This is a genomic window from Devosia sp. FJ2-5-3, from assembly GCF_029201545.1.
In the GTDB taxonomy this organism is placed as follows: Bacteria; Pseudomonadota; Alphaproteobacteria; order Rhizobiales; family Devosiaceae; genus Devosia.
In genome coordinates this window covers 3,268,567-3,324,918 of the sequence record NZ_CP104007.1, presented here as the reverse complement: position 1 = coordinate 3,324,918, position 56,352 = coordinate 3,268,567, and the positions used below count along the sequence as shown (strand labels likewise).

57 protein-coding genes and 2 tRNA genes (2 of these 59 cut by a window edge) are annotated in these 56,352 nt (G+C 62.8%); 25 read left to right on the top strand and 34 right to left on the bottom strand.

Annotated features, from left to right (window positions below; genetic code table 11):
* Positions 1-592, top strand: partial view of a DUF808 domain-containing protein gene (locus N0P34_RS16000; protein WP_275604219.1) — the 3' portion only. The gene continues 389 nt to the left of window position 1, outside the view; 592 of the gene's 981 nt are visible here — the last part of the coding sequence; the start codon falls outside the window, past its left edge; its stop codon occupies positions 590-592.
* Between the two features lie 147 nt (positions 593-739).
* Here the strand turns inward: N0P34_RS16000 and rnhA are convergent, their stop codons facing one another.
* From rnhA to ispH, 3 genes are read right to left on the bottom strand one after another with little or no spacing between them, the layout of a single operon-like run.
* The gene (gene rnhA, locus N0P34_RS15995; protein WP_275604218.1) at positions 740-1,210 is read right to left on the bottom strand and encodes a ribonuclease HI; all 471 of its coding nucleotides are present in this window, start codon (positions 1,208-1,210) and stop codon (positions 740-742) included.
* Entirely contained in the window at positions 1,207-1,731 is a 525-nt protein-coding gene (locus tag N0P34_RS15990; RefSeq protein ID WP_275604217.1) for a GNAT family N-acetyltransferase, read from the bottom strand. The genes rnhA and N0P34_RS15990 overlap by 4 nt, the downstream gene beginning before the upstream one ends.
* Entirely contained in the window at positions 1,728-2,696 is a 969-nt protein-coding gene (gene ispH / locus N0P34_RS15985; protein ID WP_275604216.1) for a 4-hydroxy-3-methylbut-2-enyl diphosphate reductase, read from the bottom strand. The genes N0P34_RS15990 and ispH overlap by 4 nt, the downstream gene beginning before the upstream one ends.
* Positions 2,697-2,817: 121 nt before the next feature.
* On the opposite strand from ispH, the gene N0P34_RS15980 reads away from it, so the two are divergent.
* Positions 2,818-5,088 (top strand): putative PEP-binding protein, encoded by a 2,271-nt coding sequence (locus N0P34_RS15980; RefSeq protein WP_275604215.1) that lies wholly within the window; start codon positions 2,818-2,820, stop codon positions 5,086-5,088.
* 82 nt (positions 5,089-5,170) lie between these two features.
* Positions 5,171-5,716, top strand: coding sequence for a hypothetical protein (locus N0P34_RS15975; protein ID WP_275604214.1), 546 nt, complete (start codon positions 5,171-5,173; stop codon positions 5,714-5,716).
* A gap of 243 nt (positions 5,717-5,959) precedes the next feature.
* On the opposite strand, the gene N0P34_RS15970 is transcribed toward N0P34_RS15975, so the two are convergent.
* A complete protein-coding gene (locus tag N0P34_RS15970; protein WP_345774437.1) occupies positions 5,960-7,279 on the bottom strand; it encodes a dihydroorotase in 1,320 nt (439 codons plus the stop codon).
* Positions 7,280-7,398: 119 nt separating this feature from the next.
* On the opposite strand from N0P34_RS15970, the gene N0P34_RS15965 reads away from it, so the two are divergent.
* The 3 genes from N0P34_RS15965 to N0P34_RS15955 all read left to right on the top strand — a co-directional run bounded on the left by N0P34_RS15965 (position 7,399) and on the right by N0P34_RS15955 (position 9,581).
* Positions 7,399-8,220, top strand: a complete 822-nt coding sequence (locus N0P34_RS15965) for a folate-binding protein (RefSeq protein ID WP_275604213.1) — start codon at positions 7,399-7,401, stop codon at positions 8,218-8,220.
* A gap of 161 nt (positions 8,221-8,381) precedes the next feature.
* Complete coding sequence (locus tag N0P34_RS15960; RefSeq protein WP_275604212.1) at positions 8,382-8,999, top strand: HD family hydrolase; 618 nt, start codon at positions 8,382-8,384, stop codon at positions 8,997-8,999.
* Between the two features lie 114 nt (positions 9,000-9,113).
* On the top strand, positions 9,114-9,581 hold the full coding sequence (locus tag N0P34_RS15955) for a hypothetical protein (RefSeq protein ID WP_275604211.1): 468 nt from the start codon (positions 9,114-9,116) through the stop codon (positions 9,579-9,581).
* A gap of 194 nt (positions 9,582-9,775) precedes the next feature.
* Here N0P34_RS15955 and N0P34_RS15950 read toward each other — a convergent pair whose 3' ends face one another.
* From N0P34_RS15950 to N0P34_RS15935, 4 genes are all read right to left on the bottom strand, one after another.
* On the bottom strand, positions 9,776-10,792 hold the full coding sequence (locus N0P34_RS15950) for a cell wall hydrolase (RefSeq protein ID WP_275604210.1): 1,017 nt from the start codon (positions 10,790-10,792) through the stop codon (positions 9,776-9,778).
* Positions 10,793-11,096: 304 nt separating this feature from the next.
* Positions 11,097-11,375 (bottom strand): hypothetical protein, encoded by a 279-nt coding sequence (locus N0P34_RS15945; protein WP_275604209.1) that lies wholly within the window; start codon positions 11,373-11,375, stop codon positions 11,097-11,099.
* 83 nt (positions 11,376-11,458) lie between these two features.
* Positions 11,459-11,824: a TIGR02301 family protein gene (locus tag N0P34_RS15940; RefSeq protein ID WP_275604208.1), complete on the bottom strand. Its 366-nt coding sequence runs from the start codon at positions 11,822-11,824 to the stop codon at positions 11,459-11,461.
* 36 nt (positions 11,825-11,860) lie between these two features.
* Entirely contained in the window at positions 11,861-12,259 is a 399-nt protein-coding gene (locus N0P34_RS15935) for an NUDIX domain-containing protein (RefSeq protein WP_275604207.1), read from the bottom strand.
* Between the two features lie 80 nt (positions 12,260-12,339).
* On the opposite strand from N0P34_RS15935, the gene N0P34_RS15930 reads away from it, so the two are divergent.
* Both N0P34_RS15930 and N0P34_RS15925 read left to right on the top strand, forming a co-directional pair.
* Positions 12,340-13,086, top strand: coding sequence for an SOS response-associated peptidase (locus N0P34_RS15930; RefSeq protein WP_275604206.1), 747 nt, complete (start codon positions 12,340-12,342; stop codon positions 13,084-13,086).
* A gap of 207 nt (positions 13,087-13,293) precedes the next feature.
* Positions 13,294-13,788: a hypothetical protein gene (locus N0P34_RS15925; protein ID WP_275604205.1), complete on the top strand. Its 495-nt coding sequence runs from the start codon at positions 13,294-13,296 to the stop codon at positions 13,786-13,788.
* Between the two features lie 71 nt (positions 13,789-13,859).
* Here the strand turns inward: N0P34_RS15925 and N0P34_RS15920 are convergent, their stop codons facing one another.
* On the bottom strand, positions 13,860-14,417 hold the full coding sequence (locus N0P34_RS15920; RefSeq protein WP_275604204.1) for a hemerythrin domain-containing protein: 558 nt from the start codon (positions 14,415-14,417) through the stop codon (positions 13,860-13,862).
* A 77-nt stretch (positions 14,418-14,494) separates the two neighbouring features.
* Entirely contained in the window at positions 14,495-15,910 is a 1,416-nt protein-coding gene (locus tag N0P34_RS15915) for an FAD-binding oxidoreductase (RefSeq protein ID WP_275604203.1), read from the bottom strand.
* 106 nt (positions 15,911-16,016) lie between these two features.
* Here N0P34_RS15915 and fabI point away from each other — a divergent pair, with 106 nt between their 5' ends.
* The 3 genes from fabI to aroC all read left to right on the top strand — a co-directional run bounded on the left by fabI (position 16,017) and on the right by aroC (position 18,676).
* Entirely contained in the window at positions 16,017-16,826 is an 810-nt protein-coding gene (gene fabI / locus N0P34_RS15910; RefSeq protein ID WP_275604202.1) for an enoyl-ACP reductase FabI, read from the top strand.
* Between the two features lie 29 nt (positions 16,827-16,855).
* A complete protein-coding gene (locus N0P34_RS15905) occupies positions 16,856-17,494 on the top strand; it encodes a histidine phosphatase family protein (RefSeq protein ID WP_275604201.1) in 639 nt (212 codons plus the stop codon).
* A 66-nt stretch (positions 17,495-17,560) separates the two neighbouring features.
* The gene (gene aroC / locus N0P34_RS15900) at positions 17,561-18,676 is read left to right on the top strand and encodes a chorismate synthase (RefSeq protein WP_275604200.1); all 1,116 of its coding nucleotides are present in this window, start codon (positions 17,561-17,563) and stop codon (positions 18,674-18,676) included.
* Positions 18,677-18,842: 166 nt separating this feature from the next.
* On the opposite strand, the gene N0P34_RS15895 is transcribed toward aroC, so the two are convergent.
* Complete coding sequence (locus tag N0P34_RS15895) at positions 18,843-19,055, bottom strand: hypothetical protein (RefSeq protein WP_275604199.1); 213 nt, start codon at positions 19,053-19,055, stop codon at positions 18,843-18,845.
* Between the two features lie 598 nt (positions 19,056-19,653).
* Positions 19,654-20,571 carry an MBL fold metallo-hydrolase gene (locus N0P34_RS15890; RefSeq protein ID WP_275604198.1) on the bottom strand — a complete coding sequence of 306 codons (918 nt, stop codon included), beginning with the start codon at positions 20,569-20,571 and terminating at the stop codon, positions 19,654-19,656.
* An 89-nt stretch (positions 20,572-20,660) separates the two neighbouring features.
* Here N0P34_RS15890 and N0P34_RS15885 point away from each other — a divergent pair, with 89 nt between their 5' ends.
* The gene (locus N0P34_RS15885; protein WP_275604197.1) at positions 20,661-21,275 is read left to right on the top strand and encodes a biotin transporter BioY; all 615 of its coding nucleotides are present in this window, start codon (positions 20,661-20,663) and stop codon (positions 21,273-21,275) included.
* A 303-nt stretch (positions 21,276-21,578) separates the two neighbouring features.
* The gene (locus N0P34_RS15880; protein WP_275604196.1) at positions 21,579-21,794 is read left to right on the top strand and encodes a cold-shock protein; all 216 of its coding nucleotides are present in this window, start codon (positions 21,579-21,581) and stop codon (positions 21,792-21,794) included.
* Positions 21,795-21,877: 83 nt separating this feature from the next.
* On the opposite strand, the gene N0P34_RS15875 is transcribed toward N0P34_RS15880, so the two are convergent.
* Positions 21,878-22,135 (bottom strand): hypothetical protein, encoded by a 258-nt coding sequence (locus N0P34_RS15875; protein ID WP_275604195.1) that lies wholly within the window; start codon positions 22,133-22,135, stop codon positions 21,878-21,880.
* A gap of 223 nt (positions 22,136-22,358) precedes the next feature.
* Positions 22,359-22,435, bottom strand: a tRNA-Pro gene (locus N0P34_RS15870).
* 161 nt (positions 22,436-22,596) lie between these two features.
* Here N0P34_RS15870 and N0P34_RS15865 point away from each other — a divergent pair.
* Positions 22,597-22,671 (top strand) — tRNA-Gln (locus N0P34_RS15865).
* Positions 22,672-22,843: 172 nt separating this feature from the next.
* Complete coding sequence (locus tag N0P34_RS15860) at positions 22,844-25,288, top strand: EAL domain-containing protein (protein ID WP_275604194.1); 2,445 nt, start codon at positions 22,844-22,846, stop codon at positions 25,286-25,288.
* On the opposite strand, the gene cobM is transcribed toward N0P34_RS15860, so the two are convergent.
* The 10 genes from cobM to N0P34_RS15810 form a co-directional block, all read right to left on the bottom strand.
* Positions 25,285-26,049 carry a precorrin-4 C(11)-methyltransferase gene (cobM, locus tag N0P34_RS15855; protein WP_275604193.1) on the bottom strand — a complete coding sequence of 255 codons (765 nt, stop codon included), beginning with the start codon at positions 26,047-26,049 and terminating at the stop codon, positions 25,285-25,287. The two genes, N0P34_RS15860 and cobM, sit on opposite strands and share 4 nt — an antisense overlap.
* Complete coding sequence (gene cbiE, locus N0P34_RS15850; protein ID WP_275604192.1) at positions 26,046-27,251, bottom strand: precorrin-6y C5,15-methyltransferase (decarboxylating) subunit CbiE; 1,206 nt, start codon at positions 27,249-27,251, stop codon at positions 26,046-26,048. The genes cobM and cbiE overlap by 4 nt, the downstream gene beginning before the upstream one ends.
* Before the next feature lie 4 nt (positions 27,252-27,255).
* Positions 27,256-28,011, bottom strand: a complete 756-nt coding sequence (locus N0P34_RS15845) for a precorrin-3B C(17)-methyltransferase (RefSeq protein ID WP_275604191.1) — start codon at positions 28,009-28,011, stop codon at positions 27,256-27,258.
* The gene (locus tag N0P34_RS15840; RefSeq protein WP_275604190.1) at positions 28,008-28,733 is read right to left on the bottom strand and encodes a precorrin-2 C(20)-methyltransferase; all 726 of its coding nucleotides are present in this window, start codon (positions 28,731-28,733) and stop codon (positions 28,008-28,010) included. Before N0P34_RS15840 ends, N0P34_RS15845 begins: the two co-directional genes overlap by 4 nt.
* Positions 28,730-29,362 (bottom strand): precorrin-8X methylmutase, encoded by a 633-nt coding sequence (locus N0P34_RS15835; RefSeq protein WP_275604189.1) that lies wholly within the window; start codon positions 29,360-29,362, stop codon positions 28,730-28,732. Before N0P34_RS15835 ends, N0P34_RS15840 begins: the two co-directional genes overlap by 4 nt.
* A complete protein-coding gene (cobG, locus tag N0P34_RS15830) occupies positions 29,359-30,531 on the bottom strand; it encodes a precorrin-3B synthase (RefSeq protein ID WP_275604188.1) in 1,173 nt (390 codons plus the stop codon). The genes N0P34_RS15835 and cobG overlap by 4 nt, the downstream gene beginning before the upstream one ends.
* 76 nt (positions 30,532-30,607) lie before the next feature.
* Entirely contained in the window at positions 30,608-31,342 is a 735-nt protein-coding gene (gene cobF, locus N0P34_RS15825) for a precorrin-6A synthase (deacetylating) (RefSeq protein ID WP_275604187.1), read from the bottom strand.
* A 105-nt stretch (positions 31,343-31,447) separates the two neighbouring features.
* On the bottom strand, positions 31,448-32,395 hold the full coding sequence (locus tag N0P34_RS15820) for a substrate-binding domain-containing protein (RefSeq protein ID WP_275604186.1): 948 nt from the start codon (positions 32,393-32,395) through the stop codon (positions 31,448-31,450).
* A gap of 75 nt (positions 32,396-32,470) precedes the next feature.
* Entirely contained in the window at positions 32,471-33,490 is a 1,020-nt protein-coding gene (locus N0P34_RS15815) for an ABC transporter permease (protein WP_275604185.1), read from the bottom strand.
* A complete protein-coding gene (locus tag N0P34_RS15810) occupies positions 33,471-35,012 on the bottom strand; it encodes a sugar ABC transporter ATP-binding protein (protein WP_275604184.1) in 1,542 nt (513 codons plus the stop codon). The genes N0P34_RS15815 and N0P34_RS15810 overlap by 20 nt, the downstream gene beginning before the upstream one ends.
* A gap of 206 nt (positions 35,013-35,218) precedes the next feature.
* Between N0P34_RS15810 and N0P34_RS15805 the strand changes: the two genes are divergently transcribed.
* Positions 35,219-36,244 (top strand): LacI family DNA-binding transcriptional regulator, encoded by a 1,026-nt coding sequence (locus tag N0P34_RS15805; protein ID WP_275604183.1) that lies wholly within the window; start codon positions 35,219-35,221, stop codon positions 36,242-36,244.
* A gap of 34 nt (positions 36,245-36,278) precedes the next feature.
* Here N0P34_RS15805 and N0P34_RS15800 read toward each other — a convergent pair whose 3' ends face one another.
* From N0P34_RS15800 to N0P34_RS15785, 4 genes are all read right to left on the bottom strand, one after another.
* Positions 36,279-36,632 (bottom strand): DUF305 domain-containing protein, encoded by a 354-nt coding sequence (locus N0P34_RS15800; RefSeq protein ID WP_275604182.1) that lies wholly within the window; start codon positions 36,630-36,632, stop codon positions 36,279-36,281.
* Positions 36,633-36,697: 65 nt separating this feature from the next.
* A complete protein-coding gene (locus N0P34_RS15795) occupies positions 36,698-36,898 on the bottom strand; it encodes a heavy-metal-associated domain-containing protein (RefSeq protein ID WP_275604181.1) in 201 nt (66 codons plus the stop codon).
* Between the two features lie 3 nt (positions 36,899-36,901).
* Complete coding sequence (gene cueR / locus N0P34_RS15790; RefSeq protein WP_275604180.1) at positions 36,902-37,315, bottom strand: Cu(I)-responsive transcriptional regulator; 414 nt, start codon at positions 37,313-37,315, stop codon at positions 36,902-36,904.
* Entirely contained in the window at positions 37,312-39,576 is a 2,265-nt protein-coding gene (locus N0P34_RS15785) for a heavy metal translocating P-type ATPase (protein WP_275604179.1), read from the bottom strand. Before N0P34_RS15785 ends, cueR begins: the two co-directional genes overlap by 4 nt.
* 159 nt (positions 39,577-39,735) lie before the next feature.
* Here N0P34_RS15785 and N0P34_RS15780 point away from each other — a divergent pair, with 159 nt between their 5' ends.
* Positions 39,736-40,458: a Crp/Fnr family transcriptional regulator gene (locus N0P34_RS15780; RefSeq protein WP_275604178.1), complete on the top strand. Its 723-nt coding sequence runs from the start codon at positions 39,736-39,738 to the stop codon at positions 40,456-40,458.
* A gap of 3 nt (positions 40,459-40,461) precedes the next feature.
* On the opposite strand, the gene cydC is transcribed toward N0P34_RS15780, so the two are convergent.
* Both cydC and cydD read right to left on the bottom strand, forming a co-directional pair.
* Entirely contained in the window at positions 40,462-42,120 is a 1,659-nt protein-coding gene (gene cydC / locus N0P34_RS15775) for a thiol reductant ABC exporter subunit CydC (RefSeq protein ID WP_275604177.1), read from the bottom strand.
* Positions 42,117-43,838 (bottom strand): thiol reductant ABC exporter subunit CydD, encoded by a 1,722-nt coding sequence (gene cydD, locus N0P34_RS15770; RefSeq protein ID WP_275604176.1) that lies wholly within the window; start codon positions 43,836-43,838, stop codon positions 42,117-42,119. Before cydD ends, cydC begins: the two co-directional genes overlap by 4 nt.
* A gap of 178 nt (positions 43,839-44,016) precedes the next feature.
* Here cydD and N0P34_RS15765 point away from each other — a divergent pair, with 178 nt between their 5' ends.
* The 4 genes from N0P34_RS15765 (at position 44,017) to N0P34_RS15750 (ending at position 47,252) form a co-directional block, all read left to right on the top strand.
* Complete coding sequence (locus N0P34_RS15765) at positions 44,017-45,612, top strand: cytochrome ubiquinol oxidase subunit I (protein ID WP_275607002.1); 1,596 nt, start codon at positions 44,017-44,019, stop codon at positions 45,610-45,612.
* The gene (gene cydB / locus N0P34_RS15760) at positions 45,609-46,754 is read left to right on the top strand and encodes a cytochrome d ubiquinol oxidase subunit II (RefSeq protein ID WP_275604175.1); all 1,146 of its coding nucleotides are present in this window, start codon (positions 45,609-45,611) and stop codon (positions 46,752-46,754) included. The genes N0P34_RS15765 and cydB overlap by 4 nt, the downstream gene beginning before the upstream one ends.
* A gap of 10 nt (positions 46,755-46,764) precedes the next feature.
* Positions 46,765-46,902, top strand: a complete 138-nt coding sequence (gene cydX, locus N0P34_RS15755) for a cytochrome bd-I oxidase subunit CydX (protein ID WP_275604174.1) — start codon at positions 46,765-46,767, stop codon at positions 46,900-46,902.
* 203 nt (positions 46,903-47,105) lie between these two features.
* Positions 47,106-47,252, top strand: a complete 147-nt coding sequence (locus N0P34_RS15750) for a DUF1127 domain-containing protein (RefSeq protein ID WP_275604173.1) — start codon at positions 47,106-47,108, stop codon at positions 47,250-47,252.
* A gap of 72 nt (positions 47,253-47,324) precedes the next feature.
* Here N0P34_RS15750 and ybaK read toward each other — a convergent pair whose 3' ends face one another.
* On the bottom strand, positions 47,325-47,798 hold the full coding sequence (ybaK, locus tag N0P34_RS15745) for a Cys-tRNA(Pro) deacylase (protein ID WP_275604172.1): 474 nt from the start codon (positions 47,796-47,798) through the stop codon (positions 47,325-47,327).
* A 44-nt stretch (positions 47,799-47,842) separates the two neighbouring features.
* Positions 47,843-48,139 (bottom strand): hypothetical protein, encoded by a 297-nt coding sequence (locus N0P34_RS15740; RefSeq protein ID WP_275604171.1) that lies wholly within the window; start codon positions 48,137-48,139, stop codon positions 47,843-47,845.
* 37 nt (positions 48,140-48,176) lie between these two features.
* Between N0P34_RS15740 and N0P34_RS15735 the strand changes: the two genes are divergently transcribed.
* The gene (locus N0P34_RS15735; protein ID WP_275604170.1) at positions 48,177-49,079 is read left to right on the top strand and encodes a LysR substrate-binding domain-containing protein; all 903 of its coding nucleotides are present in this window, start codon (positions 48,177-48,179) and stop codon (positions 49,077-49,079) included.
* A 178-nt stretch (positions 49,080-49,257) separates the two neighbouring features.
* Here the strand turns inward: N0P34_RS15735 and rhaI are convergent, their stop codons facing one another.
* Entirely contained in the window at positions 49,258-50,547 is a 1,290-nt protein-coding gene (gene rhaI / locus N0P34_RS15730) for an L-rhamnose catabolism isomerase (protein WP_275604169.1), read from the bottom strand.
* A gap of 229 nt (positions 50,548-50,776) precedes the next feature.
* Positions 50,777-52,873 carry a bifunctional rhamnulose-1-phosphate aldolase/short-chain dehydrogenase gene (locus N0P34_RS15725; RefSeq protein ID WP_275604168.1) on the bottom strand — a complete coding sequence of 699 codons (2,097 nt, stop codon included), beginning with the start codon at positions 52,871-52,873 and terminating at the stop codon, positions 50,777-50,779.
* 178 nt (positions 52,874-53,051) lie between these two features.
* Here N0P34_RS15725 and N0P34_RS15720 point away from each other — a divergent pair, with 178 nt between their 5' ends.
* The 3 genes from N0P34_RS15720 to N0P34_RS15710 form a co-directional block, all read left to right on the top strand.
* The gene (locus tag N0P34_RS15720) at positions 53,052-53,870 is read left to right on the top strand and encodes a DeoR/GlpR family DNA-binding transcription regulator (protein ID WP_275604167.1); all 819 of its coding nucleotides are present in this window, start codon (positions 53,052-53,054) and stop codon (positions 53,868-53,870) included.
* A gap of 42 nt (positions 53,871-53,912) precedes the next feature.
* Positions 53,913-54,899 (top strand): rhamnose ABC transporter substrate-binding protein, encoded by a 987-nt coding sequence (rhaS, locus tag N0P34_RS15715; protein ID WP_275604166.1) that lies wholly within the window; start codon positions 53,913-53,915, stop codon positions 54,897-54,899.
* A 220-nt stretch (positions 54,900-55,119) separates the two neighbouring features.
* Positions 55,120-56,352, top strand: partial view of a sugar ABC transporter ATP-binding protein gene (locus tag N0P34_RS15710; RefSeq protein ID WP_275604165.1) — the 5' portion only. It continues 270 nt past the right edge of the window; the window shows 1,233 of its 1,503 coding nt (coding positions 1-1,233); its start codon is at positions 55,120-55,122; its stop codon lies beyond the right edge, outside the window.

Genomic DNA, 56,352 nt, shown 5'->3' with positions numbered 1-56,352 from the left:
GCCGGCCTCGCTTGCATCCACCTCGCTCGAGGACCAGAAGATTTCCGGCGCCATCAAGACCGATTTCATTCTCTCGGCCGAGATCATGACCATCATCCTGGCCGCGATCGATGTCGAGAATTTCTGGACCCGCGCGGCCATCCTCGCCGTGGCGGGCATCGGCATCACCATCGCCGTCTATGGCGCCGTGGCGCTGATCGTGAAGGCCGATGATTTCGGCCTGCTTCTGGCCAGGAAGGGCCGCACCCAGACCGGCCGCGCCTCGGGGCGCTTCATCGTCAAGGCCATGCCCGGCTTCATGCAGGTCCTGAGCCTTGTCGGCACCGCCGCCATGACCTGGGTCGGTGGCAGCATTGTCGCCCACGGTCTTTATGAATTCGGTTTCGATGGACCCGAACATATCATCGAGGCAGCCGCCCATTGGGCCCAGGCCGCCTTGCCCTCGATCGCCGGGGTGGCGGGATGGTTCGCCACGGCCGCCGTCGACTTCGTCTTCGGCCTGGTCCTCGGCGCCATCCTCATCCCCATCGCCGGCTACATCATCGCCCCGGCCTGGCGCACGATAAAGCACGCACTGCCCAGGCGGGCCTGAGCCCTGTCCAGCGCGTCGTCTCCTGCGCGGCGGTGATTTGCAGCAAAGCGCGCGGGGGAAGGCCTCCCACCCTCAGTCCCTCCCCACAAGGGGGAGGGAGGCGATAGGACTGACGTCCGAGGCTCATCAGCCAAAACGCGACGCCCCTCAAACCGGAGGCGCAAAACTCCCGGCCTTCTTGCCCTTGAACGGGGCCATGCCTTCGCGGGCCAGTTCGTCGGCGCGCTCATTGAGTTCGTCGCCGGCATGGCCCTTCACCCAATGCCAGGAAATCTCGTGGCGCTTGGTGGCTGCGTCCAGCGCCTGCCACAGCTCGACATTCTTCACCGGCTTCTTGTCGGCCGTCTTCCAGCCATTGCGCTTCCAGCCATGCATCCAGCTCTGCACGCCGTTCTTGACATATTGGCTGTCGGTATGGATCTCGACCGTGCAGGGGCGCGTCAGGGCATTCAGCGCCTCGATGGCCGCGGTCAGCTCCATCTTGTTGTTGGTGGTCAGCTGCTCGCCGCCCTTGAGCTCCTTGCGGTGCTGGCCGAACTGCAGAATAGCGCCCCACCCGCCGGGCCCCGGATTTCCCGAACAGGCGCCGTCGGTGTGGATGATAACTGTTTCGCTCATGCCGCAGGGCGCCTCAAAATATGGAACTGGCAGGGCAGCCCGTAATGGTCGATGGCGACATGGGTCTTTTCCATGCCGATATTGGTCAGGATGGCGAGGGATGGGGCATTCTCGACATGGGCCATGCCGATGAAGTGCTCGCCCTTGTCATGGGCAAAGAACCAGTCGCGCAGCCCGGCCGCCGCTTCGCTCGCATAGCCATTGCCGAAAAATTCTTCGAACAGCGTATAGCCGATCTCCGGCTCGCCTGTGGGCGGATAGATGCCGAACCCGGCGCGCCCCACCAACTGTCCATCCGATTTGCGCCGCACCCGCAGCTTGCCGAACTGGTGCGTTTCGAACAGCGTGATCCAGTGCGCCACCGCTTCTTCGCATTGCGCCCGGCTATAGGGCACGCCCTTGGTCGTCAGATAGCGCGTCGCCCGCTCGGTGCCGTGAAGGCGCATCAGGTCATCGACCTGGTCCATGCGCCAGCCCGACAGCACCAGCCGCTCGGTCTCGAACAGATCGAGACCGCTCATCGACCGGCCGTTTCGAGGTCCCGCAACACGCGCGGAATGTTGAAGGCGATATTTTCGACCGCCGTGGTCTTGGTCTCGACCTTGACCTCGTAACGCGCCGCAAACGCGTCGATCACTTCTTCGACGAGGCTCTCCGGCGCCGAGGCCCCGGCGCTCACGCCCAGCGATTTGATGTCGCCATAAAGCGACCAGTCGATATCGCTGGCCCGGTCGACCAGCGTCGCGACGCGGCAGCCCGAGCGCAGCGCGACTTCGACGAGGCGCTGCGAATTGGACGAATGGGGCGAGCCCACCACGATCATGGCATCGACCAGCGGCGCCACCGCCTTGATCGATTCCTGCCGATTGGTCGTGGCGTAACAGATGTCTTCCTTATGCGGTCCATTGATGGCCGGGAAGCGCGCCTGTAGCGCCGCGACGATCTCGCGCGTGTCATCGACGCTGAGCGTCGTCTGCGTCACGAAGGCAAGGTTTTGCGGGTCGCGCGGGGTGAAAACATTGGCGTCGGCCACGGTTTCGATCAGGGTGACAGCCCCCTGCGGCAATTGGCCCATCGTGCCGATAACTTCCGGATGCCCCTCATGTCCGATCAGCACGATTTCGTGCCCCTCGGCAAAATGGCGCTGCGCTTCCACATGCACCTTGCTCACCAGCGGGCAGGTCGCATCGAGGAAAAACATGTTCCGGCTCTTGGCATCGGCCGGCACGCTCTTGGGCACACCATGGGCCGAAAACACCACAGGAGCCTCGGTTTCGGGGATTTCATCGAGTTCTTCGACGAAAATCGCGCCTTTATCCTTGAGGCCGTCGACCACATATTTGTTGTGAACGATGGCGTGGCGCACATAAACCGGCGCGCCATATTTCTGCAGCGCCAGTTCCACGATCTGGATGGCGCGGTCCACGCCGGCGCAGAAACCGCGCGGGGCACAGAGCATGATGTCGAGATGTGGCCTTTTTTCCATAAGAGATCAGATGCTTTCAGCACCCCGCCAAGTCAAGTCCTGTTGCAGCAGGGCAGGGGGGTGAGGCAGTATGGTTTCGTTGTGAAGGCAAGGCGGTGGTTTTGTGAGTTTGGCGCAGGAAATGTTTGCGGTCGCCCCGGCTCTGGGGAAGGCAAACCTCAGCGCCGCCCAACTTAAAGTGTTGGCTGGCAAGGCGCGGTGGATTTTCCGCGTCGGCGAAACCGGCTTCCCCACAATCCCCACCATTGCCATTACCCGTGCCGCCTGGGATGGCCTGCAGGCCGAGCGCGCCCGCCGCGATATTCGCCTGCGCACCCATTGGGTGGCGTGCCTGTTCAAGCTCGTCGGCAAGGATGGCAAGCCGCCTCTTCTCGTCGTGCGCACTTCGGCTGCCGCGCACAATGGCGGCCTCCAGCCAGCCCGCCTCGGCATTCCTGCCCCCACCGCGCCCGAAGATGCGGTCGATCCGGGCCGCCCACTCGCCCGCGCCATCAAGCAGGCCTTCGAGAGCTATGGCTTTCCCGGCGCCGGCTGGGGCACCTCCCGCTCCGAGGAAGATCGTGCCCGCCAGATCGTCTTGGTTCAGGCCGTCGCCGAGGGCCAGATCGAGCAATTTCTCACCCGCAATTCCGTCACCGGCGTTCTCGGTCCCGCGCCGCTCAACGGCTCGCCCGTGCCGCGCCTGCCCGACAGTGTCGATGCGCTGATCAGCCTGCTCGATGCCAAGGCCGGCCGCCACATGGCCTGTCTCGTCGCCATCCATCAGGGCGAAGTCAAATTCCTCTCGGCCCGCCCGGTCCAGGCCACCGCCGCAGGCGAACTCGAAGCGGCCGTCGACCGCGTCAACCGCAAGGTGTGGAGCCCTCACAACGCGGTCACCCGCGTCGATCCCAATCGCCTCACCCAATTGCTGCATCCCCGCCTCAAATCGGCCGAGGACGCAACGCCCATCGCCACCGGCCTCGGGGTTTCCCCCGGCGCGGCCAGCGGCATCATCACCTTCAATGCCGAGGACGCAGCGCGCCTGCGCGCCCGCGGCAAGCACTGCATTCTGGTGGTCAACGAAACCGGCCCGGCCGATATCGAAGGCATGAAGGCGGCGACCGGCATTCTCACGGCCCGCGGTGGCATGACCAGCCATGCCGGCGTTATCGCCCGCATCACCGGCAAGCCCTGCGTCGCGGGCGTTCGCACGCTCAGCGTCGACACCACCGAAATGGTCTGCCGCATCGGCGACCGCGAATTCCGCGCCGGTGATCGCCTCACCATCGATGGCAGCGATGGCAGCGTTTATCTCGGCACGCTGCCGTTGGCGCAGCCCCATATTGGCGGGGCCATCGGCAAGCTGCTCGGCTGGTCCGATGCCAGCCGCACCATTTCCGTGCGCACCAATGCAGAATCGCTCGAGGCCGCCGCAACCGCCCTGTCCTTTGGCGCTGAAGGCGTGGGCCTGGCGCGCTCCGAGCATATGTTCTTCTCGCCCGAGCGCATGGTCGCCCTGCGGCGCATGATCCTGTCGGAAGACGAGGAAGCCCGCCGCCGCGCCATCCACGGCCTCGTCGATTTTCAGACCGGGGACTATTCGGCCCTTTTCGGCGCCATGAATGGCCTGCCGGTCAATGTTCGCCTCTTCGATCCGCCGCTGCACGAATTCCTGCCGCGCACCGATGAGGAAATCGAGGACACCGCCGCCTCGCTCGGCGTCGCCGTGCGCGCCCTTCGGCTCCGGCTCGAGCGCATTGCCGAGATCAATCCCATGCTCGGCCATCGCGGTGTGCGGCTGGCCATCACCTATCCAGAAATCCTGCAGATGCAGATCCAGGCCGTGCTGGCCGGCGCCCGCGCCGCCAGCGAGCGGCAGTCCGCGCCGGTGCCGGTCGAAATCATGGTGCCCTTCGTCTCTACCGCCAGCGAAGTGGCGTGGGTGCGCGACCATGTGATGAACATCGTCGAAAATTCCGGCCTCGCGCGCTCCGAAAGGGTCAAATTCTCCTTCGGCACCATGATCGAGCTGCCGCGGGCATGCCTCCGCGCCGGGGAGATCGCCGGCATGGTCGACTTCCTGTCCTTTGGCACGAACGATCTGACCCAGACTACGTTCGGCATTTCGCGCGACGACGCGCCGACCTTCCTCGCCGCCTATCAGCGCAAGGGCATCTATGAGCGCGATCCGTTCGTCACCATCGATGAAAAGGGCGTCGGCGAATTGATCGCCATCGCCATCGAGCGGGGCAGGGCTGCCAATCCCAAACTCAAGATCGGCATTTGCGGCGAACACGCCGGCGATCCCACCTCGCTGCAATTCTTCTCGGGCCTTGGCATCGACTATGTCAGCTGCTCGCCCTACCGCGTTCCCGTGGCCCGCCTGACGCTGGCGCAGGCCTCGGGCTGAATTTTCCCCATTACAAACCCGTCAGTTCCATCCCATATGAAGCCGTGGCACAGTGCCTAAAAAGGGAAGGAAAAAACCGCTCGTGACAAAGTTTGGGGCTCTGTTCGCACTCGCTCTTCTGGCTCTGCCCAGCTCTGCCATGGCTCAGTCCGGCGCCCAATGCGCCGCCATTGCCCCCGATGCCGAACGGCTCGCCTGCTATGACGGGATTTTCCTGAACGGCGCGGCATCCGCGCAAGCCCTTTCCGCCAGCGTTGAAAGCGAACAGCTCATTCCGGCCCGCCCCAGCGGCCGTGCCCCGGCAACGGTCACCATTGCCTGCGAGGCCGGCAATCTCAGCGTCGCCTTCGCCTTTGCCGGCAACACCATGTCGGCGCTTGGCCGCGATGCCGGCCTCACCCTCCAGAACGATCTGCAGCAGGCCCGCAGCCGCACTCTGCCCGTCAATGCCGACAACACCGCCCTCGTCATCGCGGCCCCCGGCGAAGCTGCCGCCTTTCTCGATACGCTGGTCGGCACGAGCAACCTCACCGCCCGGGTCACCCCGGTCAATTCCCGCTCCCTCTCCGTCCGCTTCAACGCCCCCGCCATCCTCGAAGCCGCCACTCCGGTGCGCGCTGCTTGTTGATCGGGATTTGACAGACCCCCACCCAACCTCCCCCTGAGAAGGGGGAGGGGCGCATCGGGGCTCTCGATATCTCAGCGTCCACCGGCCTGTCCCTCCCCCTTTTAGGGAGAGGCTAGGAGGGGGTTCAAAGCCACCTCCACAGTGTCATTCCCGCGAAAGCGGGAACCTCTGTTTCTCTATAAGCACAGGCCAACGGAGGTCCCCGCTTGCCCGGGGATGACGCGCTCGTGGGTAATAAGCCCCCTACAGCGCCTCGATAAACCGCATCGGCTGGCCCACATGCGGGGTCACCAGCTCGCCGTCCCACATCACGCGATTGCCGCGCACCACCGTGCCCACCGGCCAGCCGGTGACGGTGACGCCGTCATAGGGCGTCCAGCCGGCGCGGGATTTGATCCATTCATTGGTGATGGTTTCGCGGCGCTTCATGTCCACCACAGTCAGGTCGGCATCATAGCCCACTGCGATCCGGCCCTTATTGGCGATGCCAAAAATCCGGTTCGGGCCGTGGCTCGACATATCGACAAAGCGCTGCAGGCTCAGCTTCCCGGCATTCACATGGTCCAGCATGGTCGGCACCAGCGTCTGCACGCCCGTCATGCCCGAATGGCTCTCCGGGTAGGGGTGATCCTTTTCCTCGCGCGTATGCGGCGCATGGTCCGAGCCCAGCACATCGGCCACCCCATTGGACACGCCCTTCCAGATCCCTTCACGATGGACCGCATCGCGGATCGGCGGGTTCATCTGCACATAGGTGCCGAGCCTGTCATAAGCGGTCTCGTCGAGCGTCAGATGGTGCGGCGTCACCTCCACCGAGGCCACATCCTTGTGGTCGGCGAGATAGACGATCTCTTCCTTGGTCGAGATATGCAGCACATGGATGCGCTTGCCGGTCTTGCGGGCGAGGTTCACCAGCCGCGTCGTGCAGCTCATCGCCACCTCAGGCGAGCGCCACACCGGGTGGCTCGACGGATCGCCCGGCACGCGCAGACGCTTGCGCTCCTCGAGCATGTATTCGTCTTCCGAATGGAAAGCGGCGCGGCGCGAAATGGCGCGGAGAATGGCCTCTACCCCCGCATCGTCCTGCACCAGCAACGAGCCGGTGGACGAGCCCATGAACACTTTTATGCCTGCGCAGCCCGGCAGCTTTTCGAGCTCGGCCAATTCGCCGACATTGTCGTGCGTGCCACCGATATAGAAGGCGAAATCGCAGTGCATGCGATTGGTGCCGGCCGCGATCTTGGCCTCAAAGGTCTCCCGCGTCGTGGTCAGCGGATTGGTGTTCGGCATTTCGAACACGCCTGTAACGCCACCCATCACTGCCGCCAGAGATCCGCTCTCGAGGTCTTCCTTGTGCGTCAGCCCCGGCTCGCGAAAATGCACCTGGCTGTCGATCACGCCGGGCAGGATATGCAGCCCCGTGCAGTCGATCACTTCGGCCGCGTCGCCCGTGACATTGCCCAGCGCCACGATGCGCCCGTTCTTGACCGCGATATCGGCAAGCCCCTCGCCATCATGGTTGACGACGGTGGCGTTCTTGAAAATCGTGTCATACTGCGCCATGTCTGCGGTCCCGGCTCGGTTGGAATTGCCCCGGTTCTAGTGGCTTGCGGGCGCCCCTGTCCATCCCACCTCCGGGTCATATCCGCCAAAGCGGACGCCTGTTTTTCATGGAGTGCCTGATGGCCATCATCCTGCGTGCCGATCGCGCGATCTTCCGTTTCTCCGGTCCCGATGCCCATCGCCTGCTCAATGACGTGCTGACCGGCCACATCCCCACCGAACCCGGTCCCGCAGCCGCCTGGGCTTTGCTCTCGCCCCAGGGAAAAATCCTCGCCGAGGGCCTCGCCGGCTTCTTTGACGACGCGCTCTGGCTCGACGTGCACCACTCCGTCGCCGACGACTTCTTCAAGCGCATGAAGATGTACCGCCTGCGCGCCAAGGCCGACATTGAGGATCTCCGCGAGACCCACCGCGTCGGCTTCTCGGCGACTGAAATCCCCGGCGCCCAGCCCGATCGCCTCGGTCCGGTGCAACTCGGCTGGCGCATCATCGCGCCCGTCGAGGCCACCACCGACTGGATCGCCGACGACAGCACCTATCACGAGGCCCGCATCGCCGCCGGTATCCTCCATCAGGGCAATGATTTCCCCGCCAACGACGCCTTCGCCCATGATCTCGGCCTCGACATCGTGGACGGCATCGACTTCGCCAAGGGCTGCTATGTCGGCCAGGAAGTCGTCTCGCGCATGAGGCACCGCGGCACCGCCCGCCGCCGCCCGGTTGTCGTCTCCGACCTTACCGCGCCCACCGGCACCCCCATCCTCGCCGGCACCCGCGAAGCGGGCACGATCGGTCAGGTGGTGGGCGGCAAAGCTCTCGCCATTCTCCGCCTCGACCGCATCACCGATTTTTCCGCCGTCACCGCCGACGGCAAACCCGTTACTCTCACGCTGCCCAGCTGGGCCAATTACCAATTCGGCGACGTCGCCGCGGAGGAGTAGGGCCGGATCAAGTCACCCCCACCCTCACTCCCTCCCCCTCCGTGGGGAGGGAGTGAGGGTGGGGGGCGAGAGCCCCGATGCCTCGTCAAAACACCAGACATTCTCGAATCGCCGCCATCTGGTAGTGTCTCGCCAACACCCAATCAGCGAACTCCGCCCTGATGTCCCGAACCGCCTCCCGCGCCTGGCAGCGTATGCTGTCCGGCCGCCGCCTCGATATTCTCGATCCCTCGCCGGTCGATGTGGAGCTCTCCGACATCGCCCATGGGCTGGCGCGCGTCGCCCGCTGGAACGGGCAGACCATCGGCGATTATCCCTTTTCGGTGGCCCAGCATTCCGTGCTGGTGTTGGAAGTGTTTCGCGCCGCAAACCCGGACGCGGGCGTCCACGCCCAGCTCCAGACGCTGCTTCATGATGCACCTGAATATGTCATGGGCGACATCATCTCGCCCTTCAAGGCGGCGATGGGCGGCAATTACAAGGATGTCGAAAACCGGCTTCTGTCGGCCATCTACCTGCGCTTCTCGCTGCCGGCGACGCAGCCGGCGGCCCTGACCAAGCTGATCAAGAAGGCCGATCGCGAGGCAGCCTATTTCGAGGCCACGAATCTGGCGGGCTTCGAAGCGGCCGAGGCGCGACGCCTGTTCGGCGAACCGAGCTTTCCGGCATTCGAGGTCGATGAATTCGATCGCCTCATTCGGCCCTGGCCGACACGCGAAGCGCATGACCGCTTCATTGCGGCCTTCGAAGAGCTGGCAGCGCTCATCCCTCACGCCTGAAAATCAATGCAAAATTAACCATGTTTGCAAGATTGCATCGTGGCGTCCGCCCAGTCATGGTTACTGATCCGTTAAGAGAACTGTATCGTTTTGGATCAGAATGGGACGCTCGCCATGAAAAACCTGCTTCGCCACGCCCCTGGTTTGGTCACGAGCATTGTCATGGCCGCCGCGCTCGCATCCCCTTCCATTGCCGATGGCATAGATCCCGATAGATTGGTAAAGTTCGGCGAGCGGGACTATATCGTCGACTATGCCGATTGGGTGTCGACCGATCCGATCTCCATGCACCGCGTCAAGAAGATCGAGGCGGGCAGGGTGAGCGAGGTGGCCATCACCCGCACCAGCACCGGCACCTATTCGACCGACGCGCTGACCTCGCGCCACGTGCAATATCCCGGCATCACGGTGCGTACTGCCGAACCTCGGACCGTCAGCTTCGCGCAATGGGCGGGCGGGCAATGGACCAGCTTCGAAGTCCAGAGGGGCAATTCCTTCGTCTCGGTCTCGACCTACAAGACCCGTGACGGCAAGACCCGCACTACCAGCTGCATCACCACGGCGAGCTTTTGGTACTGTTAGGTTTTTGAGTTCTTCGGGGTGTGAGGCAGTAGCCATCAACCCCCACCCTTGATCCCTCCCCACAAGGGGGAGGGAGAGCGACTTGTGAGCAAGTGGCTCCAGCCATCACCGGCCTGGCTTCCCTCCCCCTACGTGGGGAGGGAGTGAGGGTGGGGGGATGAGAACCACCGACCTATCAGTGGTTGCCAAAAGCCTTACCCGAACAGCCAGCCGCGCTTGAATTTGTAGAACACGTGCAGCCCGATCTGGGTCACCTTTTCCATGCGCGGTGCCCAGGCCGGGCGAACATAAGTGGCATGGTAGTGGGTCGAATCGCCGACTTCGGTCAGGTAGAGCTGGCCCTTGGTGAACTGGCTGGCGATATCTTCCGCCTGTGCCCAGGATTCGCGCTCGGTAATAACCTCGGGAATGCCGTCGCAGGCAAAGGAGAACTGGCACGAATTCTTGCGATGCTGGTTCTGGAACACCACGCCGCAGATCGTGTCGGGATAGCGGTGGTCCTTGGTGCGGTTCATCACCACCTGCGCCACGGCAACCTGGCCGCGATAGCTTTCGCCCCGTGCTTCGAAATAGATGGCGGTCGCCAGGCACCAGAGTTCGCGCTCTGAAACGGCAACGGCATCGCCGGTGGCGTAGCTTCCCGTCACCGGCGCATTGGCGCGGGCATAGGCAAGCTGTTCCGAGGCGATGGCGGGCAGGGGCGTCGAACTGCCGCCCAGCGAGGCCGTCTGCGGGGCAATGCCGGCAATGGCGTCGAGCGCGGCGGCCGTGGCGGGGTTGATTCCCGCCGGATTGATGGAGGAGGGATCGACCGCGGCGACCGACATGCGCGGGCCAGAATCGGTTTCGGCCGCCTTGGGCATGTCCAGATCGGCAAGCCTGGTCTGTGCCAGATCGGTCGGATCGGATGGCGAAGCCCGCAACGCCGCCAGGCGCACCCGCACTTCCTCAAAGCTGCGGGACACGGCGAGCACATCCACGGCCGGCCGATACCGGTCGCTCTTCTCGCCGCGATTGGGCCCCATGAAACTTGCTGTTGCAAACAGATGATCGACAGACCCGGTAATCACCGGATCGGCTCCCGAATAGCTCAGGCTCGCTTTGGCCAGCTCTATTTGGGGCGCGCTCGCATCCATGCTCGGCAGGTCTCCTGCCGGGCCGAATGCGCCGCTGGCGCAGGTGAGATAGGTGAGGGATGCAACAAATCCCAACGCCATCGTCCTGGCGAAGGGAAATCCTCGGCGAACCGCTCTGGCGGCGTGCGACTGCACGGCCGGCCGGGGGGAATGGGCCATAAAACGCTACTCAACACTACGCAACACGAACTAGCTCGGCAAAAGTGACGCTAAAATGCCGACAATTCAGATGATCGCTTATTAAGGTTAGCAGCGCGTTAAATGCCCAAGAGGGCGAGGCTGTGGTCGACCCGAGGCGAAAATTTGACAGGCCAATCTGTCGCAGTTTGGGACAGATTGGCCCAATACTGACGCTAAGGTCCTGCGAGGGAGCGGAGAATTACTGGAGAACGCGCTCGAGATTGTATTCGCCCGCGCGGATGCGATCGGGCAATTGAGCGATCATCTCGGCAGTCGCGTCGTCGCCATGCATGCGCACGAAAGTCGCCAGCGCCGCAAAAAGCGAGGCATGAGCCAGCGCCGCGCTTTCCAGCCCGTCTTCTTCGGCATTGTTCCAGGCTTCGGCCAGATATTCGAGCGCGATCTGGCGCTCGACCTGCCCTTGCTCTGAGGGGCCGTTATCGGAAGCTGGCGAAAAAAGTGTCTTGGTGCTGGGCATGAAGTCCAGTTAGCACAGCGTTTTTTCGCTGGCGCGGCAGAAGTAACCCGAAGGTTAACGGGAGGTAGGCAATTTTCCCGATCCTATTCGGCGAACCGAGTATGGATATCGCGCGCCAGGCGTTGCGCTTCCAGAAGGAGCCGGCCAAGCGCTTCGCGCGAGGCGGGGGTGCACTGCTTGTGAAAGCGCGAAAAGGCGGTGTAGCCGCTGTTGAACGCTCCGGCGAGGCGCTGCCGTCGGTCCTCGTCGGGCTCGTCGAGCGTGATCAGTTCGGACATCTGCACCCGCCAGTCCTCGGTTCCCGCTTTGCACAGCGGCTGCAGGTAATAAAGGCTGCCCATCACCTCGGCCAGCCGCTCCATCTGCCGCTGATAGGGCGGATCGATCGCCAGTGCCGGCGCTGCGCTGAGCGCCAGAAGAACAAGGCTGGTGCGGAAAAGTCTGATCAAGTCGGTGTCCCGGAACGGCGCTCGGCGATCTCTATATCACCGCTCCGCCAAAACTGCGAAAGCCTGCTCGATCACGAGGTCGAGCCGCGACGTCGTCCGCATCGCGATCAGTGCCGCCGGGTCCACCCATTTATGGTCGGCGACCTCGTCGGACGGCGTGATCTTGCCGGAAAAATCGGTGGTCACGAACACGGCCAATTGATAGCTCTCGTCCCGGCCCAGCGACTGGGTCACCACATGGCGCGGATTGCGGATGGTGACGCCCAGTTCCTCGATCAGCTCGCGCACAGCACATTGCTCGATGGTCTCGCCATCCTCGAGCCGGCCACCCGGCAGCGTCCACAAATGCTGATACGGCGCAAAGGCCCGCTTGATCAGCAGAACTTTGCGCTCACGAATGAGCGCCACACTCGCGGCATTGGGTTGGTCAATCATGGCCTGCACATTTGCGATTCGGTTCTTTAGACACTACCTCTTTCCTCGACCAAAAGCCCCTGATCAAAGGCGAGTGCGCCATGTGTGGACGCTATGCGGCAACCCTGCCGCCCGAAATGATGGCCGAACTGTTCAAGCTCCTGAACAGTATCGAGATGGTGCCGCGCTACAATATCGCGCCGACCCAGCCCATTGCCGCCATCTGGGAGGAGGGCGGCCGTCGCGAGGGCCATTTCGCCCGCTGGGGGCTGGTGCCGCGCTGGGTCAAGGATCCGCGCGAATTCCCGCTGCTGATCAATGCCCGCGCCGAGTCCATGGCCGACAAGCCCGCTTTCCGCGATGCGCTCAAGCATGGCCGCTGCATCGTCCCGGCGAGCGGCTATTACGAATGGCATACCGGCCCCGACAAGAAGAAGCGCCCCTATTACATCACCCGCGCCGATGGCCAGCCCATGGCGTTGGCCGGGCTCTATGCCACCTGGAGCGGGCCGGAGGGCGAGGAGGTCGACAGCGTCGCCACCATCACCGTAGCCGCCAACCGGCAATTGTCCGAGATCCACGACCGCATGCCCGCCATCCTTCTCGACGATGCCGAGATCGACGCCTGGCTCAATGTCCGCGAAATCCGTGCCTCCGAAGCCGCCCAGATGGCCCTGCCGCTCGAAGATGGGGTGCTCAAATTCCATCCCGTCTCCACCCGGGTCAATTCCGCTAGGGATGATGACCCCGGCCTTATCCAACCCGTCACCCACGAACTCCCCGAGCCACCCCCCGCGCGCCCCAAAAAGGCCGCCGGCGGCAGTGGCGGGCAGATGGATCTCTTTTAGGGGGTCACTTGATCATAGTGCTGCCCAGAAGCAATGGAGCTTTGGGCTCGCTGCGATAGTCGACATTCAGAAAATACTCTAGCGTTGGTCAGCATTCCGGAATCTCGTGTGGGTCCCGGGGGCTGTTGCTTATGAGATTTCCTATATCGAGATCTGGCCAAGTAAATCTTGGTAAGTAACCTATAGAGTGGTCTATGAGGGGGGCTTATGGCATTGGTATTTAAATCAGCTCATCGACGGGCGTTTTGGACCGCATTCGCGTTTTCGGTGGCCACGGAGTACGTTGTTTTCGTGGCCATTTTCTTATTCAGTTTCGACTGGAACCCGTATTCTTGGCTCTGGGGCATGTTGGCTGTAATTGCGCTGCAACTGGCGCTGGCTCTGTATGGGCTATTTTCGTTCGCTCGCCGCGCCCTATGGTATTTTTGGATTGAGCGTGACGACCGGGCTCAACTGATCGCAGATGAATTCAATCGACTTAACTTTCCCCGCCCAGACGGGTTCTACAACGATGCGGATCAATATCTGACGGAGGTCGCTCTTTCACCCGCGACGTCACCCGAAGCTGCGCTGTTCGCAGGGACACTTATTGGCATGTTGAATGCGCACCGGTCCAATGGACCAAGAAGTGAGGCATTGTTCTTGGCGATGAGCGTTGAGCGCGCAATGTTGAAAATGCTACCTTGGTCAGCGCTTCCGTAGTTGTTCAAAAAAGCCGGCGGCAGTGGCGGACAGATGGATTTGTTGTGAAGCGCGAGCTTCGGGCGAACGTCCTACATAATGTCGAAATAGCCCAGCGCGTCGCCGATGGCGTCTTCCTCATAGCCGAGATGGGACAGGAGGACGCGTTCGAGCGCCTCGTAGACGGTGCGAGCTCTGGCGAAATTGTCCGGGCCAGGCGCGCTTGCCAATGCGCTGAGCGCATCGATCAGCCGCACCAGCAATTCGTGCACCACCACATGTTCTGCCTGCAGGCGCTCGGCGATCTTGCGGAAACCCTCACCCTTTTCGGCGAGTGCCGGAAAGAGGTGGTAGTCCTCGATGGAATGGTGGGTGTTGACCACCTGGCAATACTGGCCGCACAAATTACCGAACCGCCGGTAATTGGCGACGATTTCCAGATTGCCGGTTTCGGCGGCGATATCGGCCTGCGTGGCGGAACCGGCATTGGCCCGCTCGATCAGCGCGCCAAGCGTTTTCATATTGTGGCGCAAATGGTCGTGAATCTGCTTGAGATGCCGACCGGGTTCGCGCTGCGCCTCGGTCAAACCCTCGATCTTGAGGATGGGCGGGCGGGTTTCATCGTCCAGAAATGCGATATTGAGCAACATGAAGCGTTAGATGGGGCGCTTCGCTCCGCCGCGCAAGACGGGCACGGCGAGGTGACTGGGTGCTCCCATTGTGCCCGTCACCCCAGCATCTTGCCGGGGTTGAGAATGCCATTGGGGTCGAGCGCAGTCTTGATCGCCCGCATCATCTCCAGCGCCACCGGGTCCTTCACCCGCTTCAAAAGATCGCTCTTGAGCTGGCCGATGCCATGCTCGGCCGACACCGAGCCGCCCAGCTTGAGCACGATCCCATAGATCACCTCATGCGCCGCCTCGTCATATTGGGCCATGAAGGCCTTGCCGTCCGCGCCCGCGGGCTGGCTGAAATTGAAGTGGATATTGCCGTCGCCCATATGTCCGAACGGCACCGGCCTTATGCCCGGCGCGAGCTTTTCCACCGCCGCCGAACCCTCTTCGATCAGCTGCGGAATGGCGTTCACCGGCACGGACACATCGTGCTTGATCGAGGCGCCTTCCTTGCTCTGGCATTCGCTCATCTGCTCGCGAAAATTCCACATCCGCGTCCGGTCGCTCAGCGCCTCGGCAATCACCGCGTCGGTAATGAGCCCCTGCTCGAACGCCGCCTCCAGCGCCGATTGCAGCGTGCCGGGCTCGGCCCCTGCCGGCCGCGCAATCTCGAGCAGCGCATACCAGGGGGAGGGGCTGGCGGTCGGATTCTTGTCGAGCATCCCATGCCGCAACTGGATATCGAGCCCGATCTGCGGAATGATCTCGAACGCATTGAGCCGCCCCCCGGCGCGCTGACGCAGCAATTCAAAAAGCCTCAGCGCCTGCCTCGGCGAGGCGATATTGACCAGCGCCGTCTCATAATCCTCCGGCAGCGGATAGAGCTTCAGCGTCGCAGCGGTGATGATCCCCAGCGTCCCCTCGGCCCCCACCAATACGTCCTTCAAGTCGTATCCGGTATTGTCCTTCTTGAGCGAATTGAGCCCATTGTAGAGCCGCCCATCGGCCAGGACGGCCTCCACCCCCAGCGTCAATTCCCGCGCATTGCCATAGGCCAGCACATTGACGCCCCCGGCATTGGACGACAGCACGCCCCCGATCCGCGCCGAGCCCTGCGAGGCCAGCCACAGCGGAAACATCGCGCCCGCCGCCTCGGCCGCCTTGTGCGCATTTTCGAGGATGACCCCGGCCTCCGCCGTCATCACCCCGCCGGCCGTATCGATCGCCCGCACCTTGTCGAGCCGGGCAAGGCTGACAATGACTTCATTGCCGAAGCGCGGCACCTGCGCCCCCACGAGCCCCGTATTGCCCCCCTGCGGGATCAGCGCCACCCGGTTCTCATTGGCCCAACGCGCTACTGCCTGCACCGCCGCAACATCAGGCGGCAGCACCACGGCGCTCGCTCCCTTGTGGAAGCGCTTGCGCGGCTCGTTGAGATAGCCGCCCATCCGCTCTGGCTGCCCAATGACGTTGTCCGCCCCCAAAATGTCGGAAAGAGCGCTCGTGATCGCGTTGGCATCAAGGGACATGGGTAAAACCGGGCTCCACAAGGGCAGGAAATGGCGTCGAACTTGCCGCAACTGCTTCCCGTGTGCCACAACCGGACAAACGACTCCAGATAAGGGAAACCGATCAATGGCCACTGGATTGATGGCAGGCAAGCGCGGGCTGATCATGGGCCTCGCCAACAACCGCTCGATTGCCTGGGGCATTGCCAAGCAATTGCACGCCCAGGGCGCGGAAATGGCGTTCTCCTATCAGGGCGAGGCGCTCAAGCGCCGCGTCGAGCCGCTGGCTGCCGAAGTCGGCTCCGATTTCCTCGTCGAGTGCGACGTCTCCGACGAAGCCGCGATGGACGAGACCTTCCGCCAGATCAAGGAAAAGTGGGGCAATCTCGACTTCGTCGTGCACGCCATCGGCTTCTCCAACAAGGACGAGCTCGAAGGCCGCTATCTCGACACCAGCCGCGACAACTTCGCGCTGACCATGGATATCTCGGTCTATTCCTTCACCGCCGTCGCCAAGCGCGCCGAGCCGCTGATGAACCCGGGCGGTTCGCTGCTGACGCTGACCTATTACGGCGCCGTCAAATATGTGCCGAACTACAACGTCATGGGCGTTGCCAAGGCGGCTCTCGAAGCTTCCGTGCGCTATCTCGCCGTTGATCTCGGCAAGAAGGGCATCCGCGTCAATGCCATCTCGGCCGGCGCCATCAAGACCCTCGCCGCTTCGGGCATTTCGGGCCTGCGCGACATGCTGCACTGGCAGGAAGCCAATTCGGCCCTGCGCAAGAACGTCTCGACCGACGATGTCGGCGGCGCGGCCACCTATCTCCTCTCCGATCTCGCCAATGGCGTGACCGGCGAAATCCATTATGTCGATGCCGGTTTCAACGTCGTGGGCATGAAGCTGCTCGACAGCGACACGCCTGAAACCAGCGAATAAAAGGACGTGCCGTCAGGCGCGCTATGTGAATGACTGCTCTCGAATGGCCGGACTTTTATTTCGCCCGGCATGGTGAGACCGACTGGAATCGCGAACAGCGTTATCAGGGCGCCCGGGACATTCCGCTCAATCGCGTTGGCCAATTGCAGGCCGACGCGAACGGGCCTTTGCTCCGGCAATTGCTGGAGCGCGATGGCGTCGATCCCGCATCGCTGAAATGGTTCGCCTCCCCGCTGAGCCGCGCCAGCGAAACCATGGATCGCATGCGTGCCGCCTTCGATGTCGAGCTGCCCCCGGTCATTCACGATCCGCGCCTCATCGAGATTTCCTTCGGCAATCTGGAAGGTCGCCTCCACTCCGAAATTGCGCGGGAGCAGGCTATTGCCCCGGGCCAGCGCGACGAGACCTATTGGCAGTTCCGTCCCGAGGGCGGCGAGAATTATGACGACGTCGCCGTGCGGCTCGTCGATTTCGCCCGCGAATTGACCCGCCATGCCGTGGTCGTTGCCCATGGCGGGGTTTTCCGCGTGCTTCGCCATTTGGTCGAGGGGGCGCCGCGCGCCCAGGTCCTCAATTGGGCGCCGCCCCAGGGGGCTGTGGCCCAGTTCTCTCGAGGGGGCATGGCCCTTTATTCGGCCGAAAACACCTGGGACGTGGAACTGGACTGACCCGGTCCTGCCGATTGACCGCATCGCCCGGTCTGCCTAGAAAGCTCGCGAGCAAGGGACCGCGTCATGTCGTTCAATAGTTTCGGGCATCTTTTCCGTTTCACCACCTGGGGCGAAAGCCATGGGCCCGCCCTTGGTGTCGTCGTCGATGGGTGCCCTCCCGGCGTCGTCCTCACGCCCGAGATGATCCAGCGCGATCTTGATCGCCGCAAGCCGGGCCAGTCGAAATACACCACCCAGCGCCGCGAGCCCGATGAGGTGAAAATCCTCTCCGGCGTGTTCGAGGACGAGCGCACCGATGGCCCGCGCACCACCGGCACCCCGATCTCGTTGATGATCGAAAACACCGATCAGCGCTCCAAGGACTATTCCGAGATCCGCGACAAATACCGTCCGGGTCACGCCGACTACACCTACGACCAGAAATACGGCATTCGCGACTATCGCGGTGGCGGCCGCACCTCGGCCCGCGAAACCGCAGCCCGTGTCGCCGCCGGTGCTGTCGCCCGCCAGATTCTGCAGGGTGTCACCGTCCGCGCGAGCCTCGTGCAGATGGGCCCGCACAAGATCGACTATGCCAATTTCGATTGGGCAGAAGTCGACGAAAACCCGTTCTTCTGCGCCGACCCCAAGGCCGCCGAACTCTGGGCGGGCTATCTCGATGGCCTCCGCAAGGATGGCAATTCGGTCGGTGCCGTCATTGAAGTCGTCGCCGAAGGCGTTCCGGCCGGCTGGGGCGCGCCCATTTATGGCAAGCTCAGCGCCGATCTTGCCTCAGCCATGATGAGCATCAATGCCGTCAAGGCGGTGGAAATCGGTGCCGGCTTCGAGGCCGCCAGCCTCACCGGCGTCGAAAACGCCGACCAGATGCGGGCAGGGGAGGCAAAACCCTATTTCCTCTCCAACCACGCCGGCGGCATTCTGGGCGGCATCTCCAATGGCGACCCCATTGTCTGTCGCTTTGCCGTCAAGCCGACCTCGTCCATCCTGACGCCGCGCCAGACCGTTACCACCCAGAACGAAGACGCCGACATCATCACCAAGGGCCGCCACGACCCCTGCGTCGGCATCCGCGCCGTCCCCGTCGGCGAAGCCATGATGGCCCTCGTCCTCGCCGACCACATGCTCCGCCACCGCGGCCAAACCGGCCGCGAAGGCGCAGTGGGGTTTGATCGGAACTAATTTTCTTCGCGCGCGGTGCCTGTCGACGGCACTCACGCTCCTCGCGCGACTAGTCCCCATTCCACCGTCATTGCCGGGCTCGTCCCGGCAATCCATCTTCTGCAGTCTGAACGCAACAGTCCCTTAGTTGCTGTGCGGGCAAATAGAGGAAAACGCTGGACAGGGTCTAGCGATAGTCCTTCCAATCGTCCGTCATCTGCGGCTCCTTACGGGCCCCGCTGCTGGCATTGGAGGGCGTTCTCCCGGAATTTTCGGCGATTGCCCGGAGGTGCTGCTCGACAAGCGCCATGAAGGCGATCGTGCCGCAAAGCATTGCCGCGAAAACCAAGCCAACCAGCCCACCAATGACCATGCCGAAGGCCCTAGCTGACTGCGACATCAGAGGGGATGCTCCCCCCGCAAACGCGCCAATAGCGACACACGCGAGGGCAATGATCCCATTCAAGAAAGTCATTGTTTCGAAGATGAAGCGGTTCACCATCGGCTCCTTAGCAAGCTGCGGTCGTCGCAGCACGGGTCAACGGGTGGGCCCGCCTTCGCATGCTGTACTTCTCGGTTTGAAGAGTTGTCTATAGTCGCCTGAGTGGTGCCAAAAACATCAATTCTGGATTCAGTTGTATAGGGTGGCGAGAATTCTGATTGTTAGTAATATTGCATATTATTCTGCAGTAAAGGGGCTGGTGCGTGCTTCTTGCCGGCCGTCGCTGACGGTAGACCAGCGTTGCTCATCGCAGTTCGGATTCTAGTCCCGCACCATGAGCTTTGCGCACCTGATAGCCCTCCACTAAAACGCCGCAGGCTCCTCCACCCCCGATGTCATCCCCGCGAAGGCGGGGACCTCCGTTTCATGTGCCGAACTGACGGCTGACCCCGATCTCACCTCCCCCTCGAAAGGGGGAGGCTAGCAAAGCTAGGCCGTCAGGCCGTAGCGACGCTCGGAGGGGGTGAAGACTCTCCGTCAAGCTCTGGCGCCCCCCTCACAGCACCCCCAACCGCGTCCCCAAAATTCCCCGCCGCACCAGAATTTCCTCCCGTTCCTCCAGGAACTCGATATGCGCATTGATTGTCATCAGCGCTGCCAGCCGCACTTTTGGCGGCTGTTGCGGATAGATGCGCCCGACCACGGCCAGCGGCGTCCGCGCGCCCGCCTTCACCGCCTCGATGATCTGCCGGTTCCGCATCCTGCGGTGTGCCCGCAGCGCCGTCGCATAGGCGGGGCCATCTTCAATCGGTCCGCCATGGGCGGGAAAATAGCGCCGATAGGGCAGGGCGATGAGCTTGTCGAGCGAGGCGAAATAGTCTGTCATCGATCCGTCCGGGGTCGAGACGAGGGTGGAGTTCCACCCCATCACATGATCGCCCGTCAGGAGCATGTCGGTGCCGGCGATGCCGAAGGCGAGATGATTGGCGCAGTGGCCCGGGGTCGCGTGGACGATGAGCTCGATATCCCCAGCCATGACGGTTTCCCCATCGACCAGTGTCCGGTCCGGCACGAGATCCCAGTCTGAAGAACGCCGGATCAGATTGCGCTCGAACCGCCGCAGGGGCCGCGACAGACGATGCCGGCCACCGAACCACAGCGGCGCTCCAAGCCTCTTGGCAAGGCTGGCTGCTGCAGCACTGTGGTCGCGATGTGTGTGGGTGAGGATGATGGCGTCGACCGGCCGTTCCCCGATCGCCGTCAGCAGCGCGACCTCATGTGCTTTATTTTCCGGGCCGGGATCGATAAGCGCAAGTCGCTGATGGCCCACAAGAAATGAATTTGTCCCGGTGAAAGTATAGGGCGAGGCATTCGGAGCGGTTATTCGCCCCACACCTTCCGCCACCATTATTTGCGTCCCCACCTGGGCGTCGAATTCTCTGTTATAGGCCGGACTGGCCGATTGGCTTACCATTGCGTGGGAACCGTCTAGCAGTTAGAACTTTGCCCCTGAAACGGTCGCAAGGGACTGGCGACCGGTGCAGTGACTATGAAAGGTATGAAATGGCCGTGATTTTGACCACGCCCAATACGCTTTTGGGTGCATTCCAGCCCAAGGGTGAAACCGCCAAGCTGGCCATCAATATGGTGACCGTGGTTTTGGGTACACTCCTCATTGCACTGGCGGCAAAGATCAACGTACCGGTCTGGCCTGTGCCGGTGACGTTGCAGAGCTTCGCCATTGCCGGCCTTGCCGCGGCTTTCGGCGCGCGCATCGGCGTTGCCACCGTCGCGCTCTATCTTCTCGAAGGCGCCATGGGCCTGCCCGTTTTCGCCACCGGCGGGGGCCTCGTCTATCTCGTCGGCCCGACCGGCGGCTTCCTGCTCGGCTTCCTCGTCATGGCTTGGATGATCGGCTCGGCCACCGACCGCGGCGCCTCGGCTCGCCCGCTGACCCTGTTCGGCGCTATGCTGGCCGCCGAAGCCGTGCTCCTGGCGCTGGGCTTTGCCTGGCTCGTCCTGATGGCCGGCCACGCGCAGTGGATCGACCAGACCAATGTCGTGGCCTCTGCCTTCGCCGGCGCGATCCAGCCTTTCCTCGTCTGGGACGTTCTGAAGATGGCCCTGGCGGCTCTGACCGTCACCGGTCTCTGGGCTGTGCTGCCCGCCCGACGCTGATCTTTCGGCACTCGGTAAAAACCCGAAGGCCAGCCTCGCGGCTGGCCTTTGTCGTTTTCGCACTCCGGTCTCGAAAATGCTAACCGTGTGTTAACATTAGAACGACCGATGATGGCCTTGTTCTCACCACTTATCCCTGTTAGAAGGTGCTCATACGTTTTCAGCCCAAGTCGGCTGCCTTCTGCCGGTCATTCCGGTCCTTTGGCTCACTGATCCACTTTGCGAACGTTTGTAGGCCCCCTTGCATGTTGCAGGTGGGAAACGCTCGTTCTGCTTCGGCTTCGAGCTTCAAGGAATATTCAAATGGCATCCATCACCGGTACCGTCAAATTCTTCAACACCACCAAGGGTTTTGGTTTCATCACCCCTGACAATGGCGGCAAGGACCACTTCGTCCATATCTCCGCTGTGCAGAACTCGGGTGTTGACGGTCTCTATGAGAACGACAAGCTCTCCTACGAAGTTGAGACCGGCCGCGACGGTCGCGAGTCCGCAATCAACCTCGTCCTGCAGAAGTAAGCGCTAAAGCGCTCCTGCAAGTTTTGAAGGTCGCCTCCGGGCGGCCTTTTTTGTTGTCTGTGCAACGACTTAGCCGACCTGCGCTACTGCGCCGCCGTCTCGCCGACAAAGACCCGGCTCAACGGGTAATCCTCGGAAAAATAGAGCCCACGAATGGCCTTGCCGTCATAGCGCACCTCGTCGGCCTCGACGAGCGAGCCCGACTGCACGGCGCTGGGGAGCTCTTCCATCGTGTAGCGAACCGCCTCGGCAAGAGACGGGAAGCGCTGATACCCGCCCACCTTTTTGAACTTGCCGCTGCGCCCAGGGTAAAGCTCTGCTGGGGCGTTATAATCTGTCATCGTCGTCTATCCTCTCAAAGCGTCGGCAAAGCCGACAGGCGGTGATGCGATGATCACGGCTCTCAGGAAAACGGGGGTATTGCGGGAGGCTCGACGCGCAAGAAGGGCGCTCTACTCATATAGGCATCAATAGCGCCCCATGTAAGGCGCAGGCCGGCCTCTCGATTGCTGGAGGCAAAAAAGAAACCGGGCGCTTCCGAAACTCGGAAACGCCCGGCTGTGTTGGTCGGAGTAGAGTGATTCGAACACTCGACCCCCTGCTCCCGAAGCAGGTGCGCTACCAGGCTGCGCTATACTCCGGCAAATCGCTTATTGGTGCACCATCGGGTGTCGGTGCAGCTGCGATGTGGCGGCGTTATAGCTGCGCTTTCCGAGCTATTCAAGCGCTTCCCACAACCTTTTCGTGCATAGTCGAACGGTTGTTGCACCCGATTTGCAAACCGTGTAGGAACCCGCGCAGTTGGGGTGTCGCCAAGTGGTAAGGCATCGGTTTTTGGTACCGACATTCCCAGGTTCGAATCCTGGCACCCCAGCCAAATCCACACATATTCCGTACCGCTGCGACGACACTCGGCATCAGACCATGGCCTATCCGCCAGCTGCATGCAGGGGATTGCGTCGACACGGGGCCCCGTCGAGCACAACTAAGTAACGCGGCGGTAAGGGGAAACCCGATATCTACCCATATTCTCGCCCGGGATTTGTGTAGTGTACCCGTTCATCGAATTCTTCATCGGCATTCACGACATACGCTTTGTCGTCCTTGCGGCCGTCATCTGCCTCACATCGGCCTATGCCTGCGTCAGCCTGCTGCGTCATGCGCGCAAAAGTGCGGGCCGGACAGCCAGGGTCTGGAATATCATCTCCGCTCTGGCGGTCGGCTTTGGCATCTGGTCCACGCACTTCGTTGCGATGCTGGCCTTCCGGCCCGGCTTCACCCTGGCATACGAGCTGCCGCTGACGGCACTGTCGTTGCTCATCGCCATTGGCGTCTGCGGTGCGGGTCTGGCGCTGGCGATACGGTCCGAACTTGCCCTGGACCGGTTCCTCGGCGGAGCCGTGGTGGGCGTCGGCATCTCGTCGATGCACTATGTGGGCATATTCGGCCTTCTGGTTGGCGGAACCATTAATTGGGACGCCCAGCTTGTGGCGCTTTCCATCATCGCGGGCACGTTATTGTCGGGCCTCGCGATCATGATGGCCGGCATGAATGGCAAGAGGACGCTGTTCGGCGCTGCGGGTCTGCTGGCCCTGGCGATTTGCACCATGCATTTCACCGCCATGGGCGCCGCCGACTTCAGCGGCTGCTATCCCCTAATTGCCGAAGGCGGCGCCATCGACGGCGGCATGATGGCTGTCATCGTCGCTCTGATCACGATGTTCATCCTCGCCGCCGCCTTTGGCAGCATTGTCCTGGACGAGGCCGATCGCCGCCGCACATTGCGCGAACGCGAGCGTGAGCTCGCGGACGCCGAGCAACTAGCTCAGATGGGGCATCGGCTTGAGTTGGCCCTGACCCATATGGGGCAGGGACTCGCCCTGTTCGACGCGGAGGGCACTATCTTGTTGCACAATCAGCGACTTGTGGGGCTACTCAACCTTCCTGATGGCACGGATCTCATCGGCCGCACCTTGCGTGACGTCTGCGCGCAAGTCATGTCAGCGACAGCTGGGGAAGGGGGGGCGACCGCCGATGCCATCGCGCAAATTCACCAGCGCCATCGCGATCTGGCGCAAGGCGGCGGGGAAGTCGTGCATGGGCTTGGCAGCGAAGTGTTCCTGCGCGTCCAGCATATGCCTACGGGTGACGGCGGTTGGGTCACCATGATCGAAGACATTTCGGACAGCAAGCGGAGCGAAGCGGCCATTTCCCATTTGGCCAAGCACGACCCGCTGACCGGACTGCCCAATCGAAACCGCTTCGAGGAGCTCTTCGCCACGGCGATAGACGAGGCCGACGAGCACACAAGCAAGTTGGCCGTGATTGCGATCGACCTCGACCGGTTCAAGGAAATCAATGACAGTTACGGCCATGCGGCTGGCGACAAGGTCCTGTCGGCTCTGGCGGACAAATTCAAGAGCTCCGTGAAGCCTGGGGAAGTCGTGGCCCGTATCGGTGGCGACGAATTTGCAGCCCTGAAGCCTTTTTCGTCGATGGAGGATTTGCGCGAATTCCTGGCTCGCATGAATCGCAACCTGATGGGAAAGGTCGCCTTCCACGACACAATCGTCGAAACCTCGGGCAGCATGGGCGTCGCCATCTACCCGGGCGACGGGACCGACCGGTCAAAGCTGCTCAGCAATGCCGATCTGGCGCTCTATCGCGCCAAGGCCGAGATCGATCAGCGCATCTGTTACTATGAGAGCGAGATGGATGAGCAGGCGCGACAGCGCCGGGCTATGGCGCGCGACCTCTGGAAGGCAATCGAGGACGAGGGCTTCACCCTGGTCTACCAGGTGCAGAAGTCGATCATGAGCGACACGGTCACGGGCTATGAAGTTCTTTTGCGCTGGGATCGGCCCGACCATGGCCCGGTTTCTCCGACCGAGTTCATCCCGGTGGCGGAAGAGTGCGGCGCCATCATCGCAATTGGCAATTGGGTGCTGAAAAAGGCCTGCGAGGAGGCCGTGTTGTGGCCCGAGCCCCACAAGATCGCCGTCAACGTCTCCGGCGTCCAACTGGGCCAGCTGGAGCTGGTCGATATGGTGCGTATGGTCCTGTTCCAGACGGGCCTTGCTCCCGAGCGGCTGGAACTGGAAGTGACGGAAACCGCCATCATCGCGGACAAGAAGCGCGCGATGACCGTCCTCAAGCAGATCAAGGCGCTTGGCGTTTCCATTGCAATCGACGACTTCGGAACCGGCTACTCGTCGCTCGATACGCTGCGCAGCTTCCCTTTCGACAAGATCAAGCTCGACCGCTCCTTTATGGGCGAGGTGCAGGAGAGCGAACAGGCCAAGGCCATCGTGCGGGCCATCCTTGCCTTGGGGCGCAGCCTTTCCGTGCCAGTGCTCGCTGAAGGCGTCGAGACCCTGGAGCAATTGGAAGTCTTGCGGTTTGAGGGTTGCATGGAAGCTCAGGGCTTCCTGTTGGGACGGCCAGGGCGAATCGACTGGGAACAGGACAATACCGTCGTGCCGCTGCGGGCCTAAAGCCTGTCCCGGCCGCGGAAACGCCGCTGATAGTCCGGATCATAAAGGGCGCTCTCCCGGAACTGGGAGGCGCCAAGGCCACGGCCGACAAAGATGATGGCCGTACGCTCGACCGGGTCTTCGGCAAAGCGTTCTGCAATATCGGCAAGCGTCCCGCGCAGGATTTTCTGGTTGGGCCAGCTGGCGTGGGCCACGATGGCGACCGGGCAATCCGCGCCATAGAGCGGCGTCAACTCCGCCACCACCCGATCAAGCGAATGGATGGCAAGGTGAATGGCGATTGTTGCGCCGGTGGCGCCAAAGGCGGCCAGCGTTTCCCCCCCGGGCATTGGCGAAGCGCGGCCCGAAAGACGCGTCAGAACAAGGCTCTGGGCTTCGCCGGGTATCGTCAGTTCCCGGCCGAGGGCCGCTGCCGCCGCCGCAAAGGACGGCACGCCCGGTGTCAGCGTGTAAGGGATATTCAGCCGGTCGAGGCGGCGCATCTGCTCAGCCACTGCGCTCCAGACGGAGAGGTCGCCGGAATGGAGCCGGGCGACGTCCTCGCCCGCTTGGTGGGCTTTGATATATTCCGCTTCGATCTCGTCCAGTGACATTGGCGCCGTGTCGACCAGTCGGGCCCCGGGAGGGCACCAGTCGAGCATTTCGGCGGGAACGATGGAGCCGGCATAAAGACAAACCGGGCAATTGGCGAGCAGGTCGCGGCCCCTTACGGTAATAAGGTCTGCGGCCCCCGGGCCTGCGCCGATGAAATGTACGCTCATGGCTTGGTCCAGCTCCACTGCGTGATGGGCATGGCGGGCCGCCAGCCGGTCATGCTGCCCACGGCATCGGCGCGGGCCAATGCGATGCGGTTGAGTGTGCCGCCAAGCGCGGAAAAGCGCGCCAGGAGCAACGCTTCCAATTCGAGGGTGACGGCATTGGCGACAATCCTGCCACCCGGCCGTAGCGCGTCGATGGCCCCGTCAAGGACGCCGGAATCGCTACCGCCGCCGCCGATGAAAATGGCGTGAGGCGCCTCGAGACCGTTCAGGGCATCTGGCGCCTTGCCATCGACAACTCGCAGGCCGGGGACGCCCAGCGCGGTGGCGTTTTTAGCGATGCGGGCCGCGCGCTCGGGGTGCGCCTCGATGGCAATTGCGCGCAGGCTGGGATCGGCCAGCATCCATTCGATCCCGATCGATCCAGACCCGGCGCCGATATCCCACAGGAGTTCACCCCGGCGGGGAGCGAGCGCGGAGAGGGTGAGCGCCCGAACCTCTCGCTTGGTAATCTGCCCGTCATGGTCGAAGAAGGTATCGGGAAGCCCAGGCGTCAGCGGCACGATCTGGGCGTCGGGCAACGGCACCACGGTAATCGCGCAGACATTAAGAGGGTCGATGTCCGTCAGACCGAACTGCATGGCCATCTGCGAGCGGACCCGCTCATTGGGTCCGCCCAGCACTTCGAGAACGGTGACAATGGACAGGCCAAAGCCCTTGTCCACCAGCAGCTTGGCGAGTTGGCCGGGGCCGTGTTCATCCGATGTCAGCGCCAGAATGCGCGCCGCTGGATGGAGATGGGGGATGGCCAGCTCGATGGGGCGGCCATGGGCGGAAAGACTGACCACATCCTGCAGGGGCCAGCCGAGGCGGGCCGCAGCCAGGCTGAAGGCGGAAAGATGCGGAAAGACGCGCATTTGGGCAGCATCGACATGGCGCGCCAGTGTCGCGCCGACCCCATGGTTGAAGGGATCGCCGGAAGCCAGGACGCAGACTTTTCGGCCGCGAGCAGCGATTACGGCCTCCACCGACCGGGAGAACGGAGAGAGCCAGGCTTGGCTGTCGCCAGTGATTGCATCGGCCGCCAGTTCAAGGTGGCGGGTGCCGCCAAAAACCAGCTCGGCTTCCGCTATCGCTGCGCGGGCAGCACTGCCAAGGCCGGCCAGTCCATCTTCGCCAATCCCGACAATGCTGAGCCACTGCATGGGTTTACACTCCTATGCCGCGCGGCGAATAGACCAGCGGATCGCGTCCGGGACGCTCGATGATGCGGGTCTCGGGCGAGCCGATGATGACACAGGTGGACATGTCGGCAGTCTGCTGGTCCGCTTCCGAAAGGGGGACGACGGAGAAACTCTCATCTGGCCGACCGACGGCGCGGCCGAAAATGACCGGCGTGGTCCAGGGCAGAGTTTCGCGCAGGATGGCGAAAGCAGCCGGCAATTGCCAGGGGCGCGCCTTGGAAATGGGATTGTAGAGGGCGATGACGAGCCCCACAGCCGAGACGGCCCGCAATCGTTGCTCGATGATAGGCCACGGTTTTAGGTTATCCGACAAGGAGATAGCGCAGAAATCGTGGCCCAGCGGGGCGCCGGCGCGGGCCGCGACGGCGAGCATGGCAGTGACGCCGGGGATGATCTGAATATCGAGGTGAAGCCAGGACGGGGGCCCGTTCTCCACGGCCTCGCAGATGGCTGCTGCCATGGCGAAGACACCGGGGTCGCCGCCGGAGACGACGCAGACAATGTGGCCCTTGGCGGCTGCGGTGAGTGCGGCCTTGGCGCGGTGGAGTTCCTCGCGGTTGTCCGAGGCGATGCGCTGCTGGTCGGGGCGGAGGTCGAGCCGGTCGAGATAGGGACCATAGCCGAAGAACTGCTCGCCTTGCGCAATGAAATCAAGCGCTTGCGGGGTGGTCTGGGCAGGGTTGCCGGGGCCGGTGCCGATGACGAGAAGGCGTCCGGTCATGGGCGCGTGCTCCAGCCTGGAACGAGGATCAGGGAGAAATACGGTGCCGAATCGTCGGTTTTTTCCCGAAGTTCGCAGATTTTCTCAGCCGCCATCGTGCCGCGTTCGACATAGATGGCACTATCCAAACGCCCAGTATTTATAAGGGCTTGGCGCACTTTGGGCAGGTTTCGGCCCAGCTTCATGATGACTACGCCCTCGCTGTCGAGGAGACGGCGCTCAAGCTCTTCGATGTCGAGCGTGCCCGGAAGAACAGTAAGGATATCATCGCCTTGCACCAGCGGAAGGCCCGCTGCAGACCAGCTGCCGGACATGGCGGTAATTCCCGCAATGACGTGAATTGGGTAACAGACTGTTAACCTTTGGTGCAGGTGCATGTAACTTCCGTAGAGCAGCGGATCGCCTTCGCTGAGCACGGCGACATTGCGACCGGCATCGAGATGCGCTGCGAGCCGGGAAGCGGCTTCTTCGTAGAATGCGGAAATCTGCGTACGGTAATCTTCGCTGTGCCGATGGCTCTCGGTGGTGACCGGATAGTCGAGCCGTTCTTCGATCTGATCGGCGCGGATGTGATCGGCCACGATGGCGCGGGCATTGCTCGGATTGCCGCGCTTGGCGAAATAGGCCACGACATCGGCGCCGCTGATGGCCTTTACCGCCTTCAGCGTCAGCAGTTCCGGATCACCCGGGCCGGTGCCAACTCCATAGAGAACACCGCTCACAGGCCGGGCCTCGCCAAGGCGTTGAGGCAGGCCGAGGTCATGGCGCTGCCGCCGAGGCGTCCGCGGACGATGGCGAAGGGCACGCCATAACTGTGCTCGGCCAACGCATCCTTCGATTCCATCGCGCCGACAAAGCCGACCGGCATGCCGATGATGGCGGCAGGGCGCGGGGCGCCGTCGCGCAGAAGTTCGAGAAGGTGGAAGAGTGCGGTCGGGGCATTGCCGATGGCAACGACTGCGCCTTCGAGACGGTCGCCCCAGAGGTCGAGAGCTGCAGCCGAGCGCGTATTGCCGATGCGGGTGGCTATCTCGGGCGTCTGCGGATCGCGCAGCGTGCAGATCACCTCATTGCCGGCGGGGAGGCGAGCGGCGGTGATGCCGCGCGCTACCATCTCGGCGTCGCAGAGGATGGGAGCGCCGGCCTGCAGCGCGGCGCGGCCCGCTTCGACAAAGCCTGGGCCAAAGACGAAGTGCTGCACCGCATCGACCGAACCGGCAGCATGGATCATGCGCACGGCCAGCTCGGCTTCGTCCGACGAAAATGCCGATAGATCGGCTTCGGCGCGGATGATCGCGAAGGACTGGCGATAGATCGCGTCGCCTTCCCGAATGTAATCGTATGAAATCATCGGCCTTCCTGCCGGTGGGCGTGCTCGAGAACGGCTTCGATTCCGTCCGGGCCCACTCTTGTTTGAGGCGTATCGCCCGCCCGCCCGTCAATGACAAGTCCAACCCCGTCGTCGAGGCCGACGAGGGTCAGGGGCGCCGGGGCAGGGTGGGCGCATCCCTTGGGGCATCCCGATACATGCAGATGCGCGCCCGGGTCCACCCGTGCGGCCAGTTGTGCGGCGACACGCCGCGAGGCAATGCGGCCGGATCGGCAGCCATCGCTGCCCGCACAGGCGCTGACGCGGAGGCGCGGGTCGTCGGCATGGGTGATAAAGCCGAGCCCCTTGGCGGCGGTCACAAGCTCTGACGGGGCATCGTCGATGAGGAGGGCATGGCCCGGCGCGAGGCGGATGGCTTTCACGCCGAAACGGGATGAGAGGCGCACGAGCTCGCCGAGGGATTCGGCGTCGCTGGCGGCGAAGGGGAGGGCGATGCCCGTTGAAGTGCCCGCCCGGCGCTGGAAGCGGCCAATGGGGCGGGTTTGTTGCGTGGTGCGGGGAGATGAGGCGGCGGGTGCGGATGCGAGGTCGGTGGCCCGCGCCTGCGGGCCCAGGGCGGCAAGACGCTGTAGCGTATCAAGTGTAGTGGCGATGGCTTCGTCGGCTAAAAATTCGCGCGGTGCGGCATTGCCGATTTGGATCTGCCAGAGATCCGCGCCCAGAGCGAGAAGGCGGATGTCGGCCTTGAGGGCGCTGAGCGGGAACTGACCATTTCCGTCGATAACGACGCTGAGCTTTGGGGCAAGGAGCGGCCAGAGCGGGCGGGAGCCCTCGCGGATGGCTTTGACCAGGGGCAGGGGATCGGCGCGTTCGCTGGGGTCGTCACCGACAAGGGGAGAGGTGTCGACGACAAGCCCATCCTCGATGGCGATATGGCTTTCGACAGCGTCGGCAAAAACGGGGCTCGACTGCTCGGTGAGCCCGCGCACCTGCAGATTGCCGCGTGCGGTGATCTCGATAAGCCCATTGCCGTGGCGCCGTGCCAAGTCGGCAAGGTAAGCGAGGTTGTCCGGCGTGATAAGTCCCGAGGGCAGCCGGAGCCGGGCGAGCAGCCCATCGCCCGTCGCCATGGGTGCGGCGAGTGTGGGGCAGGCTCCTCGTTTCCAGTTTTCTGCTGGTGCTGCAGACAAGGCCAAAATCCTCGGAAGAACAGGTGGGACGCTCGCGCCGTTTCCCCCCTGAACAACTGCGCCACAGCTTATGGCGCTAGTCCTGCGGGCGCAGCAAGTAAATATCCATGATCCAGCCATGACGCGCCCGCGCGGTGGCGCGCGTCTCGACGATGGTCTCGGCCACATCGCCCAGTTTGCCGCTGACGAGCAATTGGTCAGGTGTGCCGAGATAGGCGCCCCAATAGATGGTGAGCCCGGGATCACAATCGCGAAACGCCAGACGCCCGTCGAGCATGACCACGGTGTCGGTTGTGACTTTGCCGAGTTGACGGCCGGTGGTGATGGTCACCGATGTGCCGATGCGATTGAGCGGGATGGCGTGGGCGGCGGTCAGCGCCTGGATGGCGGTGATGCCGGGAATGACCTCGACCTTAAAGTCGATTGTTTTGCGCACGCGATCGAGAATGCGCAGGGTGGAATCGTAAAGGCTGGGGTCCCCCCAGACGAGAAAGCCGCCGGCGCCGCCTTCGGGAATTTCGGCGATGAGATCGGCAAAGATATTACCGAGCTTGTCGTGCCATTCGTCGACGCCGGCATTGTAGTCGGGCTTGGCGGCATCGCGCACGGGGATGGCATAGCTGATGCTGCGGCTATCCGGGCGGGTGACATAGCGAGTAAGGATTTTGCGGCGGATATCGGCGAGATCGGCCTTTGCGGCCCCCTTGTCGGGGATGAAGAGCACATCGGCGCGATTGAGGGCATTCATGCCCGCAATGGTGATGTGTTCCGGGCTGCCCGTGCCGATTCCGATGACGAGAATTGTCTTCATGGCCATCCCAATGCCATGGGCCGCCCCGAAAGGTCAAAGGGCGCCCTGCGGCGCCCTTCGGGTATTTGGTGGCCTCGCCACGTGAGGTGCGGGCCGGCTCGAAGCTTAGAACGGGCTGTCGGGGAAGTAGAACTGCTGGGCGTTTTCCTTGGTGATCAGCGGCGAGCCCAGAATGTAGGAGCCGGTGACCGGACCATTGGAAATGAAGTGGTTGACGGTGACGTCCATGGCCGTGGCGATCTGGGCCGGCGGATAGAGCACGTCGACCGGCACCAGCGGATCACCATCCATCACGCCCTTGACGATTTCCTTCATGCCCGCGCCGCCGACGACGAACATTTCGCTTTCGCGGCCAGCGGCCTTGATGGCTTCGACCACGCCCAGGGTGATGTCGTCGTCCTGAGCCCAGACGCCGTCAATGTCCGGGAAACGCGACAGGAAGTCCTGCATGACTTCAAAGCCGTCATCGCGGTTCCAGTTGGCGAACTTGTTGTCGAGGACAGTGATGCCCGAGCCTTCGATGGTCGCCATGAAGGCATCGAAACGTTCGGTGTCGAGAACGGTGGGAATGCCGCGCAGGATGACGATGTTGTCGCCTTCGCCGAGGCGGCTCATCATGTATTCGGCCGAAACCTGGCCCATTTCGGTGTTGTTGCCCGAGACATAGACGTCCTGGATGGACGGGTCAGTCAGGCCGCGGTCAACCACGGTGATGAACGCACCGGAATCCTTGACGGCGCGGACCGGCTCGGTGAGCGGCTCGGATTCGAACGGCAGGACCACGAGCGCGTCGATCTGGTGGACGGACACGAGATCTTCGAGATCGCTGGCCTGGTCGGCCGGGCCGTCAGCGGTGACGATGATCAAATCGATATTGGGGTTGGCGGCCTCGAGGCGCTTTTCGGCTTCGGCGGCGTGCCAATTGAGGCCGCCCATGAAACCGTGCGTTGCGGCCGGGATAGATACCCCGATCTTGATCTTTTCCTGCGCCACGGCCGAGCCGAGCAGGGCGCTGGTGGCCATGAGGCCAAGTGCGATTGCCTTCAACGACATGTCAGATTTCCTCCCAAAATTGGTGCCGGTTTGGCACCGATGATCCCGCCCGTTGGGGGGCGTGGAATTCGCTGGTTACTCCGCCTTCTTGCGGCGGGCGCGGAACGAGCCGCGCTGTAGATAGACCGCCGCAACGATGATCACGCCCTGGACTGCCCCATTGAGGTAGTTGGAGATGATCTCGGTGAGGTTGAGAATATTGCCGATGGACGTGAGGATCAGCGCACCGATGACGGTGCCGCCGATGCGCCCGAAGCCGCCCTTGAGCATGGTGCCGCCGATGATCACCGCGGCGATGGCCTCAAGCTCCCACAAGACGCCCGTGGCCGAGGAGGCCGAGCCGAGGCGCGGCACATAGATGATGGTGGCCAGCGAGACGCAGAGACCCTGCAGGATGTAGGTTGCGGTGCGCACCCGGTCGACCTTGATGGCCGAATAGCGCGCGACCTGCTCATTGGAGCCGATGGCCATGCAGTAGCGACCGAAGGCGGTGCGGTTCATCAGCACCCAGCCGATGATGGCGACGGCGATGAACACCCAGACCGGATAGGGGATGCGCAGGAAGCTGTCGTAATAGACCGGGCGGTAGATTTCGCGCGCGCCATTGTTGAGCGAGAGCGTGCCGCCATCGGCGAAATAGGTGACCAGGGAGCGGTAGATGCCCATGGTGCCCAGGGTGACGATGAAGGCTTCGATCTTGGCCTTGGTGGTGAGGAAGCCATTGATGAAGCCGGCGCCAATGCCGAGGATCAGCGAACAGCCCACGCCGAGGATGACGGTCCAGAGCGAGGCGCCCATGGCGCCCACCGCCCAGTTCATGATGATGATCATCACCCCGGCGATGAAGGCCGCCATGGAGCCGACAGACAAATCGATGCCGCCGGCGGTGATGACGAAAGTGGCGCCCACCGCGATGATGCCGATAAAGGCCGAGCGCGTCAGGATATTGGTGATGTTGCCTTCGTTGAGGAAGGCTGGATTGAGGCTGTAGCCCAGGATGACCAGGAGGATGAGGGCCAGCAGCGGCCCCGCCGTCTTGAGGTCGAGCCGGAACCCCTTGGCCGGCTTTTCTGCCTCATGCGCTGATACGCTCATCGTCCCCATCCTGTTTGATGCCCGCGGCGTACCGCATTATTTCTGCTTCGACGATTTCGGCGCCTTCGAGCTGTCCGGCGAGGCGCCCATTGCGCATCACCAGAACCTTGTGGCTGAGGCCGATGACTTCCTGCATTTCCGAGGAGATGACGATGATCGCCTTCCCCTCGGCGGCCAGCGCCGCAATGATGTGATAGATCTGCTGCTTGGTGCCCACATCGATGCCGCGGGTCGGCTCATCCATGATGATGATGTCGGGCTCGCTCTCCATGGTCTTGCCCAGCATCAGCTTCTGCTGGTTGCCGCCGGAGAGTTTGCCCACCGGAACCGAGGCGTCGCGGGCGCGGATATCGAAGCGGCGGACGGAGCGCTCAAGCGCCTGCTGCTCGCTGGCATTGTCGAGGAAGCCGCGCTTCAAATGCTTCTTGAGCGTGAGCAGGGTGAGATTCGGCTGCAGGCCGACATTGAGCAGCAGCCCGCGGCCCTTGCGGTCCTTGGTCATATAGGCAAGGCCGGCATTGACCGATTGCGAGACGTCGGTGAAGTCGACAGGCTGGCCGCGCAGGGTGACAGCGCCACCGGTTTTCCTGACGAGGCCGACGATGGTTTCGGCGACGGCCGTGCGCCCAGAACCGATGAGGCCGGCAAAGCCGAGGATCTCCCCGCGGCGCAGGTCAAAGGATATGCCCGAAATGCCGGGGGAGGCGAGGTCGCGCACCGAAAGCATGATCTCGGCGTCGACATCGGGTTCGTGCTTGGGCGGATAGAGATTGGAGAGCTCGCGACCGACCATCATCTGGGCGATGGAATCGGGGGTGAGGTTTTCGGTGCCAAGCGTGGCGATCAGCTGGCCGTCGCGGAGGACGGTGACGCGATCGGCCAGCTCCATGATCTCGTCGAGCTTGTGCGAGATGAAGATGATGGCGACGCCCTGGGCGGTCAGCCGCTTGATCTGCTCGAACAGCGTGGTGGTTTCGGCAACCGACAGCACGGCCGTCGGCTCGTCCATGATGATGACGCGGGCGTCCTGGCTGATCGCCTTGGCGATCTCGACCATCTGCTTGTCGGCGACAGAGAGCGTGTGGATGCGCGCGTCGGGGTCGATGCGGACATGCAGCGTATCGAGGATAGCGCTGGCGCGCTGGCGCATTTCGCGGAGCTTGAGGAAGCCGCGGGAATGCAATTCCCGGCCGAGGAAAATGGAATCGGCGACGGTCAGATGCTCGGCGAGCAGAAGTTCTTGGTGGATGACGACGATGCCCATGGCCGCCGCCTCGCCATTGGGGGGCAGCACGACCTGTTCGCCGCGATAATGGATAGTGCCGGAGGTCGGCTGTTCGAGGCCGGACAGGATCTTGATGAGCGTGGACTTGCCGGCGCCGTTTTCGCCGATGATGGCGTGAACCTCGCCGGGGCGCACGTCGAAATCGATGCTGAACAGCACCGGAATTTCGCCGAACGATTTTGAAATCCGGTGCGCCGACAGGATCGGCGGCACGGTCTCACCAAGTCCCTCAGACATGGTGCATCCTCCCCGCTGGCACGACGAATTTGACTATTCGTTCATTACCAATACCGTTGATGTAAAGGTTTTCATCAATCGTGTAAAGGTTTACAGTGCGAAATATCCGGAGATGGCAGGGGAGGGCCATGGCGCAATCCATGGCATCTGCTAAGGGCAGGGGCGCGCTTGTTTTTCGGCCGCGCGGCAGGGGCGGAGCGAGCTAGGTGCAGCAGCAAAAGCTGGCGACTATCGAGGACGTTGCGGCGATGGCTGGGGTGTCGATCGCCACGGTGAGCCGCGCCATCAATGAGCCCACCAAAGTTGCCGATGCGACGCGCCGGAGGGTGACCGAAGCCATCGCGCGAACCGGCTACACGACGAATGCCATGGCGCGCTCCCTGCGCATGCGCCGCAGCAATATGATCCTCATCCTCGCGCCCGATGTGGGCGATCCGAACTTCTCCAACATTCTGGTTGGCCTCGAGACGGAGGCCAGCAAGCGCGGCTATGGGCTGCTGATCGGCAATACGCAGAACGATCCGAGCCGGGAGACGGACTATCTGCGCTTCATCAGCTCCAACCAGGCCGATGGGCTGATCCTTTTTACCGGACATCTGCCGTTCGGCTTCGGGCAGGACCGCGGGGAGGCGCGCCTGCCGCCCGTGGTGGCGGTGAACGAACCGGTGATCGGGCAGGACATTCCCTTTGTCGGCGTCGACAATTTCGAAGGGGCCCGCATTGCATCAGAGCATCTGATCTCGCAGGGGCATCGCCGCATTGCCTTTATCGGCCGTTCCGCCAGCCGCGAAATCAATCGCCTGCGCGAGGCCGGCTATCGTTCGGCGCTCGAAGGGGCGGGCATACAGATCGACCCGCGGCTTATTCTCGATGGCGACGGCACGACGGAGAGCGGACGCGCGGCCGCCGAGTTGATGTTCGTGCGCGACGCTTTGCCGACGGCCTTCTTTTGCGTCAATGACGCCACGGCGTTGGGCGTCATCATCGCGCTCAATGCCCGCAAGTATGACCTGCCGCGGCAATTCTCGATCATGGGGTTTGACGATATTTCCTTTGCCAGCTTCGTCAGTCCGTCGCTGACGACAATGAAGCAGCCCCGCCACCGAATGGGCGAGGCCGCCATGGAAATGTTGCTGGCAATGCTGTCCGGCGAGGAGCCGAAATCGCGCGAAATGTTGCTTCGGGCTGAGCTGATCGTGCGCAATTCGGTGTCGCGGGCCAGCAGCGGATAATCCGCCGTGGGTCGTTACCCGGCTCGGCGCGCGTTTAAAGGCCGCGCTTGGCCAGCCATGCCTTCATCCAGGCAATCTCTTCTTCCTGCGCGGATATCACGGCCTCGGCAAGCGCCCGCACTTCCGGATCGCTGCCATGTTCGAGGACAATCCGCGCCATCTCCACCGCGCCCTGATGGTGCGGGATCATGCCCCTGATGAAATCCACGTCGGCATCCCCGGTGAGCTCAACGGCCATATTGGCATGCATGCGCGCATTTGCCTGCTCATAGGCCGAGGTCGCGGCATTGTTGCCTGTGGTGTGATGGGCGGTGTGGCCGGAATGATCCTGGGCCAGCACCGGAGAGATGAATAGGACGACGGCGAGGGCAGCAAAGAAGGTTTTCATATCGATCTCCTTTTGAGATCGAACGAGTGTGCGGCCTTCCCACGTGGCAAGGTCAAGCGGCCAAATCAGGCCGCTTCGGGCGTGTAGCCGGCTTCGCGGATGGCCTCTTCGCCCTTGGCGCGGTCTCCGGTGAAGCTGACCTTGTGGGTGTCGAGATTGATGTCGATTTCGGAACCCGGCAGTGCCGTTTCCAGCGCCTTGCGGACCGTGCCGACGCAATGGCCACAGGTCATGTCATTGACGGTAAAGCTGGTTTTGTCGCTCATTTGTCAGTTTCCTTTTCTTGTCGTGGTTTCGATGCCGGCAAGGTCATCGAGGATGGGGCAATCCGGCCGTGCATCGCCATGACAGCAATGGACGAGGTGCTTGAGGGTGCCGACCATGGATTGTAGCTCGGCGATCTTGGTCTCGAGCGCGCCGATATGGGCTTGCGCGATCGTCTGAACTTCGGCGCTGGCGCGGGACTTGTCCTGCCAGAGCGCCAGAAGGGTGCCCGTCTCCTCCATGGAAAAGCCGAGCGTGCGGGCGCGGCGAATGAAACGCAGCGTATGAACCTCATCATTGCCGTAGACCCGGTAATTACTGTCCGTTCGGTCGGCAGGTTGGATGAGACCGATCTGCTCATAGTAGCGGATCATTTTGGGGGACACGCCGGAGGCGTGCGAAGCCTGGCCGATATTCACAGTGATACTCCCTGGACAGCGCGCAGACGCTGCGCATTGCCGACGACGAAGACGGACGAAAGCGCCATGGCGCCCGCACCGAGCATTGGGGACAAGAGGATGCCGAAAGCCGGGTAGAGCGCACCGGCGGCGACAGGAATGAGCAGCGCGTTGTAGCCAAAGGCCCAGAACAGATTTTCCCAGATATTGCGGATCGTGGCTCGACTCAATTTGAGCGCACTGAGGACGCCCTTGAGGTCGCCGCCCAGCAGGACGACATCGGCGCTTTCGATGGCCGCGTCGGTGCCCGTGCCAACGGCAATGCCGATATCGGCTTCGGCGAGGGCCGGGGCATCGTTTATGCCATCGCCAACATAGGCGACGACGCGCCCGCCCTGGCGCAGTGCCTTGATGGCGGCGACCTTATCGGCGGGAAGAACTTCGGCCTGCACTTCGTCGATGCCGAGCTGGCGGGCAATGGCCGCGGCCGTCCGCTTGTTGTCACCCGAAATCATCGCCGTCTTCAGCCCCATGGCGTGGAGGTGTGCGATGACGGCCTTGCTGGTGGGACGCACGACATCGGCGACGACGATCGCGGCGGCGATCTTGCCGTCGATGGCGGCAAGGACCGGTGTCTTGCCTTCATCGGCAAGCTTTTCGAGCGTGCTGGTGAAGCTCGAGAGATCGAGCCCGTTGAACATTCGCGCCGAACCCACCTGCACTTTCCGCCCCGAAATCGTCGCGGTGACCCCGTGGCCGGGATCGGAGGCAAATTCGTCGACGCCAGGAATGACGAGTGCCGCTTCGGTTGCCGCCGCCACTATAGCCAGTGCGATAGGGTGCTCGGAGCGGCTTTCCGCCGCCGCGACCAGGGCGAGGACTTCGTCGCGGTCAAAGCCATCCGCCACGATGAGATCGGAGAGAACCGGCTTGCCCTGCGTCAGCGTGCCGGTCTTGTCGAACGCGACGATGTCGGCATCGCGGAGGCGCTGGAGCGCTTCACCCTTGCGGAACAGCACACCGAGTTCGGCCGCCCGTCCGGTGCCAACCATGATCGAGGTCGGCGTGGCGAGGCCCATGGCGCAGGGGCAGGCGATAATCAGGACCGCAACAGCATTGACGAGGCCGTAGGTGAGCGAAGGCTCTGGCCCCCAGATCGCCCAGGCGCCGAACGTGACGGCGGCGAGGGCCATGACTGCGGGCACGAACCACATGGTGATGCGGTCGACCACCGCCTGGATCGGCAATTTGCCGGCCTGCGCTTCTTCAACCATGCGGATGATGTGGGCGAGCATGGTGTCACTGCCCACTTTGGTGGCGCGAAACCGGAAACTGCCAGATGTGTTGAGCGTGCCGCCGACGACGGTGTCGCCTTGCGTCTTGGAGACGGGCAGGGGTTCGCCGGAAATCATCGATTCGTCAACATGGCTCGCCCCATCGACGACTTCGCCGTCCACGGCGACCTTCTCGCCGGGCCGGACGACGACGATGTCGCCGACAGCGACCTGCTCGACAGGCACTTCGATGGTGCGGCCATCGCGTTCGACGTGGGCGGTGCGGGCCTGTTCGCGCACCAGGCGCTGGATGGCTTCCCCGGTGCGGCCCTTGGCCAGGGCCTCGAGCCAGCGCCCGGCGAGGATCAGCGTGACGATGACAGCGGCGGCCTCGAAATAGACATAGCGCGTTTCACTGGGGACCAATTGCGGGGCAAAGGTAACGACGGTGGAATAAAGCCAGGCGGCGCCGGCACCCAGGGCGACCAGCGAGTTCATCTCCGGCGCTGCGCGCAGCAGGGCGGGAATTCCGACCTTGAAGAAGCGCATGCCCGGCCCGAACAGGACCGCGGTGGCGAGTACGAAATAGCCGATATAGAGCCACTGCATCGGCACGGCGCCCATCAGCCAGTGGTGGAAGGGCTCGTAAAGATGTCCGCCCATTTCCAGAACGAAAAGCGGTAGCGTGAGCAATGCGGCGAGGAAGAGATCGCGCCGCAGTTCGGCCGCGTCTTCGTCGTGGTGATGGGCATGGTCATGCGCGGGCGCATCGGTGGGCCGCGGAGTGGCGGCATACCCGGCTTTCTCAACGGCCTTGATCAACTCGCCCATGGTGGCGGTGCTCGCCCCGATGGTGGCGCGTTCGGTGGCGAGATTCACCGAGGCAGTTTCCACCCCCGGCACTTTGAGCAGGGCCTTTTCCACCCGCCCGACACAGGACGCGCAGCTCATGCCTTCGATGTCGAGCACGACGGGTTGGCCGGTGGAAGCGTGGACATGTGTGTTCATGGTTTTATCCTCTTCCACTCCCCTATAAACCTTCCCATCATGGCAAGGTCAAGGCCCTGCGGGCAGCAGAAATTGTGTGCGGCGAGTTGGCACAGCGACATTGCGGCTTGTGCTTTTCGCCGTGTGCCTGCCTACATTGGGATAGCCAGGAGTTTTGCCATGCAGGTTGTGCGCAAGGACATCCACAATTCGGAAATGCCAGTGCTTTGCCAGAGTTGCGAAGCGCGCCATCGAGGCGTTTGCGGCGCGCTCACATCGGAGCAATTGCTCAAGCTCTCCAAGCATACAAGGCGGGTGCGCCACGAGGCCGGACATGAATTGCTGGCCGATGCCATGCCGATTGCCGCCTATGCCAATGTGCTGCGCGGCGTTATCAAGCTGACCAAGGTTCTCGAGGATGGCCGCCAGCAGGTCGTTGGACTGCAATTTGCGCCCGATCTGCTGGGCAGGCCCTTCGCCGGCGAAAGCCGGGTGAGCGCGGAAAGCGCCTCCGATGTCGATCTCTGCATGATCCCCAAGGGGGCGCTGGAAGCGCTGGTGAAGGAAAGCGGGCCGCTCGAACACCGGATCATGCTGCAGGCGCTGCGCGAACTCGACGAGGCGCGCGACTGGATGGTGACGCTGGGGCGCAAGACCGCATCGGAGAAGGTCGCGAGCTTCCTCTATCTCATCGCCACCCATATCGACCCCGAGGACACCGAGGGCGCGACGACTTTCGACCTGCCCCTCAGCCGAGGCGACATCGCCGATTTCCTGGGGCTGACCATCGAAACGGTCAGCCGGCAGATGAGCAAGCTCAAAGCCGACAAGATCATCGAGATCGTCAACTATCGCAATATCACCGTGCCCGACCTGGCGCTTTTGCGCCTGCGCTGCGGCTAGGCGCTAGACCAGCTGCCCATCGCGCAGGGTGACGATGCGATCCATCGTGCCCTCGGGAATGGCGGCGTGGGTGACCATGAGCACCGTCTTGCCTTTGGTCGATTGCGCCAGCGTTTCGAAAAAGGCGATTTCGGTTGCCCGGTCCAGCGCATTGGTGGGTTCGTCGAGGAGGATGATCGGCGCGTTGGACAGGAGGGTGCGTGCGAGGCAGAGCCGGCGCGTCTGGCCAGCCGACAGCGTGCGGCCCGCTTCACCGACCGGGGTATCGAGGCCCCTGGGCAGGGCGCGCACGAAATCACCGAGCCAGGCGGCGTCCAGCGCCTGCCACAGTTCATCCTCGGTGGCATCGGTCCGGGCAATGAGCAGATTGTTGCGGACGCTGTCGATAAAGACGGGGCTGTCCTGGCTCAGCAGCGAAATTCGCGCATGCAATTGGGCGCTGTCGATGTCGGCAATGGAAGTGCCGCCGATGCTGATCTCGCCCGATTGCGGGCGATGGAGGCGAAGGAGAAGGAGAAGGCGGAGCAGGGTCGATTTGCCACCGCCGCTCGGGCCAACCACGGCGACGCGTTCGCCGGCGGCGACTGTGAGCGAGACATTGTTCACGACCGGTGCTTCGGGCGCATAGCCGAAGGTGACGTCGTCGAAGGCGATGGCATTGTCGGCGCCGAGCGTCTTGGGGTGAGCCGGTTCCACATCGGCGAGGGGCAGGCTGGCGAGGGCATTGAGCCGTTCGGCCGCGGCGAGGGCGCCGACGGCCTTGCCGACACTTCGAACGATGCCCGATGTCGCCTCGAAGCTGCCGAGGACCGCGAGTAGCAGGGCGACCATGACTGCGGGATCGAGATTGCCTGCGGCATGGGCCGTGATGCCCGCCCAGAGCGTGCCGACAAGGGCGAGCGCGGCCAGCGCCTGCACGGCGAAGCCTGCGCAGGCCGTCAGCGCCACCATGTTGAGGCGGAGCTGGCGGAGGTCGGACATGGCGCGGGAAAAGCGCTGCACGGTGGTGCCGAGGGCGCCGAGCAGGGTGAGATCGGCATGGCCGGCGACGGCGTCGTAGACGCTGATCCGGGCCTCAGCCGCTGCGGCGACGACGCGCCTGCCGGTGGAGCGGGCTGCGACCACCAGCAGGGCCGGGACGACGAGGACGGCGCCAAGGATCGCGAGCCCATAGACGATCGCCGCGCCAGGCAGCAGCCAGGCCAGCACGCCGGTGACGCCGATGCCAACGAAGACGGCGCCGAGCAGCGGCCCGATGGCCACAAGGAAAGCGGTATCGAGCGCGTCGACATCAGCGGTGAGGCGGCTGACGAGATCGCCGTGGCGAATGGAGCGGTCGCCAAGGGGAAGGCGTGGGAACAGCGCGGCGAACAGCCAGCCGCGCAAATCGGAGAGCAGTTTCAGCGTCGCATTGTGGCCGACGAGGCGCTCGCCATAACGCGAGAGAATGCGGATGAAGGAGAAGGCCCGCACGGCCGCCGAGGGCACGAAGAGGTTGAAGGCGAGGCCGGCACTGGTCAGCGCCGTGGCGGTGATGAACCACCCGGACGTGCCGAGCAGGGCCACGCCCGAGGCCAGCGTCACGAGGGCGAGGAGCAGCGCCAGCGCCATTGCCTTGCTCTGCCGGCGGAAGAGCGGAACCAGCTTGGCGAGCGCGTTCATGCTGCGCCTTTCTTCTTGGCCGGGATTGCCACGGGCAGGAGAGTTTCCCCCGCAATTCGCCACGCTTTGTCGAGCTTGGCCGCGACGGCTGCGGAATGGGTGGAGACGATCAGGGTCCGGCCCCGTGCATATTCGATGATGTTGTCGATGATCTGGCCTTCGAGCGCCGGGTCGAGATGGGCGGTGGGCTCATCGAGGAGGATCAGCCCGGCATCGCGCAGGAACACACGGGCCAGGGCCACGCGCTGGGCCTGTCCGCCGGAAAGGCCGATGCCGTCTTCGCTGATCATTGTGTCGAGCCCGTCGGCCAAGGCATCGGCAAACGGGGTGACGAACGCCAATTCAGCGGCCTGCTCGATTTCGCTGCGGCTCGCGTCGGGCCGGGCGAGGGCGATGTTATCGGCGATCGTCGCATGGATGAGGCGGGGCTTTTGCGTGAGCAGGAACGTCCTTGCCCGCAATGCGGCGGGCGACCAGTCGGCCAGCGGCTCCGTGTCGAGCCGGATCCGACCCTCATGGGGGCGCAGTGCGGCAATGGTTTCGAGCAGCGTGGTCTTGCCTTCGCCGCTCGGGCCGAGGAGGGCCACATGCCGGCCGGCCGGGATATCGAGGTTCACATCGTGCAGCACTATCTTCTGCCGGTCCGGCGTGCGGAGGGTAAGATTTTCGAACGCGACGGCAATGGCCGGGCCGGAGCGGGGCGCCAGATCTTCGAGCGGTTCGGTCGCATCCGGCAGGGCGCCGAGCTGGCGCTCGATCTCGACGAGGGCGGCCTTGGCGGCAGCGCGATCATGATAGTGCGAGGCGAGGAGGCGGAGCGGGTTGTAGACTTCCGGCGCCATCAGCAGCAGGAACACCGCGACATGAAGCGTCAGCGGACTGCCACGCAAATTGAGGAATTCGATGAAGGTGAGACCGAGATAGAGCGCCACGCCTGCAACGCCCAGCGCCGCAAAGAATTCCAGAACGGCCGATGACAGGAAGGCGATGCGCAGGACGCGAAGGGTGCGCTGGCGCAAGGCGTCGCTGGCGGCAACAATGGCGTCGGTCTCCGCGTCGGCGCGGCCGAACAGTTTGAGGGTCAAGAGGCCCCGCAAACGGTCGCCGAAGCGACCGGACAGACGCGTCAGCGCCTGGGCCTGGCTGTCACTGGCGCGCTGCGCCCCCCAGCCCACAAGGGCCATGAACACCGGGATCAGCGGCGCCGTGACGATAAAAAGGACTCCGGCGACCCAGTCGAGCGGCAGGATGACAGCGCCAAAGGCGAGTGGGAGCAGGGCCGCCTGCGCCGCGGCAGGCAGATAGCGCGCATAATAGGCGTCGATTGCCTCGACCTGATCGACAATGGCTGCGGTGGCCGCGCCGGAAGAGGCAGCATCGCCGCGACGGGGCGAGCGGGCAAGAAGCCCGGTGAAGAGCAATTCGCGCAGTTTCAGCTTGATCGCCTCGGCGCCAATCGAGCCCAACCACTCGCCCAGGGCGGAGAGGCCGGCCCGCGTCAGCAACAAAGCGAGCACCAGGCCGATTCCGGGCAACAGGGCCTGCGGCGCTTCGCCACCCTCGATGGCCCGACCGAGCAGGCTGGCGAGTTCCCAGGCCTGCCAGACCAGCAGGGCGCCGCCCAGAAGGGGGGCGGCCATCGCCAGCCAGAGCGTTTGCGCCCCATGCCTTTGGAGGCGAGACAGGGCTTTGCCGGCGGCTTTTTCTTCAGGTGTCACGGGTGATGATCTGCTGGATAGAAGGGCGTAGAATGTTTTCAGCCTCGATTGGCACCTTATGCGGCGTGAACGCAAGGGTCCTTGATCTGGATCAAGGCCAGAATCGGCCCAAGGGTGCATAGGCGAGGAAGGGGCGGCCAGGGGCCGTCGGTAAGCATAGGGGCCAAAGAGCACCATGATCGACATGACTGTCGTCGAACTATCGCGATGGCAATTTGCCGCCACCGCGATGTATCACTTCATCTTCGTGCCATTGACGCTTGGCCTCAGTTTCATGATGGCGATCATGGAAAGCGTCTATGTCATGACCGGGCGCCAGATCTGGCGCAAGGCGACCCTGTTTTGGGGTACGCTGTTCGGCATCAACTTCGCCATGGGCGTTGCCACCGGCATTGTCATGGAATTCCAGTTCGGCATGAACTGGAGCTATTACAGCCACTATGTCGGCGACATCTTTGGTGCGCCCCTGGCCATCGAAGGCCTGATGGCCTTCTTCCTCGAGGCGACTTTCATCGGCCTGTTCTTCTTCGGCTGGGACAGGCTGAGCAAGGTCGGCCACCTTGTCGTGACCTGGCTGACGGCCCTGGGCGCGAATTTCTCCGCGCTCTGGATCCTTGTCGCCAATGGCTGGATGCAGAACCCGGTCGGCGCAAAGTTCAATCCAGACACGATGCGCATGGAAATCACCGACTTCGTGGCGGTGATCTTCAACCCCGTGGCGCAGGCCAAATTCGTGCACACGGTAAGCGCTGGCTATCTTTGCGGCGCCGTGTTCATCCTCGCCATTTCGGCATTCTTCCTGGCCAAGGGCAAGCACGTTGAACTCGCCAAGCGCTCTGCCGTGGTCGCGGCCAGCTTTGGTCTGGCTTCGGCACTGTCGGTTGTCGTGCTGGGTGACGAAAGCGGCTATGTCGCGACCGAACACCAGAAGATGAAGATCGCGGCCCTCGAGGCCATGTATCACACCGAAGCGGCCCCTGCGCCGTGGACGATCATCGCCTTTCCGGACGCGAATGGCGAGCCAGGCTTCCATATCTCGGTTCCGTGGGTCGGTGGGCTCATCACCACGCGCTCTTTCGATCAGGAACTTCCGGGTATCAACGAACTTGTCGAACGGGCGCAAGATCGCATCCGCACCGGCATGGTCGCCCATGCGGCACTCGAGCAGATCCGCGCCGATGGCACCAATGCCGAAGCGCGCGCCGTGTTCGACGAAACCTGGCAGGACCTCGGCTACGGACTATTGCTGAAGCGCTATCGCGAGGACGTGCAGAACGCCACGGACGAGGAAATCGCCCAGGCGGCACTCGACACCGTCCCGGGTGTGTGGCCGCTGTTCTGGACCTTCCGAATCATGATGGGCCTGGGCTTCTTTTATATCGCCTTCTTCGCCCTGTGGTTCTATCGCGCCTCGCGTGGCTGGATCGACACCAACAAGCCATTGCTGTGGTTCACCTTCTTCCTGTTGCCTACGCCCTGGATTGCCATTGAGGCCGGCTGGTTCATCGCCGAATTCGGACGACAGCCATGGGTGGTGGAAGGGGTATTGCCCACCTTCCTTGCAGCATCGAGCCTGTCGGTTCTCGACCTGATCCTGTCGCTGAGCTTCTTCGTCCTGCTTTACACCATCCTCTTCGTCATCATGGTGATCCTGATGGTGCGGGTGATCAAAGCCGGACCCAAGGACACAGTCCTTGCCCACAGGGACGACGACGAGGACTTCGTCATGGCCGCCCTTCCTGCAACGCCAGCTACCGAGGAGCTCGGATCGTGAGCACCATTCCACTCGACTATGAAACGCTGCGGTTGATCTGGTGGCTTCTGCTCGGCGTCCTGCTGATCGGCTTCGCCATCATGGGCGGCCGCGACCTGGGCGTGGGCACACTCTTGCCCTTCGTTGCCCGCACCGACGAAGAGCGGCGCGTGCTGCTCAATCTCGTCGGCCCGACCTGGGAAGGTAATCAGGTCTGGCTGATCCTGGGCGGCGGCGCCATCTTCGCGGCTTTCCCGCCCCTCTACGCGGTCAGCTTTTCCGGCTTCTACCTCGCCATGATGGTCATCCTCCTGGCGCTGATCCTGCGGCCTGTTGGCTTCAAGTTCCGCGGCAAGATCGATGACAAGCGCTGGCGCCAGACCTGGGACTGGGGCCTGTTCGTCGGTGGCTTCGTGCCCTCGCTGATCATGGGCGTCGCCGTGGGCAATGTGCTGCTCGGCGCACCCTTCCACTTCGACAGCACCATGCGCATTTTCTACACCGGCAATTTCTTCCAGCTGTTGATGCCGTTTGCCCTTCTGGCGGGTCTCGTCAGCGTCGGCATGATCGCAACGCTCGGCGCGACCCTTATCGTGGGTCGTACCGAAGGCGCCATGGCCGAGCGGGCTCGCCGCTATGGCACCTGGACCGGGCTTGCCACCATCGTGCTCTTCGCCCTCGGTGGGCTCTGGGTGGCCACGATGAACGGCTACGTGGTGACCAGCGTGATCGACCCGAATGCGCCGATCAATCCGCTGTCCAAGACGGTGGAACTGGTCCAGGGCGGCTGGCTTGCCAATTATGGCACCTATCCCTGGATGATCGCTGCACCGGTGATCGCTCTCGCCGGCCTGATCGTCGCCGTGCTCGGTCTGCGTGCGGACTGGAAGTGGACCGCCTATCTTGCGGCTGGCGCAGCCATCTTTGGCATCGTCGCCACGGCGGGCCTGTCGATCTTCCCGTTCTTCCTGCCGTCCTCGACCATGCCGGAAGCCGGGCTGACGCTCTGGGATGCCTCCTCGAGCCATCTGACGCTGTTCATCATGCTGGTGGCGACGGCCATCTTCCTGCCCATCATCCTGCTCTACACCGCCTGGGTGTTCCGGGTGATGCGCGGGACGGTATCGACCGACAGCCTCAGCAAGAACCCCAACGCATATTAAGGAGAAGGCAATGTGGTATTTCGCTTGGATCCTGGGCGTGAGCCTGGCCTGTGCCTTCGGCATTCTCAACGCGATGTGGTTTGAACTGCGCGAGGACCGCCGGGTTGCCCGTGAAGAGGGCAGGGAGCCGACCCGCGCCATCAGCTGACGCTGGCATTCCCTGTTGAAATTTCAGGGGTCGGGCAGCTTGCCCGGCCCTTTTTTATTCAGTCGGGGGCCCGAGCATGAACCGATTATGAACCCGGTGCCTCTTTCGGTTGCACTCAGTGCATAACGGATGTGCAGGAAGGCTAGCTACTAATCACTACAACCCTGGTCTACATAGGGGTCATCAAACGAAGGGGAACTAAAATGAACATCGCAAAGAAAATCGCCGATTTCGCTCGCTACCAGCGCACGCTGCGTGAACTCAACTCGCTCGACAGCCGTCAGCTCAATGACCTCGGCATCACTCGCAGCGACATCCGTTCGATCGCACGCGGCACCTACACTGCCTAATATCTAGGCAAGCCGACGAAATGTTCGATGAAGGCGTCCACCTGGGCGCCTTTTGTCGTTTCTGGGGTCCGGTTATCGGACGAGATCGGCCAGGGTGCATCCGAGTGCTGTGACCAGATCATCGGGTCGGATGCGGATCTGAAGGCCGCGCTGTCCGCCATTGATGAAGATTTCGTCGTGGAGGCTCGCCAGTTCGTCGAGTGCCGTCGGCACTGGCTTGCGCTGGCCCAAGGGGCTGATCCCGCCCACCTTATAGCCCGTCAGGCGCTCGGCGTCGGCGGGCTTCATCATATGGGCCGACTTGCCGCCCAGCGCCGCCGCCAGCTTTTTCATGTTCACCTCCTCGTCGGAGGGAACGATGGCGCAGATCGGCTTGCCATCGAGCTCGGCCATGAGGGTCTTGAACACCTGGTCGGGTGAAACTCCCATGGATTGAGCGGCTTGCAGGCCGACACGCTCTGCGGTCGGATCGTAATCATACTGCGCCAGAGTGAAGGCGATATTGGCCTTGCTGAGGGCCAGCGTGGCGGGCGTGGTCTTTGACATGCCAGTGTTTTATCCCGACCGCCAAAAACCTCAAGCCATCCCGGTCAGCGTTCGAGATCGAAGCGCTTGGCCCAGCGGGGGTCGTCGGCCGGACTTTCGTAATCCGCCATGCCGATATCGCTCAATATATGGGCGGACAGGGCCAGCCGCCTGATTTCACGACGTCGCTTTGCGGCCTCGCTTCCCTGTGCCGGACCAGAGGTGCGCGCGGCAGGAAGGGGGAGAAGGAAGGCCAGGATACTGGGTATAGCGACCATTTGCATATACGCCGACCTTATGTCGACGTCCTCGCAATGTTTGACGATGAGGAGAAAATGCGCGCTAATGCGGTTGCGGTCCAACTAAACGATCAACGCCACGCATAAGGTGAGTTTATCCATGTCCCTGCCACCACTCACCGCGATCCGCGCCTTCGAGGCCGTTTCCCGGCACCTGAGCTTCACCAGGGCGGCGGCCGAACTTGGCCAGACCCAGGCGGCCGTCAGCTACCAGATCAAGCTTCTCGAAGAGCGCGTCGGCGCAGCCCTTTTCATCAGGAAACCGCGGCAGATCGTGCTGAGCGACGTGGGTCAGTCCCTGGCGCTGCAAGTGAACAAGGCGTTCGACATCATGCGCGAGGCCTTTGCCACGACCAGAGGAGAGGTGGATGGGCTGTTGACAATCACCACGGTGCCGACCTTTGCGAGTCAATGGCTGGCGCAGAATTTGGGGCTGTTCCAGATCGACCATCCCGAGATCGCGGTGCGGCTGGACAGCACCAGCAATATGATCGACCTCCTCAACGAAGAGTTCGACATCGGCATCCGCACGCTCGCTGACCCAAAGGCCAAGGGCATCCTCTCGCATCTCCTCGTCAAGGCCGACTTTACGCCGCTCCTCAGCCCCGCTCTCGCCGACAGTATTGGCGGCGTGAAGGAGCCGGCGGACCTCCTCAAACTGCCGATGCTCGATCCGGACGACGAGTGGTGGACCATGTGGTTCGAGGCTGCGAATGTGCCCGGGTTTTCGACCCAGGGGCGAGCGATGAGCTCGTTGGGCTGGCAGAGTCTCCTGGCGACGGCGGCTTCTGCGGGGCGGGGTGTCACCATGCTCACGCCGGCTTTGTTCCGCGACGAGATTGCGTCAGGTCGGTTGATCCAGCCCTTTCCGCTCCTGGCCTCCGCCGGGCGCGGTTATTATCTCGTCTATGCCGAGAGCCGGCGCAACGTGCCAAAGATAAAGATGTTCCGCGACTGGATGCTGAGTGCGACTGCCTTCATGCGAGAGGGCGCGGCGTCCTGACAGGTTTGGGCGCGAAGGGGAGCGCTGCGGCCTCTCGGAAGTCCATGTTTCAAAAGCGAAATCTCTGTTTTTGGGGATAGGGTCGTGGGACCATGAAAAAAAAGCCCGACGATTTCTCGCCGGGCTTTTCCATCCTTCGCAACTTGGGAGGAGCGTTGGAAACTCTTGTGCGGGTCGATCAGACGATGCCGCCCGAGCCGCCTTCGACGGCGGGGCGGATATCGGCGACTTTGGCGCGGTAGCCCGAGGCTCGGTAGGTGGCGAGCGGGTCGATGGCGCCGCCCGCCTCGAGGCGAGCCATGGCCAGGATCGGCTCGACATCGGTGCGGAAAGCTTTTCGCAATTCCTGCGTTGCTGCTAGCGCATCGTTAGCATTTTGCGCGGCCAGAAGCGAAACGCGATCGACCAGCAGGGCTTGCGCATAGGAGCGCTGGACGTCGGAGGCCGACAGCATCAGCGACTCGATCGGGTCGGTGACATTGTGGCTCTGGTCGAGCATGTGGGCCGGATGGAAATCGGAATTGCGGCTCTCGATGTCCACCAGCTCGTTGAAGACGAGGAACAGGCGGTAGGGATCGATCGAGCCGGCGTCGAGATCGTCGTCGCCATATTTGCTGTCGTTGAAGTGGAAGCCGCCGAGCTTGCCGAATTGGGCGAGGCGCGAGACGATCATCTCGATATTGACGTTGGGCGCGTGGTGGCCGAGGTCGACGAGGCAGAGTGCCTTGTCGCCGAGCTCCTTGGCGATCATGTAATTGGTGCCCCAATCCTGCACGACCGTCGAATAGAAGGCCGGCTCGTACATCTTGTGTTCGGTATAGACGTGCCAGTCATCGGGCAGGGCGGCGTAGATGGTTTTCGCCGAGTCGAGATAATTGGCGAACTGGTCGGCGAAATTGACCTGGCCTGGGAAGTTGGAGCCGTCGCCGATCCAGATGGTCAGGGCCTTCGAACCGATGGTCTTGCCGATCTCGATACATTCGAGATTGTGCTCGATGGCCTGGTTGCGGGTCGCCTTGTCATAGGCCGAGAGCGAGCCGAACTTGTAGCTCAGCAACTGCCCCTTGGCGTCCGAGAAGGTGTTCGAGTTCATCGCGTCGAAGCCGAGATTGAAGCGGCTTGCGGCCTGCTTGAGGCGGTTCGGATCGGCCTTGTCCCACGGAATGTGGAGCGAAATCGTGCGCGTGGCCTGGGTCAGTTGGGCGATGACGGCGCAATCTTCGATCTTGTCGAAGATATCGCGCGGCTCACCGGGGCCCGGGAAACGGGCAAAGCGGGTGCCGCCCGTGCCGACGCCCCAAGAGGGAACGGCGACGGAGAATTTTGCCACTTTCGCCTTGATGGCGTCGATGGCGATGCCGCGACGGTCGAGGCGTTCGCCAAGCGTTTCGTAGTCGCGGCGGAGATCGGCTTCGCGGGTCGCATTTTCGGCGTCGACGGTGGATAGGTCGATGATGTGTTCGGTCATTGTTGTGGGTCCTCCCCCGAAAATTGTGGCTCTCACCCCCCACCCCGACCCTCCCCGCAGGGGGGAGGGAGGCTGACTGATGGTCAGTGCCATTCAAAGTCCCCCCTCCTGGCCTCCCCCTCAAGGGGGGAGGTGGCTGCGGTGGATGGGCGAGATCACGCCCAATGCACCGGCTTCACCCTCCCCCTTGAGGGGAGGGCAGGGAGGGGGAACTTCCTTCCAATACTGATTACCGCGGGAACGACTGGGCGTTGCCGGCGTCGACGTTGAGGATATTGCCGGTGGATTTTGCCGACGCCTCGGATGCGAAGAAATAGATGGCTTCGGCGATGTCCTCGGGGAAAACGGAGCGCTTCAGCATGGAGCGCTGGCGGTACATTTCCTCAAGGCCGTCCTTGTCGGTCTTGTAGGTCGAGGCGCGCTGCTCAAGCCATTCGCCGGCCCAGATTTTTGAGCCGCGCAGCACGGCGTCCGGATTGACGACATTGACGCGGATCTGGGCTTCAGCGCCTTCGAGCGCGAGGCACCGGGCGAGATGGATCTCGGCGGCCTTGGCGGTGCAATAGGCCGAGGCATTGGGCGAAGCGGCCAGCCCGTTCTTGGAGGCGACGAAGACGACATTGCCGCCTGTTCTCTGATGGCGGAAAAGGCGGAAGGCCTCTCGCGACACGAGGAAATAGCCCGTGGACAGAATGTCCATATTCTTGTTCCACAGCGCGAGCGAGGTCTCCTCGATCGGTGCGGACGAGGCGATGCCGGCATTGGAGACCAGAATGTCGAGCCCGCCATATTCCACCACCGCATGGGCGAAGCCGGAAATGACGGTTTCTTCCTCGGTGACGTTGATTTTTACGGGCCGGACGAAGTCGGCGCCAAAGACGGAGCCAAGCTCCTCCGTGGCGGCGGCGAGGGCTGTGTCGTCGATATCGGCGAGGACAACGCAGGCCCCTTCGCGCAGGAGACGCGCAGCCGTGGCCTTGCCGATACCGCCAGCGCCGCCGGTGACGAGGGCGATCTTGCCAGCGAGGGACTTTGGCTTGGGCATGCGGGCGAGCTTGGCTTCCTCAAGCAGCCAATATTCGATGTCGAAGGCTTCCTGTTCAGGCAGGCCCTGATATTCGGAAACCGTCGAGGCGCCGCGCATCACATTGATGGCGTTGACGTAGAATTCGCCGGAAATGCGGGCGGTGGCCTTGTCCTTGGCAAAGGTGATCATGCCGACGCCGGGGATCAGATAGACCACGGCATTGGGATCGCGGATGGCGGGGGAATTGTCGTGCTTGCAGCGGTCGTAATAGGCCGCGTAGTCGGCGCGATAATCGGCCACCTGCTGGTCGAGGCCGGCGATGACGGCATCAACGTCCGGATTGGCGGGATCGAATTCGATGACCAGCGGACGGATCTTGGTGCGAAGGAAGTGGTCGGGGCAGGAGGTGCCCAGCGCCGCCAGCGGACGGAGATTGTTGGAATTGACGAATTCGAGGACGGCAGCGCTGTCGTCGAAATGGCCGAGTTTAAAACTGTCTTCGGAGATGAAGCCGCGGATCTTTGGCATAAGGCGGGCTGCGACGGCGCGGCGGGCGTCAGCGTCGAGCGCGGAGACAGCCTCGCCACCGAAAATGGTCTTGCCTTCGGTCTCGGCCTCAAACCACTCGATGGCCTGATTGATGATGGCAATGGTGGTTTCGTAGCATTCCTTGGGGGTGTCGCCCCAGGTGAAGAGGCCGTGGCTTTCGAGGATGGCGCCCTTGGCATTGGGGTTCTCGAGGGCGAATTTTTCGAGCCACAGGCCGAGCTCGAAGCCGGGCTTTTTCCACGGCAGCCAGCCAATGGTGTCGCCAAAAATCTGGCGCGTCAGCTCGCGTGAATTGGTCGAGGCGGCAATGGCGATGATCGCGTCCGGATGCATGTGATCGACATAGGGCCGGTTCACATAGGCGTGGAGCGGGGTGTCGATGGAGGAGGCGCGCGGATTGAGATTGAAAGTGGCGTGGGGCAGGTAGCCTACCATCTCGTCTTCGAATTCGACGCCGCGATAAAGGCCCTTCAGGGCCCGCAGCTTGTCCATATAGAGCGTGGCAAAGCCATCGAGCTTGATCGAGGCATTGTCGCCGCCAGAACCCTTGACCCAGAGAACCTCGACGTCCTGGCCGGTCAGCGGATCCTTCTGCCAGATTTTTGAGGACGTGTTGCCGCCGCCGTAATTTGTCACCCGCTTGTCCGAACCGAGCAGGTTCGAGCGATAGACGAGACGCTCCGGCTCGGTCATGGATGCGGCCTTGGCATCATCCCAGAGATTGGCAAGGCGCTTGGGCGCGGTGGACATGGAAATTCCTCCCAGAAACTGCGGCGAGATGGGCTCGAAAGAACCAGAGAACGGTACACAGTGTCAATCACAAACGATCATTTTTCGTCATCGTTGAGCGGCGATGACGGAAAATGGTGGAAAGTCGATTGACTCCGCTCGGGATTGATGGAAGCAAATAGTGTCAGGGAGTTTTAGCTTGCACGAAACAGAACGGCATCGGGTCATTATCGCTGCTGCACAGTCTCGGCCGGTCATTACCGTCGCCGAATTGTGCGAGATTACTGGCTCGTCCGAAGCAACCATTCGGCGCGATATTGGCGCGCTCGATGTGCAGGGCAAGCTGCGGCGGGTGCGCGGCGGCGCCGAGGCGATCAATCCCCCAGCCCAGGGCGAGTTGATGGGGCGGCCGTTTTCAGTCAATGAAACGCTCAATATCAAGCAGAAGCGCGCAATAGCACGCGCGGCGGCCGAGATGTGCCGGGATGGCGAGCCGATCATCATCAATGGCGGCACCACCACCTATCAGATGGTGCATTTCCTGACCGGCAAGCGGGTCAGCGTCTTCACCAATTCCTTCGCCATCGCCGAATTCCTGATCCACAATTCGCGCTGCTCCGTGGTGATCCCCGGTGGGACCATCTATCGCGAGCAGAACGTCATTCTCTCGCCCTTTGGCGGCGTGGTGGCGAGCCATTTTTATGCCAGACGCATGTTCATCGGTTGCCAGGGCATCGGGCCGCATGGCCTCATGGAGGCCGACCCGATGGTCGTCCAGTCCGAGCTGGCGCTGATCGGGCAGGCCGACGAAGTGATCGTTCTGGCCGATTCTACCAAATTTTCGGGACGCTCGAGCCTCATCCTGTGTGGGCTCGACCGAATCTCCGCTGTCATCACCGACAGCGGTATCCGCGACGAGGACCGCCAGATGCTGGAGACAGCAGGGGTGCGGCTCATCGTGGCGGACGCGACTGCACCGGCCGAGGCGGAGGAAAGCCTGGCCGAGGCGACAGAGTGATCCGATTATCCTGGATCTGATTTTTTCTTGGGAGGAACGAGAATGAAAATCTGGAAACTGCTTGCTGCAACCGCGACGGCTGCCGTGTTGCTGGCGACGCCCGCCATGGCGCAGACGCGTATCGCGCTGGTCGTCAAATCGCTGGGCAATGGCTTCTTTGACGCCGCCAACAAGGGCGCGCAAGAAGCGGCCGCCGAAATCGGCGATATCGAAGTGATCTATACCGGCCCGACCACGGCCACCGCCGAGGCCCAGATCGAAGTGGTCAATTCGCTGATCGCCCAGCAGGTCGACGCCATTGCCATCTCGGCCAATGACCCCGACGCGCTGGTGCCGGCGCTGCAGCGCGCCATGGACCGCGGCATCAAGGTGATCTCGTTTGATAGTGGCGTGGCTGAAGCCGGTCGCCAGATCCACCTCAACCCCTCCGATATCGACCTGATCGGGGAAACCATCATCAAGCTGGCGGCAGACTATCTGCCCGATGGCGGGGACGTTGCCATTCTCTCGGCCGCATCGACCGCGACCAACCAGAATGCCTGGATCGAAGCCGCCAAGGCCGTCATTCCCGAAAAATTCCCCAATATCAATCTCGTCGCCACCGTTTATGGCGACGATGACAGCGTGAAATCGACCGAAGAGGCTCGTGGCCTGATTGCGGCTTATCCGGATTTGAAGGCGATCATTGCCCCGACCACGGTGGGTGTTGTGGCCGCCGCACAGGTGGTGACCGACCAGAACCTCATCGGCAAGGTCAATGTCACAGGCCTCGCCCTGCCGTCTGAGTTCAAGCAGTTCATCGACAATGGCGCGAGCCAGGCGGTGGCGCTGTGGAACCCGATCGATCTGGGCTATTCGGCGATCTATCTGGCCAAGGCGCTGGTCGATGGCCAGGAAGCGGCCCCGGGCGCAACCTTCTCCATCGGCAAGGTGGGCGAAGTGACGCTGGACGACACTAATGCCGCCGCCATGGCTGCGCCGTTCCAGTTCGACAAGTCCAATATCGAAGAGTTCTCCAAGATCTATTGAACCCCCACCTAACCTCCCCCTGAGAAGGGGGAGGGACGCATCGGGGCCGGGGGCGAGATATAGGTCTCCCACCAGACAGCACCTCCCCCTTCTCAGGGGGAGGTTGGGAGGGGGTGCGAGAGCCACGATGTCGGGGCTTGCGCACCCCCACCCTTGATCCCTCCCCGCAAGGGGGAGGGTGTCGACTGACGCCTCTCGGCTAGAATGAGACCACCATCCCATGACCGAACCCATCCTCACCCTTTCCGGCATATCGAAGAGCTTTCCCGGCGTGCGGGCGCTGCATGAGGTGGCGCTGGAGCTTTATCCCGGCCAGGTGACCGCGCTGATCGGGGAGAATGGAGCGGGCAAATCGACGCTGGTGAAGGTGATGACCGGCATTTACCAGCCGGACGCGGGGGAAATCCGGGTGCGGGGACAGGTGGTCAGCCTGCCGACGGCGCATTCGGCCGCAGCGGCGGGAATTACCGCCATCCATCAGGAAACCGTGCTGTTCGATGATCTGACGGTCGCGGAAAACATCTATCTCGGCCATGCGCCAAAGACCCGGTTTGGGCTCATTGACTGGAAGACGATGCGGGCTGAGGCGCAGCTGACGCTCGATTCCATGGCGGCCGGGATTGATGCGGATATGCCGCTCAAGGAGCTGGGCATTGCCAAGAAACACCTCGTGGCGGTGGCGCGGGCGCTGAGCGTTGATGCGCAGGTGGTCATCATGGATGAGCCGACCGCGGCGCTCAGCCAGAAGGAAATCGAGGAGCTCTATGTGCTCGTCGACCTGCTCAAAGAGGACGGCAAGGCGATCCTCTTCATCTCGCACAAATTCGACGAAATCTATCGCATCGCCGACCGCTACACCGTGTTCCGCGATGGCGAGATGGTGGGCAAGGGGATGATCGCCGACACGCCCCAGGGCGAGATCGTGCGCATGATGGTGGGCCGCTCGGTCGACCAGATTTTCCCCAAGCGCGAGACCGCGATCGGGGAGCCGGTGCTGGCGGTCGAGGGGCTGAGCCATCCGACCGAGTTCGACACTATCTCCTTTGCTGTGCGCAAGGGCGAGATTTTGGGGTTTTACGGGCTGGTGGGCGCGGGGCGCTCGGAGGTGATGCAGGCCGTCTTCGGCATGACGCCGGTTTCGGCCGGAACCATGACGCTCGAGGGCAGGGCCATTGCGCCCAAATCCCCGGCGGACGCGGTGGAGGCCGGGATCGTCTATGTGCCCGAGGAACGCGGCAAGCAGGGGGTGATCACCGGCGAGCCGATCTTCAAGAATGTGTCGCTGCCCAGCCTCGAAAAGACCGGCCGCAGCGGCTTTTTGCGCATGGCCGAGGAGTTCAAGCTGGCGCGCACCTATACCGAGCGGCTTGATTTGCGCGCCTCATCGCTGAGCCAGAACGTGTCGACGCTGTCAGGCGGCAACCAGCAGAAGGTCGTCATTGCAAAGTGGCTG

Coding starts and splice junctions, on each gene's coding strand:
- rnhA (WP_275604218.1), bottom strand. CDS start 1,210: ATGAGCGAAACAGTTATCATCCACACCGACGGCGCCTGTTCGGGAAAT.
- N0P34_RS15990 (WP_275604217.1), bottom strand. CDS start 1,731: ATGAGCGGTCTCGATCTGTTCGAGACCGAGCGGCTGGTGCTGTCGGGC.
- ispH (WP_275604216.1), bottom strand. CDS start 2,696: ATGGAAAAAAGGCCACATCTCGACATCATGCTCTGTGCCCCGCGCGGT.
- N0P34_RS15980 (WP_275604215.1), top strand. CDS start 2,818: ATGTTTGCGGTCGCCCCGGCTCTGGGGAAGGCAAACCTCAGCGCCGCC.
- N0P34_RS15970 (WP_345774437.1), bottom strand. CDS start 7,279: ATGGCGCAGTATGACACGATTTTCAAGAACGCCACCGTCGTCAACCAT.
- N0P34_RS15965 (WP_275604213.1), top strand. CDS start 7,399: ATGGCCATCATCCTGCGTGCCGATCGCGCGATCTTCCGTTTCTCCGGT.
- N0P34_RS15960 (WP_275604212.1), top strand. CDS start 8,382: ATGTCCCGAACCGCCTCCCGCGCCTGGCAGCGTATGCTGTCCGGCCGC.
- N0P34_RS15955 (WP_275604211.1), top strand. CDS start 9,114: ATGAAAAACCTGCTTCGCCACGCCCCTGGTTTGGTCACGAGCATTGTC.
- N0P34_RS15945 (WP_275604209.1), bottom strand. CDS start 11,375: ATGCCCAGCACCAAGACACTTTTTTCGCCAGCTTCCGATAACGGCCCC.
- N0P34_RS15935 (WP_275604207.1), bottom strand. CDS start 12,259: ATGATTGACCAACCCAATGCCGCGAGTGTGGCGCTCATTCGTGAGCGC.
- N0P34_RS15930 (WP_275604206.1), top strand. CDS start 12,340: ATGTGTGGACGCTATGCGGCAACCCTGCCGCCCGAAATGATGGCCGAA.
- N0P34_RS15925 (WP_275604205.1), top strand. CDS start 13,294: ATGGCATTGGTATTTAAATCAGCTCATCGACGGGCGTTTTGGACCGCA.
- N0P34_RS15920 (WP_275604204.1), bottom strand. CDS start 14,417: ATGTTGCTCAATATCGCATTTCTGGACGATGAAACCCGCCCGCCCATC.
- N0P34_RS15915 (WP_275604203.1), bottom strand. CDS start 15,910: ATGTCCCTTGATGCCAACGCGATCACGAGCGCTCTTTCCGACATTTTG.
- fabI (WP_275604202.1), top strand. CDS start 16,017: ATGGCCACTGGATTGATGGCAGGCAAGCGCGGGCTGATCATGGGCCTC.
- N0P34_RS15905 (WP_275604201.1), top strand. CDS start 16,856: ATGACTGCTCTCGAATGGCCGGACTTTTATTTCGCCCGGCATGGTGAG.
- aroC (WP_275604200.1), top strand. CDS start 17,561: ATGTCGTTCAATAGTTTCGGGCATCTTTTCCGTTTCACCACCTGGGGC.
- N0P34_RS15895 (WP_275604199.1), bottom strand. CDS start 19,055: ATGTCGCAGTCAGCTAGGGCCTTCGGCATGGTCATTGGTGGGCTGGTT.
- N0P34_RS15890 (WP_275604198.1), bottom strand. CDS start 20,571: ATGGTAAGCCAATCGGCCAGTCCGGCCTATAACAGAGAATTCGACGCC.
- N0P34_RS15885 (WP_275604197.1), top strand. CDS start 20,661: ATGGCCGTGATTTTGACCACGCCCAATACGCTTTTGGGTGCATTCCAG.
- N0P34_RS15880 (WP_275604196.1), top strand. CDS start 21,579: ATGGCATCCATCACCGGTACCGTCAAATTCTTCAACACCACCAAGGGT.
- N0P34_RS15875 (WP_275604195.1), bottom strand. CDS start 22,135: ATGACAGATTATAACGCCCCAGCAGAGCTTTACCCTGGGCGCAGCGGC.
- cobM (WP_275604193.1), bottom strand. CDS start 26,049: ATGAGCGTACATTTCATCGGCGCAGGCCCGGGGGCCGCAGACCTTATT.
- cbiE (WP_275604192.1), bottom strand. CDS start 27,251: ATGCAGTGGCTCAGCATTGTCGGGATTGGCGAAGATGGACTGGCCGGC.
- N0P34_RS15845 (WP_275604191.1), bottom strand. CDS start 28,011: ATGACCGGACGCCTTCTCGTCATCGGCACCGGCCCCGGCAACCCTGCC.
- N0P34_RS15835 (WP_275604189.1), bottom strand. CDS start 29,362: ATGATTTCATACGATTACATTCGGGAAGGCGACGCGATCTATCGCCAG.
- cobF (WP_275604187.1), bottom strand. CDS start 31,342: ATGAAGACAATTCTCGTCATCGGAATCGGCACGGGCAGCCCGGAACAC.
- N0P34_RS15820 (WP_275604186.1), bottom strand. CDS start 32,395: ATGTCGTTGAAGGCAATCGCACTTGGCCTCATGGCCACCAGCGCCCTG.
- N0P34_RS15815 (WP_275604185.1), bottom strand. CDS start 33,490: ATGAGCGTATCAGCGCATGAGGCAGAAAAGCCGGCCAAGGGGTTCCGG.
- N0P34_RS15810 (WP_275604184.1), bottom strand. CDS start 35,012: ATGTCTGAGGGACTTGGTGAGACCGTGCCGCCGATCCTGTCGGCGCAC.
- N0P34_RS15800 (WP_275604182.1), bottom strand. CDS start 36,632: ATGAAAACCTTCTTTGCTGCCCTCGCCGTCGTCCTATTCATCTCTCCG.
- N0P34_RS15795 (WP_275604181.1), bottom strand. CDS start 36,898: ATGAGCGACAAAACCAGCTTTACCGTCAATGACATGACCTGTGGCCAT.
- N0P34_RS15785 (WP_275604179.1), bottom strand. CDS start 39,576: ATGAACACACATGTCCACGCTTCCACCGGCCAACCCGTCGTGCTCGAC.
- N0P34_RS15780 (WP_275604178.1), top strand. CDS start 39,736: ATGCAGGTTGTGCGCAAGGACATCCACAATTCGGAAATGCCAGTGCTT.
- cydC (WP_275604177.1), bottom strand. CDS start 42,120: ATGAACGCGCTCGCCAAGCTGGTTCCGCTCTTCCGCCGGCAGAGCAAG.
- cydX (WP_275604174.1), top strand. CDS start 46,765: ATGTGGTATTTCGCTTGGATCCTGGGCGTGAGCCTGGCCTGTGCCTTC.
- N0P34_RS15750 (WP_275604173.1), top strand. CDS start 47,106: ATGAACATCGCAAAGAAAATCGCCGATTTCGCTCGCTACCAGCGCACG.
- ybaK (WP_275604172.1), bottom strand. CDS start 47,798: ATGTCAAAGACCACGCCCGCCACGCTGGCCCTCAGCAAGGCCAATATC.
- N0P34_RS15735 (WP_275604170.1), top strand. CDS start 48,177: ATGTCCCTGCCACCACTCACCGCGATCCGCGCCTTCGAGGCCGTTTCC.
- rhaI (WP_275604169.1), bottom strand. CDS start 50,547: ATGACCGAACACATCATCGACCTATCCACCGTCGACGCCGAAAATGCG.
- N0P34_RS15725 (WP_275604168.1), bottom strand. CDS start 52,873: ATGTCCACCGCGCCCAAGCGCCTTGCCAATCTCTGGGATGATGCCAAG.
- rhaS (WP_275604166.1), top strand. CDS start 53,913: ATGAAAATCTGGAAACTGCTTGCTGCAACCGCGACGGCTGCCGTGTTG.